This window comes from Mycoplana ramosa (assembly GCF_041930185.1).
GTDB classification, from domain to species: domain Bacteria; phylum Pseudomonadota; class Alphaproteobacteria; order Rhizobiales; family Rhizobiaceae; genus Mycoplana; species Mycoplana ramosa.
Window position 1 is genome coordinate 1 of sequence record NZ_JBHEEW010000018.1, and the last position, 52,753, is coordinate 52,753.

50 protein-coding genes and 2 pseudogenes are annotated in these 52,753 nt (G+C 60.8%); 19 read left to right on the forward strand and 33 right to left on the reverse strand.

Translation table 11 applies throughout. From position 1 onward, the window contains the following. Window positions 1-75 precede the first annotated feature (75 nt). The 7 genes and pseudogenes from JNC62_RS19615 to JNC62_RS19645 all read right to left on the reverse strand — a co-directional run. Window positions 76-213: pseudogene (locus JNC62_RS19615) on the reverse strand (Fe3+/spermidine/putrescine ABC transporter ATP-binding protein); the annotation flags it as partial. After that, entirely contained in the window at window positions 213-746 is a 534-nt protein-coding gene (locus tag JNC62_RS19620) for an ureidoglycolate lyase (RefSeq protein WP_374841033.1), read from the reverse strand. The pseudogene JNC62_RS19615 and the gene JNC62_RS19620, both read right to left, overlap by 1 nt. Further along, entirely contained in the window at window positions 746-1,189 is a 444-nt protein-coding gene (gene rbsD / locus JNC62_RS19625) for a D-ribose pyranase (protein ID WP_374841035.1), read from the reverse strand. Before rbsD ends, JNC62_RS19620 begins: the two co-directional genes overlap by 1 nt. 54 nt (window positions 1,190-1,243) lie before the next feature. Further along, a complete protein-coding gene (locus JNC62_RS19630; protein ID WP_374841036.1) occupies window positions 1,244-2,053 on the reverse strand; it encodes an ABC transporter permease in 810 nt (269 codons plus the stop codon). A 17-nt stretch (window positions 2,054-2,070) separates the two neighbouring features. Then, window positions 2,071-3,285 carry an ABC transporter permease gene (locus tag JNC62_RS19635; RefSeq protein ID WP_374841038.1) on the reverse strand — a complete coding sequence of 405 codons (1,215 nt, stop codon included), beginning with the start codon at window positions 3,283-3,285 and terminating at the stop codon, window positions 2,071-2,073. A 93-nt stretch (window positions 3,286-3,378) separates the two neighbouring features. Further along, window positions 3,379-4,479, reverse strand: a complete 1,101-nt coding sequence (locus JNC62_RS19640; RefSeq protein ID WP_374841040.1) for an extracellular solute-binding protein — start codon at window positions 4,477-4,479, stop codon at window positions 3,379-3,381. A 58-nt stretch (window positions 4,480-4,537) separates the two neighbouring features. Further along, a complete protein-coding gene (locus JNC62_RS19645) occupies window positions 4,538-5,512 on the reverse strand; it encodes a carbohydrate kinase family protein (protein ID WP_374841042.1) in 975 nt (324 codons plus the stop codon). A gap of 305 nt (window positions 5,513-5,817) precedes the next feature. On the opposite strand from JNC62_RS19645, the gene JNC62_RS19650 reads away from it, so the two are divergent. Then, window positions 5,818-6,756: a LysR substrate-binding domain-containing protein gene (locus tag JNC62_RS19650; protein WP_374841044.1), complete on the forward strand. Its 939-nt coding sequence runs from the start codon at window positions 5,818-5,820 to the stop codon at window positions 6,754-6,756. Between the two features lie 109 nt (window positions 6,757-6,865). Here JNC62_RS19650 and JNC62_RS19655 read toward each other — a convergent pair whose 3' ends face one another. The 4 genes from JNC62_RS19655 to JNC62_RS19670 all read right to left on the reverse strand — a co-directional run bounded on the left by JNC62_RS19655 (window position 6,866) and on the right by JNC62_RS19670 (window position 9,924). Next, window positions 6,866-8,110 (reverse strand): cytochrome-c peroxidase, encoded by a 1,245-nt coding sequence (locus JNC62_RS19655; protein ID WP_374841046.1) that lies wholly within the window; start codon window positions 8,108-8,110, stop codon window positions 6,866-6,868. Between the two features lie 9 nt (window positions 8,111-8,119). Next, window positions 8,120-8,578: a FixH family protein gene (locus tag JNC62_RS19660; RefSeq protein WP_374841047.1), complete on the reverse strand. Its 459-nt coding sequence runs from the start codon at window positions 8,576-8,578 to the stop codon at window positions 8,120-8,122. An 86-nt stretch (window positions 8,579-8,664) separates the two neighbouring features. After that, window positions 8,665-9,453: a helix-turn-helix transcriptional regulator gene (locus tag JNC62_RS19665; protein ID WP_374841049.1), complete on the reverse strand. Its 789-nt coding sequence runs from the start codon at window positions 9,451-9,453 to the stop codon at window positions 8,665-8,667. A gap of 237 nt (window positions 9,454-9,690) precedes the next feature. Continuing rightward, the gene (locus tag JNC62_RS19670; protein WP_374841051.1) at window positions 9,691-9,924 is read right to left on the reverse strand and encodes a hypothetical protein; all 234 of its coding nucleotides are present in this window, start codon (window positions 9,922-9,924) and stop codon (window positions 9,691-9,693) included. A gap of 147 nt (window positions 9,925-10,071) precedes the next feature. On the opposite strand from JNC62_RS19670, the gene JNC62_RS19675 reads away from it, so the two are divergent. Continuing rightward, the gene (locus JNC62_RS19675) at window positions 10,072-11,850 is read left to right on the forward strand and encodes a methyl-accepting chemotaxis protein (protein WP_374841052.1); all 1,779 of its coding nucleotides are present in this window, start codon (window positions 10,072-10,074) and stop codon (window positions 11,848-11,850) included. 380 nt (window positions 11,851-12,230) lie between these two features. On the opposite strand, the gene JNC62_RS19680 is transcribed toward JNC62_RS19675, so the two are convergent. The 9 genes from JNC62_RS19680 to JNC62_RS19720 all read right to left on the reverse strand — a co-directional run bounded on the left by JNC62_RS19680 (window position 12,231) and on the right by JNC62_RS19720 (window position 21,993). Further along, window positions 12,231-13,778: a cryptochrome/photolyase family protein gene (locus JNC62_RS19680; protein WP_374841054.1), complete on the reverse strand. Its 1,548-nt coding sequence runs from the start codon at window positions 13,776-13,778 to the stop codon at window positions 12,231-12,233. Between the two features lie 48 nt (window positions 13,779-13,826). Then, a complete protein-coding gene (locus JNC62_RS19685; protein WP_374841056.1) occupies window positions 13,827-14,534 on the reverse strand; it encodes an SDR family NAD(P)-dependent oxidoreductase in 708 nt (235 codons plus the stop codon). Window positions 14,535-14,900: 366 nt separating this feature from the next. Further along, entirely contained in the window at window positions 14,901-15,416 is a 516-nt protein-coding gene (locus tag JNC62_RS19690) for a DUF2478 domain-containing protein (RefSeq protein WP_374841057.1), read from the reverse strand. Beyond that, window positions 15,413-15,901, reverse strand: coding sequence for a cyclic pyranopterin monophosphate synthase MoaC (gene moaC / locus JNC62_RS19695; protein ID WP_374841058.1), 489 nt, complete (start codon window positions 15,899-15,901; stop codon window positions 15,413-15,415). The genes JNC62_RS19690 and moaC overlap by 4 nt, the downstream gene beginning before the upstream one ends. Beyond that, window positions 15,898-16,683, reverse strand: a complete 786-nt coding sequence (locus tag JNC62_RS19700) for a HesA/MoeB/ThiF family protein (protein ID WP_374841060.1) — start codon at window positions 16,681-16,683, stop codon at window positions 15,898-15,900. The genes moaC and JNC62_RS19700 overlap by 4 nt, the downstream gene beginning before the upstream one ends. Before the next feature lie 8 nt (window positions 16,684-16,691). Further along, window positions 16,692-16,946: a molybdopterin converting factor subunit 1 gene (gene moaD / locus JNC62_RS19705; protein WP_374841062.1), complete on the reverse strand. Its 255-nt coding sequence runs from the start codon at window positions 16,944-16,946 to the stop codon at window positions 16,692-16,694. A gap of 5 nt (window positions 16,947-16,951) precedes the next feature. Next, window positions 16,952-18,001, reverse strand: a complete 1,050-nt coding sequence (gene moaA, locus JNC62_RS19710) for a GTP 3',8-cyclase MoaA (RefSeq protein WP_374841064.1) — start codon at window positions 17,999-18,001, stop codon at window positions 16,952-16,954. 6 nt (window positions 18,002-18,007) lie between these two features. Beyond that, window positions 18,008-19,246 carry a molybdopterin molybdotransferase MoeA gene (locus tag JNC62_RS19715; protein WP_374841066.1) on the reverse strand — a complete coding sequence of 413 codons (1,239 nt, stop codon included), beginning with the start codon at window positions 19,244-19,246 and terminating at the stop codon, window positions 18,008-18,010. Window positions 19,247-19,305: 59 nt separating this feature from the next. Next, a complete protein-coding gene (locus JNC62_RS19720) occupies window positions 19,306-21,993 on the reverse strand; it encodes a molybdopterin-dependent oxidoreductase (RefSeq protein ID WP_374841067.1) in 2,688 nt (895 codons plus the stop codon). A 108-nt stretch (window positions 21,994-22,101) separates the two neighbouring features. On the opposite strand from JNC62_RS19720, the gene JNC62_RS19725 reads away from it, so the two are divergent. Next, complete coding sequence (locus JNC62_RS19725; RefSeq protein ID WP_374841068.1) at window positions 22,102-22,797, forward strand: response regulator; 696 nt, start codon at window positions 22,102-22,104, stop codon at window positions 22,795-22,797. On the opposite strand, the gene JNC62_RS19730 is transcribed toward JNC62_RS19725, so the two are convergent. Further along, the gene (locus tag JNC62_RS19730; RefSeq protein ID WP_374841070.1) at window positions 22,757-25,543 is read right to left on the reverse strand and encodes an ATP-binding protein; all 2,787 of its coding nucleotides are present in this window, start codon (window positions 25,541-25,543) and stop codon (window positions 22,757-22,759) included. The two genes, JNC62_RS19725 and JNC62_RS19730, sit on opposite strands and share 41 nt — an antisense overlap. Here JNC62_RS19730 and torT point away from each other — a divergent pair. Further along, complete coding sequence (gene torT / locus JNC62_RS19735) at window positions 25,542-26,510, forward strand: TMAO reductase system periplasmic protein TorT (RefSeq protein ID WP_374841072.1); 969 nt, start codon at window positions 25,542-25,544, stop codon at window positions 26,508-26,510. The two genes, JNC62_RS19730 and torT, sit on opposite strands and share 2 nt — an antisense overlap. A gap of 231 nt (window positions 26,511-26,741) precedes the next feature. Here torT and JNC62_RS19740 read toward each other — a convergent pair whose 3' ends face one another. The 7 genes from JNC62_RS19740 to JNC62_RS19770 form a co-directional block, all read right to left on the reverse strand. After that, the gene (locus JNC62_RS19740) at window positions 26,742-28,070 is read right to left on the reverse strand and encodes an NAD(P)/FAD-dependent oxidoreductase (protein WP_374841074.1); all 1,329 of its coding nucleotides are present in this window, start codon (window positions 28,068-28,070) and stop codon (window positions 26,742-26,744) included. 6 nt (window positions 28,071-28,076) lie between these two features. After that, window positions 28,077-29,348: an NAD(P)/FAD-dependent oxidoreductase gene (locus JNC62_RS19745; RefSeq protein ID WP_374841076.1), complete on the reverse strand. Its 1,272-nt coding sequence runs from the start codon at window positions 29,346-29,348 to the stop codon at window positions 28,077-28,079. Window positions 29,349-29,390: 42 nt separating this feature from the next. Continuing rightward, window positions 29,391-30,122 carry an amino acid ABC transporter ATP-binding protein gene (locus JNC62_RS19750; RefSeq protein ID WP_374841078.1) on the reverse strand — a complete coding sequence of 244 codons (732 nt, stop codon included), beginning with the start codon at window positions 30,120-30,122 and terminating at the stop codon, window positions 29,391-29,393. A 12-nt stretch (window positions 30,123-30,134) separates the two neighbouring features. Further along, a complete protein-coding gene (locus JNC62_RS19755) occupies window positions 30,135-30,797 on the reverse strand; it encodes an amino acid ABC transporter permease (RefSeq protein ID WP_374841080.1) in 663 nt (220 codons plus the stop codon). Window positions 30,798-30,804: 7 nt separating this feature from the next. After that, window positions 30,805-31,473 (reverse strand): amino acid ABC transporter permease, encoded by a 669-nt coding sequence (locus JNC62_RS19760; protein ID WP_374841082.1) that lies wholly within the window; start codon window positions 31,471-31,473, stop codon window positions 30,805-30,807. 69 nt (window positions 31,474-31,542) lie between these two features. Then, window positions 31,543-32,352 carry an ABC transporter substrate-binding protein gene (locus JNC62_RS19765; protein WP_374841084.1) on the reverse strand — a complete coding sequence of 270 codons (810 nt, stop codon included), beginning with the start codon at window positions 32,350-32,352 and terminating at the stop codon, window positions 31,543-31,545. Between the two features lie 46 nt (window positions 32,353-32,398). Beyond that, window positions 32,399-32,947 (reverse strand): Lrp/AsnC family transcriptional regulator, encoded by a 549-nt coding sequence (locus JNC62_RS19770; RefSeq protein WP_374841086.1) that lies wholly within the window; start codon window positions 32,945-32,947, stop codon window positions 32,399-32,401. Window positions 32,948-33,458: 511 nt separating this feature from the next. Here JNC62_RS19770 and JNC62_RS19775 point away from each other — a divergent pair. The 5 genes from JNC62_RS19775 (at window position 33,459) to JNC62_RS19795 (ending at window position 36,000) form a co-directional block, all read left to right on the forward strand. Continuing rightward, the gene (locus JNC62_RS19775) at window positions 33,459-33,713 is read left to right on the forward strand and encodes a type II toxin-antitoxin system Phd/YefM family antitoxin (protein WP_374841088.1); all 255 of its coding nucleotides are present in this window, start codon (window positions 33,459-33,461) and stop codon (window positions 33,711-33,713) included. Further along, complete coding sequence (locus JNC62_RS19780) at window positions 33,713-34,120, forward strand: type II toxin-antitoxin system VapC family toxin (protein ID WP_374841090.1); 408 nt, start codon at window positions 33,713-33,715, stop codon at window positions 34,118-34,120. Before JNC62_RS19775 ends, JNC62_RS19780 begins: the two co-directional genes overlap by 1 nt. After that, window positions 34,117-35,232 (forward strand): tyrosine-type recombinase/integrase, encoded by a 1,116-nt coding sequence (locus tag JNC62_RS19785; protein WP_374841092.1) that lies wholly within the window; start codon window positions 34,117-34,119, stop codon window positions 35,230-35,232. Before JNC62_RS19780 ends, JNC62_RS19785 begins: the two co-directional genes overlap by 4 nt. Window positions 35,233-35,330: 98 nt before the next feature. Beyond that, complete coding sequence (locus JNC62_RS19790; RefSeq protein WP_374841094.1) at window positions 35,331-35,591, forward strand: FitA-like ribbon-helix-helix domain-containing protein; 261 nt, start codon at window positions 35,331-35,333, stop codon at window positions 35,589-35,591. Continuing rightward, entirely contained in the window at window positions 35,578-36,000 is a 423-nt protein-coding gene (locus JNC62_RS19795) for a type II toxin-antitoxin system VapC family toxin (RefSeq protein ID WP_374841096.1), read from the forward strand. Before JNC62_RS19790 ends, JNC62_RS19795 begins: the two co-directional genes overlap by 14 nt. A gap of 369 nt (window positions 36,001-36,369) precedes the next feature. On the opposite strand, the gene repC is transcribed toward JNC62_RS19795, so the two are convergent. From repC to repA, 3 genes are all read right to left on the reverse strand, one after another. Then, window positions 36,370-37,584, reverse strand: coding sequence for a plasmid replication protein RepC (gene repC, locus JNC62_RS19800; RefSeq protein WP_374841098.1), 1,215 nt, complete (start codon window positions 37,582-37,584; stop codon window positions 36,370-36,372). Between the two features lie 153 nt (window positions 37,585-37,737). Then, complete coding sequence (gene repB, locus JNC62_RS19805; RefSeq protein ID WP_374841100.1) at window positions 37,738-38,766, reverse strand: plasmid partitioning protein RepB; 1,029 nt, start codon at window positions 38,764-38,766, stop codon at window positions 37,738-37,740. A gap of 3 nt (window positions 38,767-38,769) precedes the next feature. Then, the gene (gene repA, locus JNC62_RS19810) at window positions 38,770-39,963 is read right to left on the reverse strand and encodes a plasmid partitioning protein RepA (RefSeq protein WP_374841102.1); all 1,194 of its coding nucleotides are present in this window, start codon (window positions 39,961-39,963) and stop codon (window positions 38,770-38,772) included. A 373-nt stretch (window positions 39,964-40,336) separates the two neighbouring features. On the opposite strand from repA, the pseudogene JNC62_RS19815 reads away from it, so the two are divergent. Beyond that, window positions 40,337-40,628, forward strand: a pseudogene (locus tag JNC62_RS19815) (IS481 family transposase); the annotation flags it as partial. 653 nt (window positions 40,629-41,281) lie between these two features. Here the strand turns inward: JNC62_RS19815 and JNC62_RS19820 are convergent. Beyond that, window positions 41,282-41,944: a helix-turn-helix domain-containing protein gene (locus tag JNC62_RS19820; protein ID WP_374841104.1), complete on the reverse strand. Its 663-nt coding sequence runs from the start codon at window positions 41,942-41,944 to the stop codon at window positions 41,282-41,284. Window positions 41,945-42,685: 741 nt separating this feature from the next. On the opposite strand from JNC62_RS19820, the gene JNC62_RS19825 reads away from it, so the two are divergent. From JNC62_RS19825 to JNC62_RS19855, 7 genes are all read left to right on the forward strand, one after another. Continuing rightward, window positions 42,686-43,447 carry an amino acid ABC transporter ATP-binding protein gene (locus JNC62_RS19825; protein WP_374841106.1) on the forward strand — a complete coding sequence of 254 codons (762 nt, stop codon included), beginning with the start codon at window positions 42,686-42,688 and terminating at the stop codon, window positions 43,445-43,447. Beyond that, window positions 43,444-44,088 (forward strand): amino acid ABC transporter permease, encoded by a 645-nt coding sequence (locus JNC62_RS19830; protein WP_374841108.1) that lies wholly within the window; start codon window positions 43,444-43,446, stop codon window positions 44,086-44,088. Before JNC62_RS19825 ends, JNC62_RS19830 begins: the two co-directional genes overlap by 4 nt. Beyond that, window positions 44,088-44,750 carry an amino acid ABC transporter permease gene (locus tag JNC62_RS19835; RefSeq protein WP_374841110.1) on the forward strand — a complete coding sequence of 221 codons (663 nt, stop codon included), beginning with the start codon at window positions 44,088-44,090 and terminating at the stop codon, window positions 44,748-44,750. The genes JNC62_RS19830 and JNC62_RS19835 overlap by 1 nt, the downstream gene beginning before the upstream one ends. 23 nt (window positions 44,751-44,773) lie before the next feature. Then, window positions 44,774-45,613, forward strand: a complete 840-nt coding sequence (locus JNC62_RS19840) for an ABC transporter substrate-binding protein (RefSeq protein WP_374841112.1) — start codon at window positions 44,774-44,776, stop codon at window positions 45,611-45,613. Between the two features lie 72 nt (window positions 45,614-45,685). Further along, on the forward strand, window positions 45,686-46,420 hold the full coding sequence (locus JNC62_RS19845; protein WP_374841114.1) for an aspartate/glutamate racemase family protein: 735 nt from the start codon (window positions 45,686-45,688) through the stop codon (window positions 46,418-46,420). A 40-nt stretch (window positions 46,421-46,460) separates the two neighbouring features. After that, window positions 46,461-47,609 (forward strand): aldo/keto reductase, encoded by a 1,149-nt coding sequence (locus JNC62_RS19850; RefSeq protein ID WP_374841116.1) that lies wholly within the window; start codon window positions 46,461-46,463, stop codon window positions 47,607-47,609. A 23-nt stretch (window positions 47,610-47,632) separates the two neighbouring features. Continuing rightward, window positions 47,633-48,916, forward strand: a complete 1,284-nt coding sequence (locus JNC62_RS19855; protein ID WP_374841118.1) for an NAD(P)/FAD-dependent oxidoreductase — start codon at window positions 47,633-47,635, stop codon at window positions 48,914-48,916. A 21-nt stretch (window positions 48,917-48,937) separates the two neighbouring features. On the opposite strand, the gene JNC62_RS19860 is transcribed toward JNC62_RS19855, so the two are convergent. Beyond that, window positions 48,938-49,873: a LysR substrate-binding domain-containing protein gene (locus tag JNC62_RS19860; RefSeq protein ID WP_374841120.1), complete on the reverse strand. Its 936-nt coding sequence runs from the start codon at window positions 49,871-49,873 to the stop codon at window positions 48,938-48,940. Between the two features lie 93 nt (window positions 49,874-49,966). Here JNC62_RS19860 and JNC62_RS19865 point away from each other — a divergent pair, with 93 nt between their 5' ends. Both JNC62_RS19865 and JNC62_RS19870 read left to right on the forward strand, forming a co-directional pair. After that, the gene (locus JNC62_RS19865; RefSeq protein WP_374841122.1) at window positions 49,967-52,408 is read left to right on the forward strand and encodes a GcvT family protein; all 2,442 of its coding nucleotides are present in this window, start codon (window positions 49,967-49,969) and stop codon (window positions 52,406-52,408) included. A gap of 37 nt (window positions 52,409-52,445) precedes the next feature. Continuing rightward, window positions 52,446-52,753, forward strand: a 308-nt coding sequence (locus JNC62_RS19870; protein WP_374841124.1) for an electron transfer flavoprotein subunit beta/FixA family protein, incomplete at its 3' end; no start/stop codon positions are given.

The window sequence follows — 52,753 nt, forward strand, 5'->3', positions numbered from 1 at the left end:
GAATGAGCTACGATGAGCCGAAAATCCTCTCTTCTCGATTAAGCCACTTCTGTCTCAAAGGCGCTGATCCGGAACAGTCTTGCCCGAGCCGGACGGACCAAGCAGCGAGAGAAATTCCCCGCGCTTGACCTCCAGATCGAGCCCTTTCACCACGGTCAGCGCACCGTAGCTCTTAACGACATTCTCGTATCGCGTAATGATGTCCCCGGCCATCAGGCGATCCCTTCATGGTTGGCCGGAAAGCGGCAGCTGAGCCTGAAGCGATCGGCGAATTCGACCCAGCCGCCCCTGCCCTCGCTGTCCTCCGCCTTGCGGCGCTCGGCGACGTAGAAATAGGAGGTGGGCCCGCGCAGCCCGAAGGCGGCCGCGTGCCAGACGCCCGGCGCCATCACCAGCGCCGTTCCCGGCTTCAGCACGAATGCCCGCGCCTCCAGCGCATCGGGCCTCTCGACGCCCGTTGCGTCACGCGTACCGGTCGCCACGACCTGCACCAGCTCGCCGTCGACCGGAATGACGATCTCGGTCCCCGGCTCGCGCTCCATCGAGCGGATTTCCGGGTTGCCGCCGCTTGCCTGGACGAAGCCGACCCACTGCCGTCCGGCGCTCAGTTCGGCGCATCCTTCCCAGCATCGCCACCACTCCCCGGAACTGGTGGCCGGACGCCCGTCAAACACGAGCGCCCTGCCGAAAACGGCGGCGGTTTCGGGCCTAAGCATCTCTATCTCGATCTCGCGCAGGATGCTCATTAACGCGGGCTCCGGCGCGGCGCGGGCGAGAAGGCCAAACCGGCCACGATCACCAAGTTGCAATAAGGAATGCACTCACCCGTCCGGATGATGCCTTTCACCGACTTGGCGTGTTCCTTGAAGGTGACGTGGGGCTCGTTCTCGACCTCGATCGACTCGCCCGACGCAGCGGCGGCGCCGGCAATGATGCGATGAACTTCGCTGTAAACCTCCGGGCCATGGTTCTGCATTTCGGAATCGATGATCACCTTTTCGATCGAAAGCTCTTCGGCGATCACCGAAAACACGTCGGTCAGGCGCGGAACGCCGTGGGTGAGGCAGATGTCGTAGCGCAGGTCCTTGGGGATCGGCCAGCCGGCATCGACGATCATGATCTTGTCGGAATGCCCGAGATCACCGATCAGGGCCGTGAGGGGTCCGTTCAAAAGCGCGCCGTGCCGCATGTTGTCTCGTCTTTCCTGTTGGGGATGGCCTGGCCATCCGGCAGTCGTTGTTGGTCAGGTTGATTTCTGGGTGTAGCTTTCGGCGCGACGCCGCAGGAACTCGCCCAGGATCAGGACGAGCACAGCAAAGCCGACCAGCATCGTCGCCACCGCCAGAATGGCCGGGCTGAGATGCTCCCGAAGGCCGATGAGCATTTCGCGCGGTATCGTCTTCTGGTCGTAGCCGCCGATGAACTGTATCACCACGACCTCGTCGAGCGAGGCCGCGAAGGCAAAGATCGCACCTGCGAGAATGGCCGGCCGGATCAGCGGCAGGGTTACTTTCCAGAATGTGTAGAGCGGACCGGCGCCGAGCGTCGCCGACGCGGAGACAAGACGCCAGTCAAAACGCTGCAGGCTCGCCCGTATGGTGATCACAGCAACGGGTGCCGCCAGCACGGTGTGCGCAATTATGACGGCCGTGTAGGTGCCGATCATCTTGAGATCGGAGAAGGCGGAGTACAGCCCGCCGGCAATGATGACGATCGGCACGATTTGCGGCAGCAGGATGAGCGCCGCCCATAAGCTCTTGAGCGGCGTGCCGCTTCGCGAAAGGCCGAGCGCAGCCAACGTTCCGAGCACGGTCGACAGGGCCGCCGCCGAAAGCCCGATGAACATGCTGTTCTTGAGTGCCAGCATCCACTCCCGGTCCGCCAGGACCGCGGCATACCAGCGCGTCGAAAAGGCGTTTGGCTCCAGCGCAAGCATCTCGGGGGTGTAGAAAAGATACTGGCCCGCCGTGAAGGAGAGCGGAATGATCACCAGCAGCGGCAAAGCGAGAAAGACCAGACCGAGCAGAGCCCATATTTTGACAGCAAGTCTCATTGTTGCATCCATCCCGGTCAGTTTTTCTGCTCGGCCTTTGGCGAAACCGCGCGCAACACCAGCGCGGCCGCCGCAATGACCAGGAGCAACATTGTCGCCAGTGCTCCTGCCAGTCCCCAGTTCAGAGACTTGGAGAAATTGTAGGCGATGAGATTGCCGATCAGGCTACCGCTCGGACCGCCGACGAGCTCTGGCGTCAGGTAGAAGCCGAAGGACAGCACGAAGATCAGGATGCCGCCCGCCAGGACGCCCGGAAGGGTCTGCGGCAGGTAAACGGTCAGGAAGGCGCGCAAGGGTGTAGCGCCGAGTGTGAGGGCGGCCTTGAACAGCGACGGTTGCACGCGGTTCATGACCGCATAGGTCGGCAGCACCGCATAAGGCAGCAGGACGTAGGACATCACCACCACGGTTGCGAAGAGGTTGTGCAGGATCTGCGGTCGGTTCGCATCATCGACAAGGCCGAGAGCCACGAGAACGCCGTTGATGATGCCACCGGACTCCAGAAGGACGATCCAGCTGGCGATCCTTGCCAAGAGCGGCGTCCAGAATGGCAGCAGGACCATGCCCAAGGCGATGGCGAACGCAACGCCCCGCGCATTGGCGAGATAATAGGCGATGGGATAGCCGATGGCGGTGCACACGCAGACCACGAGAAGCGCGACCATGATCGTGCGCATCCAAAGGCGCAGGTAGACCTGTTGGCCCTCCGGCTTAACCTCGACCGAGATCACAGCCGTGGGATCGCCGGTCCTGAGATCAAGTGCATTGAAATAGTATTCAGGTATCACCGGTTTGGTCGCGAGGCTTATCGCGCGCCAGGTCTTCAGGTCAACCCAGCGCTTGTCCACCTGCTCGAATGCCGCGCGGGTCGGCTCAAGACCGGCAGCGCTTGCGGTGGTCTTGCGGATGAGGCTGTTCATCCCGCCCTGGAAGAAATTGAGCCTTGCCCCGAGCTTGGCGATGCTGCCCTTCTCGGTCTCCCGGATTAGATCCCTGCCAAAGGCGGCGAAGACGGCGTCGCCTGGAACCTCCGCCCCCTGCCATGTCTCGAGCGCCGCGGCCGTTTCAGACAGGGACTGGGCAATTTCGCGATTGTCGACGCTGAGGATGACAAATCGGAACAACGGCACGATCAGGAACAGCACGATCAGCAGGGCGAGCGGCGCCATCAGCATCAGACCGACGACAGATGTCCGCCGGATCCGCCAGGATGAGGCTGGAAAATGTGTCAAGGAGTTTGCGATAGAGGCCATCAGCGCACGTTCACCAGCTCGTTCGGACGGGGCGGGCCCCGGATATGTTCCCGGAGCCCAAGGGAGGATGGATCAGAGGCCTGACTTCCAGGCCATCCAGCGTTCGTTGACCTCGTCCTGGTGGTTCTGCCAATAGTCGGAACCCATTTCGAGATAGTTGGTCATGTTGGCGGGCGCGGTGGACAGATAGGGGCCGACCGTCGTTTTGCCGTCTTCGGACCATGGCTCGTTCGCCATGATCTTCTCACCGGCCGACTTTCTCCACGGAGCGTAGGGAATGTAACGAACGGTTTCGGCGATGTTATCCGTGGCAGTAGCGAACCGCAGGAAGTCCTTCGCCGCGTCGAGGTGCGGGGCGCCCTTCAGCACGACGAAATTCTGGAAGTCCATGATCTGGCCGTCCCAGACCTGCTCGATGGGCGCGCCTTCCTTAACGACCGCATCATAGAAGCGGCCGCTCCAGCCGGTCGACATGACGACCTCGCCCTTCGCCAGCAACTCCGGCGGCTCGGCGCCCCCGTTCCAGAACACCAGGCCGCCGTTCTTGTCGTCGTGCAGCGTCTTCAGCTTGGCAAGTGCGCGATCCACAGCCTCTTCGCCGTTTTCCTCCAGGTAGCTGTAGATCTCGTTGGCCGGCACGCCATCAGCCATGAGAGCCATTTCGATGGCTTGCGTCGGGCTGCTCCAGATGCCCCGCTTGCCCGGGAACTTTGTCGTGTCGAAATAGTCGGCGATGACGGTCGGCTTCGCGTCGGAAAACGCGTTCTTGTTGTAGGCGTAGGTCCAGGAATAGATAACGGTACCGACGGCGCAATCATTTGGACGCTTGATCAGGTAGTCGTCGACGCCGGCACCGTTCGGGGCCGCTTCGGTCACTTCGGCAAGGTCGATCTTCTCGAAGATGCCTTCTGCGCAGCCGATGTTGGAATCAGCATTGTTCATGTCGACGACGTCCCAAATGACGTTGCCCGATTCGACCTGCGAGCGCACCTCGCCCAGACCACCGGAATAGACGTTCCAGTTGATCTTGTTGCCGGCCTTTTCATAGGCTTGCCCATAGCCAAGTTCCTGGCTGCGCTGGTAAGCGCCACCGATCGAGGTCACGTTGACTTCGGCAGCGACCGCCCAGCCGGCGCTCGTTGCCAGAACGGCCGCGGCCGCACTGCTCAACATCAAATTTCTGATCATTATTCCCCTCGCTTTGCTCAACACTTATTGTGGCTGCCTATTGTCACGCCAAGGTGGCAGCGGCAGCATCTGTCCGCCCTGACATTCGAATGAACCGTTCGATTTCCATAACCGATGCGCGCCCGCTACGCGGGCCGACGAGTGTGGTCGAGCGAGCCGCCGCGGCATTTGCGAAATGCGCCGATCGCTCGACGGACCATCCGGAAGCACGGCCGTAGAGATAGCTCGAGTTGAACGTGTCGCCGGCGCCGAGCGGATCGACCGCCGATACGACATGACCGGCGATGGTGACGCTATGCCCATGTGGCAGGTGAATCTCGCACCCCTCCTTGCCGAGCGTCAGGATCACTTCGCCGCGCGTGCTGTCGAGCAATTCTCCGATTGCCCTCTCGGTGGAGGCCTCACCACGGAACTTGGCGATGCTCTCATCATTGAAGGAGACGAAGTCTGCCGCCGAGAAGGCCCACCAGTCCTCCTTCGCGGACCGGAACGATTCCGCCTCGACATCGATGAACAGCCTGGCGCCATTGGCGCGTGCTTGTGCAAGCACGTTGCCGATGTTGGCGATCCGCCGCAGGTGGGCAATCGTGGAATAGATGAATTTCGCTCCGGTGAAGACCTCGTGCTCTTCGTGCGTCAGGGCAAAATCGTAGCCGGGATCGATGATGATCAGCGTCTTCTCGCCGGCATTGCGCTCACTGAGGAAATTGTAAGCATACGAATTACTGAACTGCGGCGAGCGACGCACCAGACGCGTATCGATGCCATTCGACGTCATTTCGGCCAGGATCGGATCCGCGTCCTCGTTGTCCTGCAGCGGCCCCATCAGCGTAGGCGGCAAACCGTAGCCTGCGTAGATCGATGCCGCGTTCGGGATCATGCCGCCATAGATCCGGCCGGCCGGCACCCCGTTGATCTTCTGGCCCTCGCTCGGCCAGTACTGGCAGCGGATATAGTGGTCGACTGCATGACTGCCGAAAAAGACCACGGTGTTATCGCTGGTGACGGCTTCGGACATGGCATCCTTCTTGAACACATGGCGCCTGGAGGCGGCACACCCGGCGGCATTCATCGACGGCGCTGGGTGCTTCTTTGCGGGGAGATTGGCAGCGGCGCGATTGCCTAACAAGCGATAAGACCTAACTTGTTGCGTTAGCCCAGCTTACGCAATCACGTCAAACATTTGGCGATTGCGCCGAATATCGTTCCGATTTCGCGTGTAGGTCAGCTTTCGCATACAACCGCGAAAGATTTTTTTGACAGATCCGATTGGGCGTGCTCTCTGCAGAGAGCATCACAGGCGCTTGTGCACCGGGTGCAGTCATGGCTGAAAGGAAAGACAGCAGTCGGGACATGATGGCGCTTACACACTTCTCGCTGACTGCCCTGCGTTCCTTCGAGGTTGCCTCGCGCCACCTCAGTTTTACAAAGGCCGCGGAAGAACTTTTCCTGACGCGCAGCGCGATCAGCCAGCAGATCAGCCTTCTCGAAGGGCAGATCGGGGTGAAGCTGTTTCACCGTATCCACAGCAAACTCGTGCTGTCCCGTGAAGGCGAGTTGCTCGCCGGCGTCATTCGGAAATCACTGCTCAATATTGAGAGTACGCTCGACAGCATCCGGTCGAGCGATATCACCGGCAAACTGGTCGTCGGTTCGTTGCCATCTTTCGGCGCGAAGTGGCTGGCACCGCGGATATCGCAGTTCGGCGAACTTTATCCGAAAATCGAGATCAGGCTCCTGTCATACGTCAGCCTTGACGACGTCATCTCGAACGGTGTCGACATCGCCGTCAGTTTTGCACGCGAAACGCAGCCGGGCATTCGGCAGGAGATCCTGCTGCAGGATGAGATCTGGCCGATCTGCGCCCCCTCCATTCTTCGTGCCGACCAGCCGGTCAGAACGTCGGCCGATCTCAGACACTACCCCATCTTGCACACCACGCTGGAAGGACTGGACTTTGGCGCGAGTTGGGACGGCTGGCTCGCCGAACTGGGCCTGCCGCCCTTCCCAACGCACCGGGCCATTTCATTTTCGCGGGCCTATATGATGATCGAAGCCGCCACACGCGGACAAGGAATTGGCATAGCGATGCGCTCTCTGGTCGAACAGGACGTCAACAGTGGCAAACTTCTACGACTGTTCGATTTTAGGGTCGAGGCCAGCAAACTGATTGCGTTATTTTATCCGGAGGCGGCAGAACATAGGCCTGCGGTAAGGGCATTTACCGAGTGGATCCACGGACAGATCGAAAGAGGAATGTGAACTCAAGGGCTATGGTGCTTTTGGTGATCCATGTTGGAGAACCGCGTCTTAGCAAAGGGAACAGACTTGGGGCGGTGAACCAAACAGTGCAAGTCGTCCGCGGTGATCGCTATTTCGCGCCTGGGCGCTCCTCGTTGAGGCTATGCAAGAACGCCTCAAGCGCGGCGATTTCCCTGCCCTCCAAGCCGAGCCGCTGCAATTCGGAGCGTCCGGCAGGCGCTGCGGGTGCCCGATTGTAGTGCTCGAGAACGTCGGCCAGTGTCCTGATCTGCCCCGCATGCATGTAGGGCGGCCGCAGCGCGACGTTGCGCAGCGACGGCGTCTTGAATGCGCGCCCCGCTTCGCGTCCGTCCGTGGCCATGAAGCGCAGCTCGGCGCAGTCCTCCGGACCGGCATCGCTGTATCGTCCGAGACAGTTGAACGGATCCGACCTTACCGAGCGAACTCCTGCGGCGCGTCCGTTGTCCTCAGGCAACCCGGGCACCGCCGGCACACCGGTGTTGTGGAAGTGGTTGTCGGTCAGCAGGGGGCCGTTGTGGCAGTTGACGCAGTTGCCCTTGCCGATGAACAGGCGCAGCCCGTCCAGTTCCTGCGCCGTCAGGATCTGCTCCTGCGGACCAGCGCCGCCCGAGAGGGTGGAGGCGTATCGGTCGAAGCGGCTCTTGCCGGGCATGATTCCGCGCTCGAACGCCGCGATGGCCTTGCCGAGGTTTGCGAAAACCGTGTTGACGGCCTGACGCTCGTCCGCGCTCATCGCCTCCCAGGCCTCGACCGTTTCCTTCGGGCCCGCGGGCGCTGCGTGCTCCGGCAAGCCGTCCAAGGTTGGCAGCGGGCCAAACACACGCTCGTACGGGCCGCGGTAACTTTCGCCGACCAGCCGCGCGAGGGCCGTGCGGTCGGTTCCCTGCTCGACCGGGCTCTCCAGCGGGCCGAGCGCTTGCGACCACAGGCTGTCCTTGCGCCCGTCCCAGAAGAGCCACGGGCTATAGGCCATTCCGGCGACTGGCATGGCACGCCGGTTGGTGGTGCCGACGCCCTTCGAAAGCGGCAGTCCGTCCTGGAACTGGAGGTCGGGCTGGTGGCAACTCGCGCAGGAAATCTTGCCGTTGCTGCTCATGCGGGCGTCGAAAAACAGCGCCTTGCCGAGCGCGGCGGCCTCCGGATCGTCTGCCACCCGGTTGGACGGATCGGCAGGCAAAGGCGGCAGGCTGTCGAGGGAGAGCGAGGCAATCAGCCGCACTTCCTCCGCCGTCCAGTCGGGCGTTGCCTGGCTCCAGGTCGAGAAACCGGCAATGGCAAGGGCGAGCCCTGCCACGCCGGCGCTGGCTGCCGCAATCAATCTGGCGCTGCGCATGACGATCCCTCAGAGCACCAGGTTGAAGACGGCTTCGTCGTGCCCGGCAACGCCGTCGACTTCAACCTTTATGGTCCACCAGCCTGGCATATTGAATTTCATTCCCTCGACCAGGTAACGGCCATCGCCGAGATACTTCGTGACCTTCGGAACGGTCGGCAGGCCATGGCCGTGCTGCGGCATGCCGCCGTCGACCGTGATCGACGCGCCTTCGACGGGAGCGCCCGTGGCCGTGTTGAGACGGACGGTCCAGCTATGCATCCGGCCCACGGTGACCGGCTCGATATTGGCGTTGATCGAAGCGCGGTAGATCCCGCCCGCCGACAGCTTGCTCAGCGCCAGGTCCAGGTCCTTGGGCGGCGACATCATCATCATAGCGGCACATGCGCCGGCCACCAGCAGACCGGCCGGAATGCCGAACCACAGAGCACGCTTCAGGGTTTTCGAAGTTTCCATGTTGATCTCCATCGGTTCAGTTGGGCGTGCCGATAGAGGAATTGCCGCAGGCGGGATTGAACGTAGCGGCTAACGCAAGATCAATATCGTGAAACCGCTCATGCCAGCAGGCGGTCGGCCTGAACCGTCTGGTCAAGTCGGAGAGAGGTGGGGGTTATTCCCATCATGCGACGGCAGGTGCGTGTCAGATGCGCCGAGTCCGCGAAGTTCGCGGCATGGGCGGCCTCGGTCCAGGATGTTCCGCCAAAGCCGAGCCGGAGGGCCCGGTTGAGGCGCGCCCAGAGCACGTAGGCGCGAAAGGCAACGCCCGTCTCGGCCACGAACAGATGGCGGAAGCGGCCTTCGCTCAGACCGGCGACCCGGGCCATTTCGGCCAGCGTGAGCGGCTCGTCGAGGCGACGCACGATCTCCCCGATCACTGCCAGGACGCGCGGATCGGTGGGACGCTCTGCCGGCTGCGATCCGGCAAGCTCAGCCAGTATCCGGCGCGCGCACTCGCCCAGCACCTGGTCATCGGAGCCGGCGTTTAAATGATCGGACAGGCTGGCAGCGAGGCTGTGCGCCTCAGCCGCATCCAATCTGCAGATGTCATGCGCGCCAAAGCGCTCCAGGAGTCGGCGTCCGATCTGCGACTCGGGCTCGACGAACAGATGGGCCATCTGCCTGCCGGGCGCCTGGAACAGATGGGTGAGGTTCGACGGGATCAGCGCGGCCGGATACTTCTGCCAGGGCAGCGACGGGTGGCGCTTGAACTCGACCGGCCCGCTGATGCCGACGGCCAGTTGGATGGCGTGATGGGCGTGGCTGTCAATCGGCGCGACGGCCATGCCGATCCAAAGGGACCCGCCTTCCCAGAAAATCACCCGACCGATGCCTGAAACGTACATTTTGCGCCCATGTTACTGCCAAGTGGTGAGATGTTGCCACAGAATGGAACCGGCGCCCATCGAATCGCGGGCTGATTTCGCCCAATAGGCCACTGAACGGGCCGCGGCGCTCGTCGCAAAAGCAAGGCAGCTAGTCGGACGGGCTGACACCCGGCACGATTCCCAAGAGGAACGCTTTTATCGCGCCTCATAAAGGCTCGCCGGTTCGCACCGCCCCCTTCGAGAGCTTGGTTCAAGTCATCGCTGGATTCGGTATTTGAATTCTGTATGTGCCGACATTCGGCACCATTGGCGTTGTTTTTTTTGCCAAATCGGCCGCAGCTCCAAAAGGTTGAGCATCTCAACCTGCAGCAGCCTCAGTTCTCCTGGGAACTCCCCCTGGAATTCTACCGCGGTCGCCAGCTCGCCGATCATAACGCCGCCGTCGGCGACCTTTTGCCTTTCTCCAAAACCGAGAAATGGAACGGTCAAATTTAACTGATTAGATACTAAAATTCCAGCATACCCCCGATCCCAAGGATCAGAAGCACCAACCTCATGCGGCCGGTACAAAGTGCCGCAATGGTGGGCGTGAATCCAAGAATATCGGAACGACTCAAGCCAAAGGACCGACCTAATATGTTCGGATTGCTCCCGAGTACTCGTGCCCAAATCCAGGCCCTTGAAGTCATCACGGCAAATATAATGATCGCCGATGAAAGTCTCAATATTCGTTACATGAATTCCGCTGTTAAGGAATTGCTCAAAGAAGCAGCTGATGACCTAAAGAGGGAGCTGTCACGCTTCGACTTCAATAAACTGATCGGCAGTAACATCGACATTTTCCACAAGAATCCAAAGCACCAGCGAAACATGTTGGCGGGCTTGAAGACCCAGCACAAGGCGACGATTTCCGTAGGTCATCGCGTATTCGACCTAATCGTCACGCCTCTAAAATCCGGCTCGAAAAACAGTGGTTTCGTCGTTGAGTGGACCGATGCGAAGGAGCGCTTGCAGAACCTTGACTACGAAGGACAGCTAAAGGCGGTGAGCCGCGCACAGGTCGTCATCGAGTTCACGCCTACAGGTGAAGTCGTTGCCGCCAATGAAAACTTCCTGGCAGCGACCCGCTATTCGCTCTCTGAGATAAAGGGAAAGTCACATCGTCTTTTTCTGGAGCCTGGCTCAGCTGGAGATAAAGAGTTCTCGTTACTCTGGGCCGAACTGCAGTCAAATCGCCCCTGGATTGGCGATATCATCCGATACGGAAAGGACGGGCGTGTCCTAAGCCTCAACGCATCCTATAATCCGATTACTGACGAAAAAGGCAAGGTAATCAAGGTGGTAAAGTTTGCCACCGATGTCAGTGACCGCGTCCATGCCGTGGACACCATCGGCAGTGCTCTCAGCAGCATGGCGCAAGGTGACCTTGCCTTTACTCTTGAAAAGCCCTTTGCGACCGACTTCGAGGCGTTGCGGACCAATCTAAATGCCACCGTAAGGCAACTCGCCTCCACGCTTGGGGCGGTTGCAGCGGCTACGGACAGGATTGACACCGGTACGCGCGAAATAAGCACCAGCGCGGACGACCTGTCGAAGCGGACCGAGCAACAAGCGGCATCCCTCGAAGAGACTGCAGCAGCCCTCGACGAAATTACTGTGAACGTCAACAATGCTCTGAAAAGGACCGAGGACGCTCGGAACGCCGCACAGATCGCCGATAGCAGCGCGACATTGTCCGGCCAAATTGTGGCAGAAGCCGTAGGCGCTATGGCGCGTATCGAACAGTCGTCGAGCCAGATCTACAATATTATTGGCGTGATCGACGAGATTGCGTTTCAAACCAACTTGCTTGCGCTCAATGCCGGTGTCGAAGCTGCCCGCGCTGGTGAGGCCGGCAAGGGCTTTGCTGTCGTGGCCCAGGAAGTCCGAGAGCTTGCACACCGTTCCGGGCAGGCGGCAAAGGAGATCAAGGATCTGATCCGCAAATCCTCCGAAGAGGTCAAAAGCGGCGTTAAGCTCGTAAACGAAACCGGCGATGCGCTGAAAACGATCCACGACAATATCGTTGACGTTAATGACCATATGCAGGCGATCGCAAACTTCGCGCGGGAGCAGGCAGTGGGTCTTTCAGAGGTGAACTCCGCAGTCAACCAGATGGACCAGGTGACACAGCAGAATGCCGCTATGGTAGAAGAAACAAATGCCGCAAGCGCCACACTGGCAAAGGAAACGCAGCGCCTGCGCGAGCTTATTTCGCGCTTCATGCTGGCACAGCAGGGCAGAACTGCTCCCGTCGCCGAGCCAGCGCGCTTTGCCGTCACCAACACAACGGCTAGCCGGCGTCCGCCAATCGTTCGTCGTGCTGCCACCCACGGCAACACTGCACTTAAGCAGGACGATTGGCAGGAATTCTGACGCCCGATCCCCCCCTGTGAGACCTTTCGACAACCGCGGCGACGTTGCATCGGCGGTTCCTCCTGCAACACGACGGACTGCGTCGTCGCCAATCAGATCGCCCATGTCATCGCCGCAGCCGGTGCGCTGCATTTCGCTATGTCGGTTATGGTCGTTGAGCTGAACCCGTGGTCCTATATCGAGCTGGTGATCCGACCTCGCCTGGCGTCTCGTGCGCACACTTCCCGCCGGAGAAGGGCGCGGCCAGTCGTTTATTGTTTACGACATCCATGACAGACCTTTTGAACGACGCCCGTGCGGTCCAGCGAGAGAACTCAGATGTGACGTTCGCAAGCTCCAGTTTCTGTCTCAGTGGGACGTGTATAACACTCCACCTCATTTCAAACCCGTTCACCGTCGTCCAGCCTCTGCAGAAACAAGGATGCGCTGCCTCTGTACGCCTGTTTTTTCTCCGGGCTCATACGATCCCACGCGGCAAAGGTCTGGGTCAGACGACGGTTCTTCGAGAGGCTATTTGCATTTCGAATAATGAAGTCCCAATACAATGCATTGAACGGACAGGCGTCCTTGCCGCTTTTCTTCGAAACGTCGTATCGGCAACTGTCGCAGTAGTTCGACATGCGCGCAATGTAGGCGCCGCTTGCCGCATAGGGCTTGGACGACATGAAGCCGCCGTCCGCAAACTGGCTCATGCCGATGACATTCGGCAGCTCCACCCATTCGAACGCGTCGGCATACACAGCCAGATACCATTTGTGTAAAGCGTAGGGATCTAATCCTGCAAGCATCGAGAAATTTCCGACGACCATTAGACGCTGGATGTGATGCGCATAAGCGTGCGTTATCGTCTGTGTAATGACGGACGCAACACAGGCCATGTCCGTATCGCCCGTCCAGAAAAAATCTGGAAGTGGCCGTTTTGCATTGAAAATATTACTCTTTTTGTAGCCCGGCATCTTCAGCCAGTAGATGCCGCGGATGTACTCTCGCCATCCGATAATTTGCCGGATGAACCCCTCGACGGAATTGAGGGGTGCCCGTCCCTCCAGATAGGCGCGCTCTGCCATCCGACATATCTCGAAAGGATCCAGAAGACCGATGTTGATATAGAAGGACAACAGCGAGTGGTTGAGAAATGGCTCCTCCTTCAGCATCGCGTCTTGAGTTTCGCCGAAATCAGGCAGGAAGTCCCGCACAAATGCATCTGCAGCTTTTTGCGCATCGGCGCGAGTCACGGCAAAGGAGAACCGGGCCGTCGATCCCATATTGTGGGCAAAAATACTCTCGACGAGGGCAAGGACATCCGCAGTCACCGTGTCCGGCGGGAAACGCGGATGCGTTGGGCGGAAGAGGTCCGGCTTGGCAGGCTTGCGATTGTCTGCGTCAAAGTTCCACCGGCCCCCTTCCGGATCCCTTCCATTCATGAGCAGACCGGTGCGGCGGCGCATGTCGCGGTAAAAATATTCCATCGTCAGCGAGCGACGGCTTTGTGCCCATGTTTGGAATGCCTGCTTGGACAACAAGAACCGGGTGTCGGCGCGAATTTCCACCGGCAAGCCAAACGCCGATTGCCAGGACTCCATCATTTCGAGAACACGCCATTCGCACGCTTCGGTGGCGATTATGCGCTTTGGCGAGGTCGCCGCGACGGTGCGGGCTAATTCTCCGGTGAACGAACCCGCATTGTCGGGATCGTCCAGCGCAACATATCGCACCTGGAAGCCTTTTTCGCGAAGCTCGATGGCGAAATGGCGCATGGCCGAGAAAATCAGCGCGATCTTCAACTTGTGATGATGTGCATAGGTGGCTTCCTGCATGACCTCGCACATCAGGATGAGATCTTGCTCGGGATCAGCGTCTTCAAGGCTTGAAAGCGATAAAGTCAGCTGGTCGCCGAGTATGAAGATGAGATTGCGAACCTTTCTCATGAGAAGGGACCTTGCAAACTGCCGATATTTGGAGGACGCGCGCCGTGGTTACCAGGCGATCGAGGTTCCGTCATAGGCGAAAAAACCGTCGGTACGGTCTGGAGCCAGACCGTCGAGCGTCCGCAGGATACGGCGCGCGGCATCATCGGGTTGGAAGCGCCTGTGGCCCGCGGAGAACGGAGCGGACAGCTCGGTTTCGACGGTGCCTGGATGCACGGCAACGATCAACGATGACGGGTTCGTCCGAGCAACTTCAATTGCCGCGGTGCGGACAATCTGATTGAGAGCGGCCTTTGAGGAGCGGTAGGAAATCCATCCTCCAAGCATGTTGTCACCAATTGAGCCCACGCGCGCCGACAAGAGCGCGAAGATCACGCGCTTTTTCTTTGAAAGCAGCGGCACGAAATGCTTCAGAATCAACGCCGGCCCCACAGCGTTCACCGCAAACTGCTGCATCATCGTGTTTCGCGAAATCTGGCGAAGCGACTTTTCTGGCCCGACCCCGTTCAGTGTGAGCGCTCCGGTGGCGCAGAAAATCAGATCGAACGAATCTGACGCGAACCTGTCCGCAGCGGTCCTCACAGAGTCCTCGCTGGTAACCTCAAACCCATCGTTCCGACGCGACAGGCAAGCAACCCTGGCGCAGCCTATGTCTGCCTCCAACTGCCGCGATACAGCGTTTCCGATACCCCCGCTTGCGCCAATGACTAACGCAGAATATCCAACCGACAGCGATTGCATCAGCGTTTCGGTCATTGGGGTCCCATTCGATTGTACTTAAGATCGGCGATTGAATTCATCGCGGACCAATTGGAAAAATGTTGCCTACCTGTCTGCCGACGCATCAAACTCGTCTGTAAAACTGCTGTCAGTGTCATCGCCGGCCCACCGAAGCAGAATGCGTACGGACTCTTTCGCCTCCTTTTGAGTGGTGCGATCAAGAGCGCTCGGCATGCCGCCACAGGCAAGAACAGCGTGATCCGTTTCCCTATAAGTTTATGTCAAACGATATACGGGAGCTTCGGCGTTTCGGATCAAAAGCAGACTTGCGGCAGCAGCATTTTTCGAGCCGTTGCTTGATTCCGCGGAACAATCCGGGTCGACCAGCACGGCAAGGGAGTCTCAAACTATATCCGGAACCCCTTGGGCACGGCACCAGTCGACCACCTGCCGTATATCGGCTGGAAGCGCCAGAGACATCCCCCCGGCGAATGACAGGAAATGTTCTAAATTGAGCTTGTTCACACCGGCCAACACAGGAATTCCGGCCTCCAGCGCCTCGGCGATGACGGGGACCATTCCATGCCCCTCCGCCTCGCGCTTGCCGAACTTGTTGACGATCATCAGATCGGTTCCGTGCAGCCGGCGGGAGACCTCTGCGACGGCCTGTTCCAGGGCGCCGTGGTCAAGGATGCAGCCACGGCTAAGCGCACCGCGGTCCTCGCTGATGCGCAGGGTCGGCCCGTCGGGCAGCACGCGCAGGTCCATGTCACATTTCCGGCGATCGGCGCGTTCGGTGTTGGCCTGCACTGTTCCAGACAGCCGCAAGCCAGACATTTCAAGCCTTTCAGCCAGGACCGACAAGAAGCGATCGGTCTCTCCGCGCCCCTCGATGCTGACATGGGCGAGTTGCGTCATGATCCCTTCCTCCCCTCGGCCACGTAGCGGCCGGATTTGCCACCGTCCTTCAGCGTCAGCCGCAGATCGGCGATCACCATGCCCTTCTCGACCGCCTTCAGCATGTCATAGATGGTCAGCGCCGCCACCGAGGCGGCGGTGAGCGCCTCCATCTCCACGCCTGTAAGGCCCGTCGTCTGCACCATGGCCCGGACATGGACGCCCGGCACCGAATGATCGATCTCGAAATCCACCGTCGCGCTGGTCAAGGCGAGCGGATGGCACAGCGGGATCAGTTCTGCCGTCCGCTTGGCAGCCATGATCCCGGCGATGCGAGCCACCCCGAGCACGTCGCCCTTCTTCGCGCTGCCCGCGATCACACGGCTGAGCGTGTCGGCTGCCATCGCGACCGTGGCCTCCGCGACGGCAACGCGCGCGGTGGCCAACTTCTCCGAAACATCGACCATATGGGCCTGGCCGTTGGCATCGAAATGAGTAAGCGTCATGTCGGGTCCTTGTGATGGGCGCCGCAGACCGCGCATCCGGCGGTGCGGTGGACTGCAATCTCGCGACTTTCGCCCCAGAGCGCATCGTGCAGCAGGAGCCGGCCGCGCAGACCTCGCCCCGCTCCCGTTATTTCCTTGATCGCCTCGGCGGCCATCATCGCCCCGATGATGCCTGGTAGCGCGCCCATCACGCCGGCGGAGGTGCAGGTCGTCTGAAGATCATCCGGCGGCAGAACCGGAAACAGGCAGGCAAGGCAAGGCGCCCCGCTGGCCGGGTCGTAGAGGGTTACCTGGCCTTCCCATTGGCTGATCGCGCCGGAGATCAGCGGCACGCCCGCGGCGGCACAGGCCGCATTAAGAGTATGGCGCGACGGCAGATTGTCGGTCGCGTCGATCGCCAGCGTCTTGCCCCTGACAAGATCGGCGGCGCTGACGGCGTCGAGCCGCGCCTCGAGCGGCACCACGGTCGTGTAGGGATTCACGCCCATGAGTGTGCACCGAGCGGATTCGACCTTTGCCATCCCCAACCGGTCCTGGCTGTGGATCACCTGGCGTTGAAGGTTGGACAGCGACACTTTGTCGTTATCCACCACCGTGATTTGTCCGACACCGGCCGCCGCCAGATAGAGCAGCACCGGCGCGCCCAACCCGCCGGCGCCGATTACCAGGACACGCGCCTGCTTGAGTCTTGCCTGACCCTGGCCTCCGATCTCGCGCAGCAGGATGTGGCGTTCGTAACGGGGGAGTTCGCCTTCAGCATAGAGCGGCGCCTGAATGTTCATGATCCTGCTCAGCCTCCGGTCATGGGCGGAAAGAATGCGACCTCTTGCACGCCAGCGATGGAGGCAGAGAAATCCGCCAGACGCTGATCCAGAGCCACACGCACGGAAGCGGTGTCGGCGAACGCCGCGGCGTGGCGTTCGCTGCGCACGCGCAGCTCCTCGACAAGTTCCGCAACGCTTGCCGCCGAGGTGAGGATGCGCTCGCTAGGCTGGTCGACCCGTTCGCGCAGCCAGGCGAAATAAAGAACGTCGATCATTCCCATGTCGGTCATCCTCCAGTGCGGTTCATGGCGCGGCGGATCGCACCGGTCGGTGCGCCGCGCGAATAGTCGAAATCGTGCCCACGCGGCTTGCGCGCGATGGCGGCGCGAATGGCCTCCTCGATGCCAGCCGGATCGGCAGAGGCCCGCAGCACGGCGCGCAGATCCGTGGTGCCCTCCTGCCCGAGGCAGGTGAACAGGGTTCCGGTGCAGCCCAGTCGTACCCGGTTGCAGCTCTCACAGAAATTATGGCTGAGCGGTGTGATGAAGCCGATCGTCTGCCCGGTTTCGGCCAAGCGGACATAGCGCGCCGGGCCACCGGTTGATCCGGCGAGCGGCTCCAGGGTGAAGCGTCCGGCAAGGCGGGCGCGCAGGTCAGACAGGGGCAGGTACTGGTCGAGACGTTCTTCGATCGAAGTTTCGCCCAGCGGCATGACCTCGATGAAGGTCAGGTCGTGCCCTTCTGCGGCGCACCAGTCGACAAGCGGAAACAACTCGTCCTCGGTCGCGCCTTTTAGGGCCACCGTGTTGATCTTTACGCGGAGGCCCGCCGCGCGGGCGGCGCGAATGCCGTCAAGGACTGTGTCGAGCCGGCCCCGGCGCGTCAACCGCGCGAATCGGTCGGGATCCAGCGTGTCGAGCGAGACATTGACCCGCTTTACGCCGCAGGCGGCGAGCGTGTCGGCATGATGTGCAAGCTGGCTGCCATTGGTGGTCAAGGTCAACTCGCGCAGAGCGCCGCTCGCCACGTGACGCGCCATGGCGCGGAAGAAGTCCATGATCCCCTTGCGCACCAATGGCTCGCCACCGGTTACGCGTAATTTGGTCACCCCCAGGCCGACGAATGCCGAACACAGCCGATCCAGTTCCTCAAGCGTCAGCAGATCCTTTCGCGGCAGGAATTCGACACGTTCGGCCATGCAATAGGTACAACGGAAATCGCATCGATCCGTGACCGAAACCCGCAGATAGCTGACCCGGCGGCAGAAGGTGTCGATCAGCGGCGCAGCCCCGGGCAATGAGTAGACGGGGACAAGTGTGGGCTCAGGATTGCCCATGGTCGTTCATCCCATCGAAAACGGCTGCCAGCTTACCATCTGGCCCGACGCGACCTCGGCACAATCCGCCGCGACAACCGCAAGGCCATCCGCCATGGAAACCGGGAACAGCGTTGCCGAGACACCATTTCCCAGACGTTCGAGCAAAGGCAGGCCGGTCTCGTCCGTGCCGAGGCACCGCACTGGAAACACTTCCTGTCGCCCCGGGCGGCGCTTCCAGGCGAAGTTGGCCTTGCCCCGGAACGCTGCGAAGGGCGGCGTTGTCCGGCCCGAAAGCCGTGCGATCTGGGCTGCTGCGAACAGATGGAAACCGACGAAAGCGGCGAAGGGGTTGCCGGGCAATCCGGTGAAGGCCGCCCGACCGATGCGACCAAGGAGGATTGGCTTGCCGGGTTTCACGGCCACGCGCCAGGCGGCAACAGTGCCGCCGGCGGCGGCAAAGGCCGGACGCAAGGGGTCGCGCCCCCCCACGGAGGCACCGCCGGAGGTGAGCACGAGATCGGCCAAGCCTGCCAGTTCGGCGAGCCTTTCGGCCAAGGCCTCCTGTTCGTCGGGGAGAACGCCCGCGTCCAGCACGTCTGCTCCCGCGGCGCGAGCAAGGGCGAGCAACATGGGGCGGTTGGCGTCGTAGATCTGCCCGGGACCGAGTGGGGCGGTCGTAAGCTCGTCACCGGTCGACAGGACGGCCACGCGCGGAGGGGGGAAGACGCCGACATTGCGCACGCCGTTGGCGGCAAGAAGACCGATGTGGTGCGGCGCGATGCGTTCACACCGGTTTAGAAGGACGGCCCCCTGCGGTTGGTCGCTCCCGGCCAATCGCACATTGGCACCTTCTTCCGGTAGCGACTGAAGAATGATCTCGTGGTCGGCCTCTTCCACGTCCTCAAGGGGGACCACCGCTTCTGCGCCTTCCGGCAAGGGCGCACCGGTAAAGATGCGGATGGCGGCGCCCGGAGCAAGGCTCGGCACGTCCCTCGCGCCCGCTGCAACGGTGGCGACAACCGGCAGGCGCCGTTGCGCCGGCCGCGCCCCGGCCAGACGGAGAGCGAACCCGTCGACCGCCGAACTGGTAAAATGCGGCATTGCGCTCGCGGCCGTGATATCTTGCGCCGCCACGCGGCCCAGAGCCTGTGCGATCGGGACTTCACAAACCGCCGTCGGCTGCGCGACCTGGGCCAGAGCGGTTTCCAGCGCGGCTGTCGCATCGATGAGGGGGCTAGTCGTGGAGGCGTTGAGCATCTGCATTGGGTTTCTGTCAGAGCGTTTGGCAGCGGCCGGCATACCCGGCCGCTGCCCTTTTGATCCTACTTGGCTGCGTCGGAGGCGTTGGTCATCAGGAATTCCATGACCAAGGCAGCCTCGTCCTCCTCCAGACCTGCCCTTGGGAACATGGACGGGGTAATTGCCTTCCATTGTAGCTGCGTGAATGCACCCACGTCGCGCGGCCCGTGGCACACCGTGCAGCGTTCGTAGAACAGCTTCTCTCCCGGGCTCATGTCAGCGTAGAGTGCCTCGACCAGGGCATCCAGACGATCCAAGGCCAGGTCTTCGTCGGCAATCGCAGCGATTTCCATGCCCTCGATGATCGGCGGTTTCTCATAGGCCATGTTGGGGCCTTCAGGGTCTTCGCACTTGCGGATCGAGGCAAGGCAGGTATTGGCCGTGGTCGCCTGGCTCAGGCCCGAGGATTTCTGGGTCGACGTCAGGAAATTCACCAGGCCGGAGTTGCAGCGCCCCTTGCTGTCGAGGCTCGGCCAGCAGCCCTCGTAGATGGAAATGACACCCGGCATGATTTCGTCCGAGACTACCGCGCCGGCAATGACCGTGCCGCGATCATTGAAGATCTCGACCAGATCGCCATCGGCGATGCCGCGGGCGGCAGCGTCCTCGCTATTGATGCGCACCGGCTCGCGGCCCTGCACCTTGTAAAGGTTGCGCAGCGATTCCGACTGGTCCATCTGGCTGTGCAGACGATGCCAGGGGTGCGGGCTGACGACGTGCATCTGGCCCTCCTTGGCATTGCCCAGGTATTCGGCCGGCTCCAGCCACATCGGCATTCCGGGGCAATCTTCGATGTTCATGTTGGCGATGGTTTCGCAGAACATCTCGATCTTGCCCGTCTTGGTATGCAGCGGATGGGCAACCGGATCCGTATAGAAGTCGCCGTGGCGCACCCAGGACCGCGCTTCCTGCGGAGCCGGCTGCAGAGCATAGCCTTTTTCCCAGAACTCCTCGAACGGGGTGTGTTGAGAAGCCCCGGTCTTGGCATAGGCGAATTTCATGATGTCCATGTATTCGGGGAACTGCCCGTCCTCGATATAGACCGACTGCCTGTAGAACAGGTCGGCCAGCGCCGCGAAGATATCGAAGTCGCTGCGGCTCTCGCCGACCGGCTCGATGATCTTCTTCATCGCGTAGATCTTGTCGTTGGAATAGGTGCCGCCCACCGACATATCATCGCGCTCAAGCGTCGATGATGCCGGCAGCACGATATCCGCCCAGCGGGTCGCGGCCGTCCACCAGACGTCCTGGCTGACGATCGTCCTGACCTTCTGCAAGGCTTTGATCAGCCGGTTGGTATCCTGCTGATGCGACATGAAGTTGTTGCCGGCATTGTAGATCATATGAACGTCCGGGTATTTGCGGACGTTGCCGTTGTAGAACACCTCCGCACCGGGATTTTCCAATGCCTCGGTCAGGCGCGAGGCCGGCACGATGTACTCGGTGACAAAATTCTTGCCTTGGCTCAGCCCCGAGGGCGTGCCCTTGCCCGATTGCGGCATGCCGCCGTTGCCGTAGTGCCAGCTAAAGCCCACGCCTTGGCCCGGCTTGCCGATCTTGCCAGTCAATGCGGCGAAGTTGATGATGGCCCAGTGCGTCAGTTCGCCGTGATGGGCGCGTTGCAGCGACCAGGCGCCGGCGATCTCGGTCCTGGACTTGGCCAGAAGCTCGGCCAATTCGCGGATCTTGGCAGCGTCGATGCCAGTGATGGCCGATGCCCATTCCGGGGTCTTGGCCGTCTTGTCATCTCCCTCGCCCTTGACATAGGCGATCCACTTGTCGCCGCCCACGGTGTACTTGTCCATGTAGGCACGGTCTTCCAGACCCTGTTCCAGAACGTGATAGGCCATGCCGAGAAACAGTGCGACGTCGGTGTTCGGAATGATCCTCACCCATTCCGCATTCAGATAGGCGTCGGACGCGGTCTTTTGTGGGTTGATCGAGATGAACTTGGTGCCATTGTCGCGGATCTGCTCCCAAGGCTGGTACATGCCGTGGTCTGCCACGGTATATTCGATGCGGTTATTCTTGATCGGATCGCAACCCACCATAACGAACACCTCCGTGTGGTCACGGATCACTTCCCAGGCAGTCTGAGCGGAATAGACCTCCATGTCGCCGATGACATGCGGTAGGCTGATCTGGCTGGCGCCGGCCGACCAGTCACCCACCGTGTTGGTGCAGCCACCGATCATGTTGAAGAACTTTCCCTGCAACACGTTCGGCCGCATGATGCCGGCATGGCTCCAGCCACCATAGGAGGTGGACAGGATGCCCTGATTGCCGTGCTGCTCGATCGTGTCGACGATGGCCTTGGCGGTTAACTTCAGAGCAGTATCCCAATCAACGCGGACATATTCCTCCTTGCCGCGCAATTCGGGCTTCACGTCGCCGGATTTCCAGCCTTTCAGATAGGATTTGCGCACCATCGGATAGTTGATCCGCGACTTGTCATAGGTTCGATCTAGAATCCCGTGTGACAGCATCTCGGTCGGGCGCTGATCCAGTTCGACCATCGGCGAGATCGCCACGATCTTGCCGTCGCGCAACACGGCTTCGAATGGGCCGTAGTGGCAGGCGCCGAAGATGCGCCCGGCAAAGGAATTGGGGTCGATGGAAGCAAGGGCAGTGCTGTTCATAAGCCAGCTGGCGCCCAGCAGGGCAGCCCCGCCCTGCAGGAAGCCGCGTCGAGTGGATTGGATCGCAGTCATGTTAGGTCTCTCCGGCGTGGATCTGTCTCTTCATGGCGCCCCACACCGAACAGACTGTTGACCTGCGACAAGGATTGCTGTGAAGAAGTGTAAAGAGATGTAAACTCCATGAGCGCACACATTCTGATCGTTGAAGATGATCGCGTCACCCGCATGAGGCTTGGCGGCTATCTCCGGGGGCTTGGCTATCGCGTCACCGAGGTCGAGGATGCCGGATCCATGGAGGAGATCATTGATAGCGATCCGCCGGAAGTGCTACTGCTCGATGTAGGGCTGGAAGGAAAGGATGGGCTGACCATTACGCGCGAGCAACGCGCGCGATCACGCGTCGGCATCATTCTTCTAACGTCCCGGGACGAGCAGGTAGACCGCATCGTCGGACTGGAAATGGGCGCTGATGACTACGTCACCAAGCCTTTCGACCGGCGTGAGTTGGCGGCGCGGATCAAGAACCTGGTTTCACGCATCGCCGACATCGGCCGCAGCGCTCCCCGGCCGGGTGCAGTGGACGATTTTGGTCCCTGGCATTTTGATCGCATCCGCCACCGACTTGTGTCCGCCGCGCGGGTCGAACAACTGACGGGACAGGAGTTCGACCTATTGAACGCCCTCACCTCAAATCCCGGCATCACCTTTGGGCGAACGCGCCTTTGCGAGATACTGGGTCGGGGAACATGGCAACCGGGCGACCGCACCATCGACGTCCTGATCGGTCGGCTGCGCAAGAAACTTGAGGCGGATCCGACAAGCCCCGAGTGGCTCCTCACGCGTCCGGGGGAAGGATATTGCTTCGTTCCTCCATAAGGACCTGAAGTCCTGCACGGTCGGCGGCGGAATGCAGTTGACGGATTGCTTCGACAGAGGCCTCCGATAACGCGGCAAGGGCGTCGATATCGCCATCCTCGATTCGGCGGAGCAAAGTACAGAAGTCGTGCAGCACAAAGTTGGCGGCAGCGCCCTTCAGACGATGCGCGAGGCGCCTTTGACGATCGTGGTCCGAATCCTCCAGCAAGCGCGGTACTGTTTCCGTTACATCATCCACAAACGCTGAAACAATTTCCGTTACGGCCTCTCTGCCCATATCGGCGATGTCTGCCCGCAGCACGCTCTCGGTGGTAACGGCAGTGTCCCCGGACGGCAGGATCGCGCCCTCCGCCAGGAAATCGGCCAGAGCCCGCGAGGAGACAGGCTTGCGCATCACCTGATCGACATGGAAGCGGGCGCGGCTCTCAGCGTCGTCCGGCACCGGATCGGCCGTAAGGAGCGCCACTCGCGCACCATTGCGCAGGATACGGGCGGCAACCTCCCTCCCGTTCAGTCCGGGCAGGTTGAGATCGATGAGGATCGCATCGAAGTTCGAGCGCCTTGCCTCGGCGAATGCCTCCTCGCCACTGGCCGCCTCCGTCACGCGTGCCCCCATACGCTCAAGGTAGCCGCGTGCAACGAGGCGACTCACGAGATCGTCCTCGACAACGAGGACACGGGTCGCATTCAGAAGAGGCCGGATATCCGGCGTTTCGATCATGGCGGTGGGAAGCGCTTCTTCGAGCGTCAGGACGAGCGTGAAACTGCTGCCGCTGCCAACATGCGTTGAGAGGCGCAGCTCCCCACCGATCATATCGGTGAGTTGCCGCACAATGGCGAGACCGAGACCCACGCCAGGCAGCCCTCGACGGCGAGCATCCACGGTGCGGCCGTAGATATCGAACGCGTCACGAACCTCTTCAGGCGTCATTCCCGGACCTGTGTCGGAGACGGTGAAAGCGATCTCGTGTCGCTTCGTCCGCGCGAGCGGCCTGTGGGAGACGATCAGCCGGACCTCTCCTGAAGGGGTATATTTCACAGCGTTAGAGATCAGGTTTACGATCACTTGCCGGATACGTGTGGCATCGCCGATCAGCGCTGGCGGCAAGGTCTCTGGGATCTCGGCGACGGTTGCCAGATTGCTGGCATCCGCAAGCACCCGGAGGTGTTCTGCCAGATCGCGCACCAGCGAGGCGGGATCGAACGGGATGAGCCGCGCGCTGTCCGGTCGGTCTTCGCCGCTGGAAAAAGTCAATATGTCTTCGGTCATCGATTGGAGGTCACGGGCAGAGGTCAAGGCCGCTTTCAGCCGCGACTGGCGAACTGGGTCTGGTTCGCCAGGCACCAGCAAGTCCAACATTCCGATCAGTCCGTTCAAGGGCGTTCGGATCTCGTGGCTCATCCGTGCCAGGAAGTGGGTTTTCGCGCGGCCCAGTTCCTCGGCCTCTGCCCGAGCGACGTTGGCCGACTGCATTTCCGCCACCACGTCAGAGGTGCGCGCGAGCACGGCCGCTTCGAGACTTTTTCGCAGCCTCGCGGCCTCTTCCGCCCGCCGACGCAGGATATTGATCGACTTCTCCAATCTGCCGATTTCGTCATGACCGCTGATCGCCATGGGACGAACTGTCTCTCCACGCGCCACGGCGACAATGCGCTCGGCAACTGCGTTAAGCCGAACCACGACCCGGGTGCGGGTACGCGACCAGAACATATAGCCGGTTGCAAGGGAAAGCACGACTGCGGCGGCCAGCATGGCGGTCAACAGCACTGCCTGGCCTCCCGCGGCAGCCACACGTTCCTGCATCCGTGCCCTCACCTGCGTTCGGCCGTGCATTGCCGCGGCCGATAGCGCCGTCAGCGTCTGCTGGAGGCTTCCGAAACGGGTTTGCAGTTCCGTCATCGCGGAAAACCTCGCCCGCTGGAGGTCAATCAGCCCGCCTGTTTCCTGTGCTGCAGCCAGGATGCGAAGTTCACCCTCTGCCGCTTTCCGCGCAGCCCCAGACGGCATGAACGGCGTACGCGCTTTGGCCAGATCGAGAAATGCGTCGAACTCCGCCGACCAGGTCGAAACGTCCTTGGCCGATGCAGCCTGTCCCAGCCATTGAACAAGGCGCGTCAGGCCGGCAGCAGCGTCGCTTAGTTCACCCAGCCGTTCGAAGGCAAACAGGTCGACGTCGGCGAGCCGATCCAGGCCGCTCCGGACGGTACCGCCCTTCGTTGAATACATCTCCCAGATGCCGGCGGTGATACGCAGCCTGGCGAGATCTCTCTGTTTGGAGGCAAGATCCGTAAGGTTCAGTCCGGCGGCGGCGAGCTGCTCCTCCCTTGCCTGGATAGAGGCGTTAATCGTCTGGAGCTGGCGAACGGTCTCTCCCATCCGTGCGACCGGATTCGACACCTCTCTAACCTCGTTCGTTTCGTCCGCAGCGTTCGCGTCGAAGAGACCCATGGCGGCAATGTCGGCCTCGATGCGCCCAATGCGACTGGAAAGCCTCCCTTCGATTTCTGTGGCTTCGTCGGGCGTCCGCGCCGTGGCGAGTTGGTTGGCCAGCGCCACCGCAAGATCGGCATCAAGGACCACTCTCTCCGTGCGCTCGATGATGGCGGTGCTTTCCGCAAGCACGCGTCCCTGCGACTGGGCGAGGTAATAGTTGACGGTGACCGCGGCAAGGCCGACAACGATGGAGAGCCCGGAGAGGACAATGAATACGGACTGGAGCTGCTTGTCGAAACGGTGGCCGCGCATGAAACATGCTTACCGGTGGATTTCCTGTGCCGCAATCGCCGCCATTTGTGTCTTTTTCGCCGGTGCGTCTGCGGCGCGCGACCTTTGCGTTCTGGTCCCGCATTTCAAGGACGAATACTGGCTCAGCGTAGCGTACGGTATCGAAACACGCGCCCAGGAGAAGGGGCTGTCGTTGCACTTTTTTGAGGCTGGTGGATATCGAGCCCTCTCGCGCCAAATTCAACAGATTGCTGCCTGCGAGAAACTCGATGCGGGTTCGATCCTCATTGGTGCTGTTTCGGCCGATGACCAAGAGCTCCTCGAGACGGTGAGCCGCGCCGCCACACGCCGACCGGTCATCGGATTGGTCAACGAACTGCATTCCCATGCTCTCATGGCGCGCGTGGGGGTGGACTGGTCCGACATGGGCCTGCTGCTTGGAAAACACTTAGCCAGCCTGTTTCCCGCCGACGCGCCTCCGCACCAAGCAGTCCTTTTGACAGGACCACCGCAGTCGAGTTGGACCGCCCCGCTCGAGTCAGGTTTGCGAAAGGGCCTGAGCGGGTCTGCCCTCTCGATCGAGCGCGTTTTGGCTGCTGACACCGGAAATTCCGAACAATTGAGGATACTGGAACAGGCTCTGGCACAAGGACCGCCACCGGACGTCATCATCGGGTCCGCTCCCGCGATCGAGGCCGCTATGGCCCTTGCTCGCCGCTCGAACCACGCGCCATTGCTGGTTGCGACCTATATCAGCCACAGCGTCGCGCGCGGCCTTGTCAACGGCCAGGTGGCAGCCGCCCCGTTCGACAATCCGATGCTTCAGGGAACGTTGGCGGTCGATGCCGCCGTTGCCGCGATGGGGGGTGTTCGAATGCGCGAACTGGTCGGTCCGCCGATCGTCATCGCCGTAGGCGGCGCGGCACCTGACACGCTTGAATTGTCACCGGCCGACTATTTTCCGACCCTTGATCAGCCCCTCAGATGATCTCATAAAGGTTGGGACCACAGCGCCGTCGCATGTCGATGGTTGTCTAATCGTCTTGGGCGAGCGCAGTGTCGCCTATGATCCGGAGATCGCGCGAGCCGGGTTAGAGCATCGGGCGGAAGCTGCCGGCTGCGCGCGCTTGGCTCAGAGGGACCATGCGGCTCGCCGGTCTTTTAATTGGGCGTCGGCGCTGGCTAGGCCGGACGCCAACGTGCGCCGACTGCAGCAAGATTATCGACTTCCAGCGGAACGCCCCCTAAACCTTGAGATCGAAAATTTGCTCAGGTCGTGTCTCGGGTTTAGGTCCTGCACAAGATCGGCGATGACCAACCCCATGCCAGGGCCGATTCCGAAGCCGTGACCGCTCATGCCTGTCGCGATGGTAACGCCGCCGATCGGCGCTTTGTCGACGACCGGCAAGACGTCGGGCATCGTATCGATCATGCCGGCCCACGAAGCCTTGATGCGCGGCCTCCCGATCTTTGGGAAGGCCTTGGCGAAAAAGGCCGTGACACGTTCCAGCTCCTTCGGATTTGGAGCGGGATCCAGTATGCGGCAGCGCTCGAAGGGCGTTTCCTGCCCTGGGCTCCAACGGCGCCTGGTTGCCCACGCATCGGGATAGTTTTTGGGTGCCGCAAGCCGAAAGCGCGTGCTCATAAAATCCTCGCGCAGCTGCGGAAGATAGGCGAAGAAATTCCGGAAGGCATCCGGCCCAATGAAAAAGTCATGGTTCGACCAAGGCGTGAGGGTATAGCCGCCGTCGGCGCGGCGGCGGATGGCGAACCGATCATCGCACGCCGCCCCGGAAAAGAATTCCGGCATCGGCTCTGTGCTCATAACCGGCGAAACGACCGAAAGCTGCGGAATCCGTATTCCATGGGCGCCGAGGAACAGGGCGCTCCAGGCTCCCGCAGCGACCACAACTCGCTCGCACGCTACCCGCCCGAGTTCGGTGATTACACCCTGTATATGGCCACCGACGACATCGAGCGCGCGCACCGCGCAATCCTCGCGGATCATCATGCCGCCTTCCGCAGCCGCACGCGCCAACACCGGAACGGTGACAAAAGGCTCAGCCATCGCGTCGGATGCAGTCGTCATCCCGCCAACCCAGCCTGCGGCATTCGGCAATGACTTTTCGACCTCGCGACGGGACATGAGGCGGGTGTCAACGCCATAGGCGCGTGCGCCATCGAGCCAGCGCTCGAATTCAGCCAGTTTCTTTCCATTGCGGGCCAGATAAGTGATCCCGGCCTGTCGAAAACCGATGTCCGCGCGCAGCTTCTCATCGAGCTCTTTCCAGAGGCGGATCGTGTCCATCATGATCGGCAGTTCGGCGTAGTCGCGGCCTTGTTGCCGGATCCAGCCCCAGTTGCGGCTGGACTGCTCGCCGGCGACGCGTCCTTTCTCACATAGAAGGACCGATAGCCCGCGCTTCTGAAGTTCCCATGCCGTCATGACACCGATAATGCCGCCACCAATGACGGTGACGTCGACGGCTTGCGGAAGTGGGCCACCGAATTGGGGAATATTTTTCATGGAAATAGGAAAATTGGACATGGAGGATCAAAATCTCGTGGCGCGATAAGGAGCAAGATCGATCTCCGATGGCCGTCGGACGATGAGATCGGCGACGAGCCGCGCGGTGATCGCGGAAAGGGTGACGCCCAGATGGCCATGGCCAAAGGCATAGATGACGTCCTGACTTTTGCGCGCAGGACCAATCACGGGCAGCGTATCCGGGGTCGAGGGACGATGGCCCATCCATCGCGATGCCGGACGCCAGTCCCTGAGCGCGGGCAAGACGCGCACGGCATCGGGCAACAACGCCTCGATGCGCTTGTAGTTGGGTGGCGCGCTCAAGCCCGCCAGTTCGTCTCCGCTGACAAGGCGCAGTCCGTCATGCATCGGAGACAGGACGAAGCCACGCCCCGGAATAACCACCGGTCCGCGCAGCAGGCGTTCGGATCCGGGACCGAAGCTGATGTGATAACCGCGCTCAGCATCCAAACTGACACGGTCTCCGAGTTGCTTGGCGAACTTACCTGACCACGCTCCGGCCGCAACGACAACGCGATCAAAACCATGCTGGGCGCCTTCACCCCGCACAAACACGCCGCCGCCCTCCCGAGCTTCGATCGCGTTGACGTTCTCGCGGATCACGCTAGCGCCCCCATTGACGGAGGCCCGCAGATAGGCCTCGGCCAAGCCTCTGGGAAAGCGAACGTTTCCAGCGTTGGGCTGGCGGACACCGCGGTAGCAAAATGCGGGATCGAGGCCGGGTTCGAGGTCCAGAATAGAGCCTTGCTCCAATATCTCGTGCACAACGCCATGCCGGGCCATCAGGCGTCGCTCAAGGGCTGATCCGTCAAAGTCGGCTGCCGAGGCGTAGACCTTCAGCCACCCTTCCTGTGTCAAAAGCTCTGGGACTTCGGCCCTGGCGGCGAAACTCCTATGCGCAACCAAGGCCCGTGAGACCAACGGATGCATAGCCGCGGCGATGCGATCGACCGCGGCCGGAGTTCCCGCCGCAATGAACCGCAGCATCCAAGGCAGAGCCTTTAAGGTGTGATGGACCCGAAGCACCGCCGGCGACTGGCGGTCCAGCACATAGGCCGGCAGCGACTTGATGACGGCGGGGGTCGCGGTCGGGGTGATCGAACCGGTGACGATCGCCCCGGCATTTCCGTAGGAGGTGCCGGCGCCAGGCTCTTCGCGATCGAACAATGTCACCTTGTGTCCCTCCATGGTGAGGGCCAGGGCGATACTGCAGCCGACGATTCCAGCTCCGATTACGGCAACGGAAAGCCGTTCACCGCTTTGGGGACGATGTTGCATGGGTGCCAATCAGTTTGGATTATGGGTTTAGAAGCGGGCCCGTCAGTGGTGGAGTACTTTGCTCAGGAAGTCACGCGTCCGCTCGCTTTTCGAGTGATTGAAGAAGCTTTCCGGGTCGCCACTTTCGATGATCGATCCGCGGTCCATGAAGATTACCCGATCGGCAACGCTGCGGGCAAAACCCATTTCATGGGTGACGACCATCATCGTCATGCCTTCCTTGGCAAGACTGACCATGACGTCCAGGACTTCATTGATCATCTCCGGATCAAGAGCAGATGTCGGCTCATCGAAAAGCATGATCCGCGGCTGCATGCAAAGCGAGCGGGCAATCGCGACACGCTGTTGCTGGCCGCCGGACAACTGGCTTGGATAATTGTTCATACGATCAGCAAGACCGACTTTTTCCAGAAGCTCTTTCCCGCGCTTCTCCGCCTCGGCTTTTGTCAGGCCGCGGACATGGATCGGCGCTAGCGTCACGTTTTCGAGCGCCGTCTTGTGCGGGTAGAGATTGAATTGCTGGAATACGAAGCCGACTTCCATGCGCAGATCACGCCATGCCGGCGCTTTTGCGCTGAGATCCATGCCATCGACGATCAGCTTGCCTTCTTGAAAGGCCTCCAGACCGTTGACGCAGCGGATCAGTGTGCTTTTGCCCGAACCCGACGGACCACAGACGACAACCACTTCGCCTTTGTTGACCCGCAGGTCGATATTTTGCAGAACATGAAGCGATTTGCCGAACCATTTGTTCAGACCTTGAAATTGGATCATTGTATTGTCCGATCACAGGATGGGTGATTGTGTACCACGCTCGATGCGGCGCGAGACATAGATCATCGGGTAGCAAACGATGAAGTACCCGAGACCAACCACGCCGAAAACCAAGAGGCCGTTGGGGATGTTTTGCACGATCATCCAGCCTGAACGCGTCAGGTCCATGATGCCGATGGCCGATACGACCGATGAGTCTTTTACCAGCAGGATGAACTGACCCACCAGCGACGGACGAACGATGCGCAGCGCCTGGGGCAGAATGATCAGGCGCAATTGCTGCGGATAGGTGAAACCCGAGGCTATGGCCGCTTCGCGCTGGCCGCGCGGCACAGCTTTGATCCCCGACGCGACGATCTCGCCGATGAAGCAGGCCGAAAGGTTGGAAAGCGCGATGACACCGGCCGCAAATGCCGACAACTCAATCCCGACGGTCGGCAGGATGAAGAAGCAAATGAATACCTGCACCAGGAAGGGTGTGCCGCGAAACAGGTCGACATACAGACCGGTTGCCGAAGCAAGCCAGCGATTGCCACTTGCCCGCAGAATTCCGAACACAAGGCCGATAACCACGCCGACAATCAGAGACAGCAATGACAACGCGACTGTCATGCCCAGGCCCTTGAGCAAGACGGGCCAGAAATTCAACAAGCGCTCGAATTGAAACCAGAACATATGCCCTCTATGACCTTTCTGGCACGCGGTAGATGTGGGACCAGAAGCCGGCCAGCGCCTTCAGCAAGTAATAGATGATCAGGAACCCAGCGGCGGTCACCGCCAACCCTTCAACCGGCATGAAGCGATCAAGCGCGATTTGTTGACCGACCCGCGTCAACTCGACAACCGAGATCAGCGAGAGCAGCGAGGAGTCCTTCACAAGCACGATCGCCTGCCCGATCATAGGGGAGACAGTCGGTCGAATTGCCTGGGGCAGAACGATCAGACGCATACGCTGGAAGTACGAAAAACCGGAGCTCAGCGCGGCTTCGAACTGACCACGAGGAATGGCCAGAATACCGGAGCGGATGATTTCGGCGACGTATGCGCCCGAATTCAACGACAAGGCAATGATGCCGATCAAGATCTCAGGCAGCACGACTCCCAGACGCGGCAGGCCGAAATAGAGAAAATAGAGCTGTGCGAGCAAGGGCGTAGCGCGAATGAGATCGATGTAGCCAACGCCCACAGCGCGCAGCAATCTGATCGGCTGGATGCTGAGCGCACAGGCCACGACGCCAATTATCAGCGCTCCGGCAAAGCCCGCCGTAGACAGCATCAGTGTGTTCAGAAGGCCTTGCCATAGGTCAGGAAGGTACTCTGCTATGACCCTAATGTTCAGATTAGCAAACATGTATCACCAACAGCATCTCTCTTTCTGTTTGAGGCGCGGGCTTGCGCCGCCCGCGCCTCGAATTTGCTCTCAGTGATCTGCCTGCCACTTGTTGGAATTGACCCAATAGTCCAGGTTTTCCTTCAGGCGGCCATCAAGCGTGATGTTGTCGATGAACAGGTTCGTCCAGATCAGCAGGTCTTGCGAATCGTAGCGAACGGCATAAGCCAACGGCTCGGAGCTCAGCATCTCCGAGAACACGGTGAACGTGCCTTCCGGATAGTTTTGCACTTGGGCGGCGACGGCGGTGTTGTCGTTCACGCCGCACTGCGCCTGACCCGATGCAACCGCGTCAAGCACGACGGTCCCGCCGCCCTTGAACGCCTTCACTTCTGCATCCGGAAAGAATTTCGGCATGTTCTTCTCGGCAGTGGAACCCAGAATGACGCCAATCGTGGTGCCCGGCTTCTTGCAATCCTCAAGGGTCTTGAAGTCACTGCCAGCCGCGGCGAAGGCCACCGAGCCGACGTGAATCCAAGGCTGGGTAAAGGCCACCTTGGTCGCACGGCTCATGGTGGCAGTCATATCGGCCGCCAGGATATCAGCCTTGCCGGAAAGAAGCGCAGGGATCAGGCCATCCCAATCGAAATCGAGGTACGTTACCTTGACGCCCATCTCCTTGGCCATCAACTCGGTCAGCGCGATCGCGCTGCCCGAGCGCTGCCCATTCTTGTCCATGAAGGAATAGGGAGGGCCCTGCGTTTGCACCGCAACGCGCAGTTCGCCGCGAGCCAGGATGTCGTCCAAAGTCCCCGCCTCGGCGACACTCGCTCCAATGGTGGCGCCCGCCGCGGTTACAAACAATGCTGAGGCAATAAACGCGTTAAACTTGCTGATCATTTCCAGTCTCAATCCTCCCTGGGGAAAAGGTCAATTTGTGTTCGCGCTACACAGGCGATCCCAAAACCCGGCGGGTCTTTTCCGGATCGGTACTGTCGTTTTTCTCGGCGAACTCTTCCTCCCACACGCCGCGCGGCAAACTGAGCCACTTGTTGTGGGACTTCATGACAACGAAGGTCTCGCTGCCCTGAATTACACCCGGATCGGCCAGACCGGGGAGCAGTTCGCTCGTGACCCGGTAAAGCTCCTCCATGTCACCTTCAAACATGACCTCGCACAGAATGTCATAGCGTCCAGTGACGATACTGACTGACGTCACGAACGGTAGTTCGGACATCTTTTTCGCGATCTCGTTCAATCGGCCCTGGCCATTGGCGTGAATGCCAAGCAGGGCAACGATCAGCTCCGGACGCTCTGAAACATTAACGACCCCCGCGATCCTGAAGAGCTTTCGCTCTACCAGCGATTTCAGCCTCGCCCTCACGGTGGGTGGACTGAGTTCGAGGCGTTCGGCGATCTGGTTCGCACCGTCGCGCGCATCTTCTGACAAAAGCTTGACTAGTTTTCGGTCAATTTTGTCGAGCAGTGCACGCATGTGAACCTCCCCATTCACCCGTCTTCGGGAAGAGCTCTTATTTCCATTTGGAAGATTGAGTCAATGCTTTTCTTTTATCTGCAAATTTTTGCCGGGGATTAGTTTCCGTTTAGTGGGTCCAGATCCCAGCGATCACCCTTGGGCAGACAGCTAGCCGCTGCGTAACCTCGAACCCGGATGGCCCTCGCTCGGTGAACGAGGCTGCGACAGATTGTTTGGCTCACGCGACAGAAATTGCCCAGGCACATGGATGCCCGGTTCGTCCACGCACTGCTGACTTCGGCAACCCAATTCAGGTGTGCGGTTATTGCCATATATCTTAGCTAAACCGCACACCATGTCGTCATCAAACTATGATGGATAAACTTGCCTTATCGTTTGTGATGTTCTTTATAGCGGCAATGGCGGAAACCGCCACGCTGACCTTCCGAATTGCGTGGTCTTTCCGCCGTTGACCCAGCCAGGTGTCGCGTTATATAGCTAGACAGTCTAGCCAGTTTGGAGCAAAGCCATGGAATGGCAGCTGCAGGACGCCAAGAACCAGTTCTCGAAGCTGGTGCAGAAGGCGCGACACGAAGGGCCGCAGATCGTCACGCTGCGCGGCGAGCGCACCGCCGTCGTGCTGTCCGCCCGCGACTACGATGCCTTGCGCGCCGGCCGGCCGTCGCTCGTCGATGATCTTTTGTCCGGCCCTGCCTGGGATGACGCGTTTATCGAGGCGGTCGAGGCGCGCGCCAAAACGCCGAGCCGCGACGTGGCCTTCTGATGTATCTGCTCGACACCAACGTCGTTTCAGAGGCGCGGCGCGGGACGCCCCAGGCCGTTTCCTGGCTGCGCTCGGTCGATCCGCTCAGCGTCCACCTGAGCGCGCTGACGCTCGGCGAGATCATGCGCGGCATTGCCCTCCGACAGAGGTCGGATCCGAAGGCTGCGGCGCATCTGGCCGAGTGGCTGCGCAAATTGCGCCATGACCATGGCGACCGCATCCTGCCGGTGACCGACCAGATCGCCGTCGAATGGGGCCGGCTTGCCGCGATCCGGCCGCGCGGCGATATCGACGGCCTGATCGCCGCAACTGCAATCGTTCATGACCTGATCCTGGTGACGCGAAACGTCAGGGATTTTGAGGACACGGACGCAGCGGTGATCAATCCCTGGGAGACACCGGCATGAGCAGACAAGCGACGGACCTGGTATCGCCGGGCGGCGATCATTTCCATCCGGCGGATGCAGCCATCGATACAACGGCGGTTGGCATTGCAATCCCCGCCCCTGTTTCCGAGACAGGTGCTGCGCTGCCTGCGCACCTTGAGCACCTCGCCGACCGCGCGCGCGGCTATGTGGAGGCGGCGAGCTCCGCCAACACGCGTCGCGCCTATGCGTCCGACTGGAAACACTTTGCCGCCTGGTGCCGGCGCTCAAACCTGTCCCCCCTCCCCCCGGATCCCGAGATCGTCGGCCTGTACATCACCGCTTGCGCATCAGGGACCGCCGAACGCGGTCGGAAGCCGAACAGCGTCGCCACCATCGAGCGGCGTCTGGCCGCCATCGGCTGGAACTGCGCCCAGCGCGGCCAGCCGCTCGACCGCAAGAACCGGGCCATCGCCACCGTGCTCGCCGGCATCCGCAACCGCCATGCCGCCCCGCCCCGGCAGAAGGAGGCGCTTCTCCCCGAGGAACTGATCGCCATGCTGGAAACCCTCGACCGGGGCACCCTGCGCGGCCTGCGTGACCGTGCGATGCTGCTGCTCGGCTTCGCCGGCGGGCTGCGCCGATCGGAGATCGTCGGGCTCGACCTCGGCCGCGACCAGACCGAGGACGGCCGCGGCTGGATCGAGATCCTCGAGAAAGGCACCCTGGTGAGGCTGCGGGGCAAGACCGGCTGGCGTGAGGTCGAGATCGGCCGTGGCTCCGCCGATGCCACCTGCCCGGTGGCCGCGCTCCAGTCGTGGATCAACTTCGCCAGGCTCGCCAGGGGGCCGCTGTTTCGCCGCGTCACCGGCCGGGGCAAGGCGGTCGGCCCCGACCGGCTGCACGACCAGGAGGTCGCGCGTCTCGTCAAGAAGACGGCGCTCGCCGCCGGCGTGCGCGGTGATCTGTCCGAGGCCGAGCGGGCGCAGTTGTTTGGTGGCCACTCGCTGCGTGCCGGCCTCGCCTCCTCGGCCGAGGTCGACGAGCGATATGTGCAGAAGCAACTGGGCCACGCCTCGGCGGAAATGACCCGCCGCTACCAGCGCCGCCGCGACCGTTTCCGCGTCAATCTCACAAAGGCGGCCGGCCTCTAGTCCTCCTCGCTTAGGCCAGGCGGTGCGCCGCCGGCGGACGTGCCTTGAGGATCGACCAGCAATGCATTATATGCAATCAGTGATGATTGGAGGCGCCGATGGCCAGCATGACCATTCGCAACATCGATGACCGTTTGAAGCAGAAACTGCGTATTCGGGCAGCGACACACGGGCGGTCCATGGAAGATGAGGCGCGCGACATCCTGAAGTCGGTCCTCGCCGTCCAGGAGCCGGCACCGGGAAACCTCGCCAGCGCCATTCGCGAAAGACTGCAGCCACTCGGCGGCGTCACACTGGAGATACCCGCCCGCGAGCCGATCCGCGACGCACCGGATTTCAACCCGCATGATCGTTCTTGATACGAACGTCATCTCGGAATTGCTGCTGCCGAGGCCCACGCCACCCGTCGTCGACTGGCTGGCTGAGCAGCATGCCGGCGCAATCTTCACCACCGCTATCACCGAAGCCGAAATTCTCTACGGGATCCGTCTGCTTCCCGACGGCCGTCGCCGACGCGACCTCGAAGCAGCCATTCTGCCGATCTTCTCCGAAGATCTCGCGGGACGGGTGCTGCCGTTCGACCGTGAGGCTGCGGATGTCTACGGCGCTATCGCCACGGATCGCCGCAAAATCGGCCGACCGATCAGCCAGTTCGACGCGCAGATCGCCGCCATCACACTTTCACGTGGCGCCGCGCTGGCGACCCGAAATGTCTACGATTTCGAGTCTCTCGGCCTGAGCATCATCAATCCGTGGACGTTCCGCTGACGTACGGGATTGCAAACCGCCGAAACTTCCAGGTCCGGGTTTTTTTGGGGGCATCCTGCCACCAAACTTAATCTGAACACGATAGGAAACCGCGCCCATGGGATCGTGGGCGGCGCGGCGCCCTGTGCAGCACCAAGGTGCGAACCCGGTCGTCGTCGTGCGTGACGCCGCCGCAAACGGACTTGCGCCTCCGCAGTCAAATGGCCGTCCATGATCGGCCACGGTCGAAGTCTCGCCAGCATCCGATTGGTTTGCGGTGTCCTGCGGGTGACAAACCATGCCGGCTTCGAACATTTTGTCCATGCGGCGTGATGCATCCGCTCGTCCCTCAATGCCGACCATTCACACCCAAAAGAGATCAGCCAGCAATCAGGCCGTACTCTGCACCGGCTTGCCGTTCAACCGCAGCAAGGCCATCAGCATCGGCCCGAGCGAAAATTCGCCGCGCGCCGCTTTCCGCGTCAGATCGCGAAGATAGCCCCCGGCCGAATTGATGTGCCCTGCCCTTTCGAGGATGCAGGCGACCGCAACGGCGGCATTTTCCGGCCCCATCACTTCGCAAGCCTCTTGGTAGGCGGACGGGCTGACGCCCAGCATCGATCGGACCACCACCGCGGCGGTCATCAGCTCGCGCCAACTCGATATCGCCCCGCCAGGGCCGTACATCGCAATTTCCGGACAGGCCCGCAACACCATTCCCAGCGGAAACGCCCTGATCGCCTCCCGCAAAGGTTCACTGGTTCGCACCGCCGGCTCCCCCCGCTCTTCTCGAGAGCCTGGTTCAAGTTCATTGCTGGATTCGGTATTTGAATTCTGTATGTGCTGACGGCATTCGGCATCATTGGTGTCGCTTTTTTGCGAAATGAGCTGAAGTTCCAGCAAGTTGACCACTTCGGCATGCAGCAGCGTCAGCTCTTCCAGGCAATCCGTAAGCTCCGGCTCGGTCTTTGCCTTCGCCAGCCGCCCGACGGCTGCCACGAAGTGGGCCTCGGCCATACCCCAGTCGCCGGAAGCCCCCTCCTCCATCGCAGCGGTGATCAGCTTGCGAATGTCCCTACGGCAGATGGAAATCCGTTCCTTGACGATTTTCAGTCGGCGACGCTCCTCCGCCACCTGCTGGGCCAATTGGGCGAGCTCTTCGGATCGCGCCAGCAGCGGTGCCAGGTTGAACCCGTAGGCTGCTTCAATCGTCCCGTCCCTGCCCTTGCGCGCGTAGCGCTTGCCGTTTGGGCTGTCGTTACGATGGATCAGCCCGGCATGAACCAGGAGCGCCAGGTTTTCGCGCAGCGTTGACCCCGCGATGCCATTTGCACGGGCAGACAGCTGTGCGTTCGACGGGAAGACGATCAGATTGCTGCCGTCGCTCAACTCCGGCTCCGGATAGAACGACAGCAGTGCGTTGAGAACCGCCAGCGCGCGATCGCGCAGCCCGAGCAGCACGCGCGCGTCGCAGGCGTCTCGATAGATCTTCCACTTGTCGACCGATTTTCCCGGCCTGATGTTGGCCGCTTCGAACTGTCCCTTCACCAGGGCAAGCGTCATCGACCGCCGCCCGAAGGGCGTCGTCACATATCCACTTTGCATCTTCCTTCACCTTTCAATAGGCAAAAGAAACCTGCTCACCAAAAACGGTGCCTAAGACTCTTGACGGCGATTCGTGAAAATGCGATTCTCTATCTCGCTACAGATCGAGAAGGGCTCCACGACGGCAACGTTTGGGGCCTTTTTCTTTTGCGGTTATTCTCCTGTTTTTGCGCGGCTGTACTCTTTGAAGGCCTCATAAAGGCTTTCCAGCTGATTTGAGATAAACTCTGCGAATTCCGGCCCCTCCGGCGCCTCGACGGCGATGACGCCCTTTTTCGCAGACTTCTTAAATGTAACGCGGACCCCGCCGTCAGACGGGACCCAAGTGGCAGGGGCTCTGATCCTCGCTGTCCTTTCCCCCTGCTTCGACAGACTATCCACGGCCGCCTGGAAGCGTTGTTCGCTTGTGCTCGCAACCATTTCACTTGACGAAAGCATAGCCAGCAGGGACTCTAAACCCGCCCCCGTCAGTTTCTGCGCCAGTTCCATCCAGCGACGGCGACCAACATCTGGAGCAGGACCGATAGCCTCGATCAGGCCAAAGGGGACCTGGTTAACGACACTCAGCATCTTCGACAGCGCTGCCTTGTCTACCCCGAGAGCTGACATGATGACGTCGCGCGAGAAGGCACGCTCCTCCAAACGCAAGGCAAACAGCGCCCGCTCGATATAGGAGAGGTTCGTTCGAGCGTTGTTTTCCTGGCCCTGACTGACGACAAGTTGGTCGTCGGTCAGTTGGCGGACAACCGCTTTAACCTTAAGCCCAAGCGCACGCACTGCCGCCAAACGCCGGTGCCCGTAGGCAACCTGGTAGCGCCCTTTCGCCTCCGGGTGCGGACGCACCAGGATGGGAACTTGCTGTCCGTGCTCCCGGATTTGCTCTGTCAGCATACCGAGCTCGACCGCATCAATTGCCAGCCGATCGCGAACGAAAGACCCGTCAATTGTTGCAGGATCGAGCTCAACGACAGTGACGCCCGCCGCCAATTGTTCTTCGAGATCCTGCGCGCGCTCCATCTTCGAGGTAATGGTTCCGAGTGTCTTGGTGATACCGCCGATGGGCCCGGCATTGCGGGCAGGCGGCACGTAGCCCGCGATCGGTCGTGCGACGGCGATCGGCGCTTGGGCTGGCACCGAGGGATTCAGGTCGTCGGATACGCCGATCAGATTCTTGCGCGCCATCCGTTACTTCCTTTCCCACGTCGATTTAATCAAACCTTCCACCTCCGCATTGACCGCGTTCAGTGACTCGATTGCGCGGTCATAGGTACCGCGCGTAAATTGCGCTCGATCGACCTCATACAATGTCTGCTTCGTGACACCGGCATCCGAGACAGCCGTTGACTTCAGCATGGGGTTCTGCAGCATGCGGTTGCCAAAGATTGCGCGCATGAAGCCGGCCATCTGCGACTGCGGCCCGTCGTTCGGTTCGTACCGCGTCAAGAGATAGCGCATCCAATCGTAGCTCGTGCGTCCGCCCGCTCTTTCGACGACCGACATAAGCTCGCTCGTCATCGACAGGAACTGCGACATCGACATGACGTCAAGCATCTGAGGATGAATGGTGATCAGGACCGACGTTGCCGCGCACAGCGCCGACATGGTCAAAAAGCCGAGTTGCGGCGGGCAATCAATGATGACGACGTCGTAGAGGCTCTCGATCTGGCCCAAAACCTCACCGATGCGAGCAAAGAACATTGTCTCGGCAGAGCCTGCCGACATGAACCGCGGCGTCTCGTGTTCGAACTCCATAAGTTCCAGGTTGCCGGGTACCATGTGAAGGTTCGGCGTGTAGGTAGAGCGGACTATGTCGGAAATCGGAAGAGGGTCTTCGTAGCGAATTGCACCATACAGGGTCTCGCCCTCGCCCACATCCAGTTCGGGCTGATGCCCGAACATCGCAGACAGCGACGCTTGCGGATCGAGGTCAATGGCTAACGTACGATAGCCGCGAAGGGCCATGTACTGTGCCAGATGTGCCGACGTGGTCGTTTTCGCCGACCCACCCTTGAAGTTCATGACTGCGACGACTTGTAGCTTCTCGCCAGGGCGGCGCGTCGGCACGTATTTGGGCGTTCCGTTCTTATCGTCGAGCACCTGACGGATATAATCCATGTCCGCCGGCGTATACATGCGGCGTCCATTTGCGAGTGGCTCGGGCACATTGGTCTCGGCCGCGATCTGTCTTAGATATCCTTCGCCGATACCGATCAACGAAGCCGCCTCGGCCGGCGAGAATTGGCGGATCGTCTTTTGCGACGTTGGTGGGAAAACGCGGGCCTGATGCATTTGCAACTGACGCTGCAATTCCTGGGCGTCCGTGGCCAGCATGGACGGCAGGTGCTCTTGATCCGTCTTCACATTCAGTGTCTGCAGCATTTCAAATCTCCAACTGCGCAATTTTGCCGGTAATCGGCCAAACTACGCAGCCAGAGTATGGCCCGATTCGTTAGCATATTACAAACGCTTAACTTCGCCGTGTTGTCCGCGGACAACACGCCACATTTGGCCGTATAGATTGATGGCATCCGACTAAGTTGTCCGCGGACAACTTGATCGACGCGGGTTGCTCGATTGACTGCGCGTCAATTAAATGCGCTGAGCAGCCGCTTATGCCTCACTCATCCTCAGTCGTCGCTCGGAATTTGCTCCCTTGGGGAGCCCGACGCCAAGCGCAGTCGGCTCGGTCGTTCACCTCAGCAGGGACGCCAAAGCCTAAACAATCTGGGCGCACGCCTGCGTCTGCCAGGCCGATATCGAGCGCCGAACGACCAAACCGAAGCATCCTTGGACGAATGGCCAGGTCGAAAGATGACCCGCACGAAACGGACGCCACCGTCAAGCACTTAGACCGTGAGAGCCGCGATGAGCTTTGTCAGCATCTCGCCGACTTCGTCGCTCCCTACAATTTCTCCCGTCGGCTCAAGACCCTCAAGGGCCTCATCCCATAGGAATAGATCTGCAAATGCCAGCCGAAAGAACCGGACCGATTCATCGTCAATCCGATCCACCAATTTCCGGGACCAAGCATCTGGGCTTGCTAGCATTGATTTCGAAGACTTTGGCCGCGGGAAAGGGAAGGGGGTCGCGCATTGTTGGATGAAGCGAACGATGATGAGCAGGAAGCGCTCTCGGGAACTTTGCGGCGACGCTACGGGCAGTCCCTCTATAATCAGCTGGGCCTGGCTAAATTCGAAAATCGCAAACGGCATAACTGAGCCATCTTTGCTCATCTTGGCAGCGCCCCATAGACAAACGTCTGCCGTCAAACCAGGTAGCGACGGAAGCGCCGAAGTCACTGTCGCTATCTCCATGAATGGGGTGCCTCTTCGGATATTCGCGACGTACGCTGGGTGGATATCAGCATCGTGCTTGCGTGGAGAAAGCAGCAATTCGACCAGCCACTGTGCAAACCCGGAAACCGCGGGCAGGGGATGGGCGTGACATTCCACTTTGTCGCCCTGCCGCGGCCTGACCTGCCCCATGCCCAGAAGGCCTCCGTCCGTGAGGTCCGGGGTGAGATGTGGATCCTTCCATTCTCTGCGCCCCGCCAGAGAGGCCGGTCGACACGATATTCGGGCACATGCCCGACCTGCTGCGACTTTATGGAGACCGGAACAAGGTGCCCGTCCTGAAGCCGGAGCGTATGAACGCGGCGAAAAGGATATTCGGCGCTGGAAATGGGGCCTGGCGCTTGTCAGTGCAAATTTAAATCTATCTCATCCAACCCGAGGCTGTTGTTGCAGACCCAGATGATATCCGCATCTTCCTCGGAGATGGAAATGATGGCATGCGCCATCTTACTGTCGAAGTATATACTATCACCAATGTCCATTCGGACGGGTGCATATAAATCGGAATAAAACTCGATCGATCCGCCCAAGACGAACAGAAAAACCTCGCCATCGTGAGATATCAATGCCTTGAAATCGGAAATGCTTCTCGCCTTCACACGCGTTCGAAACGGCAGTACGCGCTTTCTTGAAATATCGGATGCGAGAGCCTGATGAAGATAATGTTCGCTCGAGAGTGTAGGGCCGCTGCCGCTTTTGGTTAGGCTTCTGCGCCCTATACTATGCTGTACGGGGGTCGGGCTGAAAAGCGCTCCGATATCCAGTGAGAAACCCATAGCCAGCTTCTGAAGGATATCGAAGGTGGGCGACATGATGCCATTCTCGATCTTGGAGAGGGTAGATCTCGCGACACTTGTGACCTTGCTCACGTCTTGCAGAGTCAAGCGACGTTCAAGGCGAAGGTCACGAATTTTCTGGCCCAGCTCTTGTCGTCCCCCCTCGGAAACAGCACGGGCGGCGCCAGGTTTGTGCGATGACCGGTTTTTGGACAATTTGGCTCCGCGCATAGATGCTTCTCTCTCCGGGCTGATCACTGAACGCTAAGGCTGGTTGCTTGCGTTCTAAATCACGCGTGGGTTTCAGTTTATATTCCCTCAATTCATAGTCTGATGATTCTTGACGTTGAATGGTCGAGTTCGCTTGGAGCTCGGCGAGATTCCTGCGACGGCAGTGTCCGCTTTCGGTGCTGCTTAAGGCGAAGAAGCGCGCGAGCATATAGAGTCCAAGCCTAGGTTGACGTAAGGACGCTACCATTGTTTCCGATTGGAAACAAATGTTTATCTTTTGAAAAAAGTTCTTGACCTGCAATTGTGTCGATGCAACATTTTGCCCGCTTGATAGCAAAGGTTACGGCGCCAAATGCGCCGGGAAGTCGCTCGAAGAGGCGACGAGACCGTTTGGCCGCAGGCAGTAAGAGGGGAGCAAATGCCAATCGACTGGGTCGTTCGAAGAAGCTCGAGCTTAGGTTAATCTGTTAAACCGACAAATTCGCCGAATGTTGCGCCGGCATATGCTGAAGCTACATTTCGAGCGCTGCGGCCTGCGTTTGAGGGCGGGCGAGCGATATTGGTCGCGGCAGCAATCTGACGCGGCTAAACCATTCCAATAAAAGCTGATGGAAAGCACCCGTGCAACAAGCGCGCGGGTTGCTTCTGCATGGGGGGCGCAATGCTATGGACGGTACCAACTTGTACGTTGAGGGCGGAGACCGTTCGTGCAACGGCCCGGAAGGGGCGTGGCGCACGATGATGCCGGCTTCTGACAACGTGCTTATCAGCCTCAAATCCCTGAGCAAGCATTACGGCACGCACACCGTTCTGGATGGAATCAATCTCGATGTCGGGGCGGGCGAGGTCCTTGCCATCATTGGTCCGAGCGGCTCGGGCAAGAGCACGCTTTTGCGCTGCATCAACTATCTCGAACCGCCGGACGGCGGCACGATCACGATCGGCTCGATGACGATCGATGCGACGCGGCCGGTGGCGCGCGCCGAACTTTCCGGGCTCCGGCGCCGGGTTGGTATGGTGTTCCAGTCGTTCAATCTCTTTCCGCACATGTCAGTGCTGCGCAACGTCAGCCTCGCGCAGGAGCGCGTGCTTGGCCGCAGCCGCAAGGAAGCGGATGAGCGTTCCATGCAGCTGTTGAAGCGGGTGGGGCTTGCCGACAAGGCCCTACAGTTCCCGGTCCGCTGTTCGGGTGGCCAGCAGCAGCGTATCGCGATCGCGCGTTCTCTGGCCCTCGATCCGGAGATCATGCTGTTTGACGAGCCGACCTCGGCACTCGATCCCGAACTCGGTCTTGAGGTTCTCGCGGTCATGCGCGAACTCGCCGAGAGCGGCATGACGATGATCGTCGTCACTCACGAGATGGGCTTTGCCGAAAACGTTTCGGATACCGTCATGATCATGGCCGATGGTCATATCGTGGAGAAGGGGCCGTCTGTGGAGGTCATGCGCAATCCGCAGCAAGAGCGGACCCGGCGCTTTCTCCGCGCGGTGCACGATCGATGAGCGCGGCGGATCTGCTGCCCCTGCTGCGCGGCTTGACCTGGACGATCGCGCTCACCGCCGGTGCGTTCCTCATCGGCGCCGTGCTTGGCGTGCCGCTCCTGGCCGCCCGCCAGAGCCGGCTGCTGCCGTTGCGGTTTCTGGCGATGGTCGTCATTCAGATCGTGCGCGCGATCCCGCCGATTCTCTGGCTGTTTATCATCTTTTTCGGCCTTGGCATGGGCTTCCTGCCGATCACGCCGTTCAATGCCGCCTTGATGGGGCTTGGGTTGATTGCCGCCGCGAACATGGCGGAAATCTATCGCGGCGCGCTTGCTTCGATCCATTTCGGTCAATGGGAAGCGTCTGCCGCGCTTGATCTCGGCCGTTGGTCTACGTTCCGCGATATCGTGGCACCGCAGGCTTTCCGGGTAGCGCTGCCGTCGGCGGCCAGCTATCTCATCGGCCTCATGAAGGAAACGGCCGTTGCTTCGACGATCGGGGTGGCGGAACTCGCCTTCAAGGGAAACCAGTTGTCTCAATTGACCTACCGCGGGCTTGAAGTTTTCGCGATGGTCGGGCTGTTCTACGTGTTGCTGAGCCTGCCAATCGCCTGGCTCTCGCGTGTTGCCGACGGCTATCTCCAGGCAAAGGTGGCACGCTGATGTCTCCAAGCTACGAAGAAATTTCCGCCTGGCTGCCGGATCTTCTCGGTGGGTTGTCGATCAGCCTGCAGGTGACGGCTCTCAGCCTTCTTCTCGGCATACCGTTCGGACTGCTGCTGGCCCTGGGCGTGCTGGCACGGAACAAGGTCATCAGAGGTGCTAGTCTTTGCTTGGTGGAGATCGGCCGAGGGGCGCCGGCGCTGGTGCTGCTGCAATTCATCTATTTCGGTCTCCCCTCGACGGGGTTGACGCTCGGCTCGTACTCGGCAGCGGTCATCGCGCTGGCTTGGAACACCGGTGCCTATACGAGCGAGATCATCCGGGCCAGCCTGCAGTCCGTCGCGCATGGACAGCGCGAGGCGGCCGAGGCGCTCGGCCTCAATCGTTTCGATGAACTGCGCTACGTGCTTCTCCCGCAGGGGCTCAGGGTCGCGCTGCCGGCGTTGCTCGGCTTCTCGATCCTGATCTTCCAGGGGACGTCGCTGTGCTTCACGATCGCCCTGCCGGAACTGGTGAGCCGCGCCTACGAGATCGGCTCCACGACGTTCCGCTACTTCCCGGCGCTTTTGTCGGCCGGCGTGCTCTACGCCTGCATCTCCATCCCCGCCGCAATGCTCGTCAATCACGTCGAGAAACGCGCCGGGCTCTATGCCCAACGATGAATCCAAGCTGAAAGGATGCCTGCATGCCAAAATTGACGACCACCACGCAGTTCCTTCTTGCCGGCATTGCCGGTGTCCTGATGTCGGCGCAAATTGCGTCCGCCCAGGATTGCACTCCGAAGCATGAGTTCGCGACGATCGAACCAGGCACGCTGACGGTGGCAGTCACGACCTATGTGCCACATTCCTTCATCGACGACAGTGGCAACATGAAGGGCATCGACGGCGATATCGCTGCGGAATTCGCCAAGCGCGAATGCCTGAAGGTCAAGGCGATTGCCGTCGATCCGGCGGCCGCGATCCAGTACGTTCTGTCGGGTCAGGCCGACATTACCACTGGCGATTGGTACCGTACGGCCGAGCGCGCCAAGGTGATGAACCTGTCGGCGCCGCTCTACACGGACCAGATGGCGGTCTATTCCAAGGAAGGCTTCACGAACGTCTCTGACCTGGAAGGCAAGCAGGTCGGCACGGTGCAGGGTTATCTCTGGGTTGCCGACCTTAAGACACTGCTCGGTCCGTCGCTGAAGCTCTATCCGAACTCGGTCAACATGCAGCAGGATCTCTTCTCCGGCCGTATCGACGTTGCCGTTGACGGCTATTCGACCGGTGTCGTTGCAGAGCAGAAGGGCGCACTCAAAGACGTCAAGGTCAATGTCGCAGCGCCCGACGACCGGGTGAGGGCGACCAAGGAAGCCGCGCAGGCCGGTTTCCCCTATTCGCTCAACGCTACGGACCTCGGCGTCGCGCTCGATGCACGGATCGCCGAGATGCATGCGGACGGCACGATCGTCAACATTCTCAAGTCCTACGGTCTGGATGGCACCGCGGCGAATACCGGCGCCCCGCGCCTCGTCGAGTAATTCGGCAAGCGGGGGCCCCTTGCGCCCCCGCTATCTCTCTTTCTTGAAAATTGAATATCGGAGACAACAACGATGACTGTCTACACGGTCACGCGCAGGACGCAGTCGTGGTACGGCGAGCAGATCGGCATCCTCATTCTTGACGCAGCCTATCCCTGCGTTCCCGGTAATGTCGGCAATGCCACGACCTACGACTATCCTGTCCGCTTCCAGGAGGTGCGGGGAGCGTCGATCGACCGCCTGCTCAACCAGCGTGATCCCGCTTTGAAGGAAGTATTCGTCGAGGCGGCGTTGGAACTGCAGAATCGCGGCGTCAAGGCGATCACCGGCGCCTGTGGCTTCATGGCATATTTCCAGGAAGAGGTTGCTGCAGCCGTAGACATCCCGGTGTTTCTGTCCAGCCTGATGCAGATCCCGTTCATGCATGCGCTGTGCGGCGGCAGCGTCGGCATCATCACTGCGAATGCCTCACGGCTGACGCCCCGTCATTTCACCGCTTGCAACGTGCCGGACAACATTCCACTTGCCATAGCGGGCATGGAGGGGCAGTCGGAGTTCCGCGAAGCGATTCTCGAGGAGCGCGGAACGCTCGATTCCGCTGCAATCGAACGGGAAGTAACGGAGGTCGCCCGCCGTCTGGTGCGAGAGAACCCGGAGGTCCGGTCGATCTTGCTCGAATGCAGCGATCTGCCGCCTTATGCGCATGCGGTGCAGGCAGCCACCGGCCGCCCAGTCTTCGATTTCATCACGATGATCAACTATGTGCAGCAGAGCACGGCTCGCCGTCCCTATGCCGGCAGCATGTAGGTAGGAGCGTGCCCGCTGAATCCTCTGACAGGAGATCCTAATGTCGCTTGACCAATACTTTCTTCTGGGCCGCTCCGGACTGCGCGTCAGCCGCCTGGCACTTGGCACAATGACCTTCGGCAATGCTGGCATCCGGGGCATCGGAGGCACGTGGGGAAGTGACGACGCGACCGCACGGGCGATTTTTCATCGCTATCTAGATGCCGGGGGAAACTTCATCGATACCGCGGATTCGTACGCGGCTGGCCTGAGCGAGAGCCTGGTCGGGACATTTGTGGCGGATGCCGGCCTGCGCGATAGCGTCGTCATTGCCACCAAGTTCTCGAACAACCTTTCACCAGGCAACCCGAATGCGGGCGGCAACGGGCGCAAGAACATCATGCGTGCCGTCGATGCCTCACTGAAGCGCCTGAAGACCGACTATATCGATCTCTATCTTCTCCACACCTGGGACCGGATGACGCCGGTGGAGGAGGTCGTCCGCACCCTCGACGATCTCGTGCGAGCCGGCAAGATCCGCTATGGCGGACTTTCGGACGTGCCAGGCTGGTATGCTGCTCGGGCGCAGACCTGGGCAGAGGCGCATGCCCTATCTCAGCCGATCAGCCTGCAGCTTCCCTATTCGCTCGTGGAACGCAGCATCGAGCATGAATTCGTTCCGCTGGCGCAAACCCTCGGACTTGGCATTACGGCTTGGAGCCCGCTGGCAATGGGCCTCCTGTCCGGCAAGTACAAATCAGCAGGCGCGCCGCAAGGTCGGTTGTCCCTTGATAAGTCCGGCAGTGGCCTCGGGCTCTTCACCGAACGGAATAGCCGCATCGTCGCGGCGCTCGAAGCCGTAGCGCTGGAACTCGGACGCAGTATGGCGCAGGTCGCGCTGAACTGGGTGGCCAACCGGCCGGGAGTCGCGGCCGCAATCATCGGCGCAAGCCGGCTGGAGCAGATCGACGACAACCTCGCCGCACTCGCTTTCGAGCTTTCTGCCGCGCACAAGGCAAGACTCGACGCGGCAAGCGTCATCGAAGCGCCCTATCCCTACAGCCTTTTTGCAGATGACTATCAGGCCGGTATACTGAACACGGGTAGCGCCGTCGGCGACAAGCCGCATAACTATCATTCCGGCACGTTTCTTCCGAAAGTGTCGGACTACGTCTTCGGCCAGCCGAAGGAAAATCATCAGAAATCGTAGGCGACCGCACGAGGAAAACGATAATGCTGAACGATCCGCGCTCCCATGGGCTATGGGAAAAAACCGCTCCCCTGCCACCATCAACCGGGCCGCTCGGTGGCGACGTGGCTGCGGACGTCGTAATTGTCGGCGGTGGCTTTACCGGGCTATCGGCAGCGCTGCATCTGGCGGAGGCCGGTCGTCGCGTCGTACTGCTGGAAGGCAATGAAATCGGCTTCGGCGGTGCGGGACGGAATGTCGGACTCATCAATGCCGGCATGTGGGTGATGCCCGACGACCTGCCGGGCGAGCTCGGCCCACTGCATGGCGAGCGCCTGCTCGACCTTCTCGGCAACGGTCCGCGCGTCGTGATGGACCTGATTGACAGGCACGGCATCGATTGCGAGCTCGAGCGCAGCGGTACGTTGCATTGCGCGGTCGGTGAGGCGGGGTTGAAGGAGATCACCGAACGGGCGCGGCAATGGCAGAAGCGCGGCGCTCCGGTCATGCTGCTGGATGCGGATGCGACCGCAAGGCGTGTGGGCAGCACTGCCTATACCGGCTCGTTGCTCGACATGCGGGCTGGGACCCTGCAGCCCTTGGCCTATGTGCGCGGCCTTGCGCATGCGGCCGTTCGCGCCGGGGCAATCCTGCACACGTCGTCGCGTGTCGTTTCTTTTGCGCGTGCGGGCAGCGGGTGTACGGTTTCGACCGGACGCGGCTCCGTGACGGCGCCCTGGGTGATCGTCGCGACCGATGCCTACAGCACGGGCCCTTGGGAAACCGTGCGCCGGGAGCAGGTGCATCTACCCTATTTCAACCTTGCGACCCGCCCGCTGCCGCCGGATGTTCTGAAGTCGATCCTGCCCGGACGGGAAGGTGTCTGGGATACCAAGGAAATCCTGTCCTCATTCCGGATGGATAGGGCCGGACGCCTCGTCTTCGGCAGCGTTGGCGCACTGCGCAATACGGGTACGGCGATCCATACCGGCTGGGCGAGGCGGTCGTTGAAGCGGCTGTTTCCCCAGTTGGGACCGGTCGAGTTCGAATGTGAATGGTACGGCCAGATCGGCATGACCGACAACGCGTTGCCGCGGTTCCATCGCTTCGCGCCGAATGTCATCGGCTTTTCCGGCTACAATGGCCGCGGCATCGCGCCGGGTACGGTTTTTGGTCGGGTCCTTGCGCGTCATGTGCTGGGAGAGATAGGCGAGGGGGACTTGCCACTCCCGCTGACCGACCCGAAGGAACCCGCGTTCCGGGGCTTGAAAGAGGTCTACTACGAGGCGGGTGCGCAGATCGCACATTTCGCCGGCGAACGGCTCTGATCGTCGCTTCCCGCGCCGCCGTCAGGGATTGTCAGGCGACGGGGTATCGGCGTCTGCACTTTGTTCGATCAGCCAGTCGCGGAACAGCTCAGCGCCCCTCTTCGGCGGGCGCTGAGCCGGCATGATGATATGGATCGCCTGTCCCGAGCGGTAGGAATCGGTTAATGGGAAGACCAATCGCCCGGCCTTGATATGGGCGTCAACGAGGTGCTTCCAACCGAGCGCGATGCCCTGGCCGAGCACGGCTGCCTCGACCGATCCGAGCGCATCGGTGAAAACGAAATCCTGCTTCAGTCGCGCCATCGGAACCGAATGGCGTTCCAGCCATTCGCGCCAGCCTAGACGGGAGCGGTGCCGCTCTTCGAAGTTCAGCAGCGTGTGCTGCAGAAGATCGATAGGCTCGCGAATCGGAGCATGATCCTTGAGGTAATCCGGGCTGCACACCGGTAGCACCTCCTCGTTGACAAAGTGCCACGCATGGACACCCGGCCAGTTGCCTTTACCGAGCCGGGCGGAAAGGTCGATGTCTTCTTCGACAAGATCGTGATCGTCGCGACTGCTTTCCTCGATACGCAGCGATACGTCTGGGTGCTTGGCCTTGAAGTCCTTCAATCGTGGCAGCAGCCAGAGCTGCACGAACGATGAGGAGAAGGAAACGCGCACCACGTCATTGGAGTGCTTCTTCTGCATCGAAGAAATCACCATGTGCAGATGGTCGAACGCGGCCTGCGTTTCCTTGTAGAGCCGATCCCCGTCCGCTGTCAGTTCGAGCCGCGAGCGCTCGCGGCGGAACAACTTCAGCCCCGTTGCCTCCTCCAGCAGCCGGATCGTCTTGCTGACGGCCGGTTGGCTGACGTTCAGCTCCTGGGCAGCGGCGGTGAAACTGCGGCGGCGCGCAGCGGCTTCGAAACAGAACAGGTAGTTCGCGGACGGAACGAGGGAACGGAGTCGGTGCATAATTTCAAGTTATGGCCTGGAGGAATTTTTAGCAAGATTACAGGGATGGGTACTGATCGTAGGTTGGTCAAAATCTGCATAAAGGAGCTATCCATGCAAACTCATGCTCGCGCGGTCGTTATCGGCGGTGGTTGTGTCGGTGCTGCCATTCTCTACGGCCTCACAAAACGTGGCTGGACCGATGTGGCGCTTCTGGAGCGCACCCAATTGACGGCCGGATCCACCTGGCACGCTGCCGGCCTCATTCCATCCTATGCGCGCAGCATTAATATCGGCCGCATGATCGCCAAGACGATCGAGATCTACGAGGGGCTGGAGGCTGAGACGGGTCAGCATGTCGGCTGGCACAAGTGCGGGCAGTTGCGCATTGCCAATACGCGCGACCGCCTCGACGAATACAAGAGCTACATGAGCGTCGCGGCCGTGCAGGGCATCCGCGCTGAACTGGTGACGCCGAAGGAAGCACGCGAGCTTTGGCCGCTTCTCGAAAACAACAAGGAGATGTTGGCCGCGCTGTACCATCCGGACGACGGCCATATTGCGCCTGCCGACGTGACGCAGGCCATGGCCAAGGGCGCACGCGACCGCGGCGCGAAAATCTATCTCAATACCGAAGTGAAGGGTTTCGAGCGCCTGGCCGGCGGCGAGTGGAAAATCATTACCAATCAGGGTGAGATCATCTGCGAGCACATCATTTCCGCGACCGGCAACTATGCCCGCCAGACCGGCGCGATGCTGGGCCTCGAAATTCCAGCGATCCCGATCGTTCACCAGTACTGGATCACCGACGCCGTGCCCGAGGTCGTGGAGCGCAAACGCCAGGGCCTGCCGGAAATGCCGATCCTGCGCGACGAAGGTTTCGAAGGGTATCTGCGTGAGGAGGGCGACGGCCTGATGTTCGGTCCCTATGAAAAAACCGAGCACCTGAAGCTTTTTGCCGAGAACGGCGTTCCGGAATGGTTCGGCGCGGACCTGCTCGAAGAGGACTTTGAGTCGGTTGCCTGGAACTGGGAGCGCGCCATGGATCTTGTTCCGGCGCTCGGCCGCGTCGGCATCAAGGCGAACGTCCGCGGTCCGTTCCAGATGACGGCGGACGAGTTGCCGCTCGTTGGCCCGGCCTGGGGCCTGGAAAATGTCTGGATCGCCGAAGGCGTTCCAGGCGGCATTCTCTGGGGCGGCGCGATTGGCTACTATCTCTCCGAGCGCATCGTCGAAGGCGCAAACAGTCTCGACACGTCCGAACTCGACCCGCGGCGCTTCGGCGACTACGCCAACAAGGAATGGACGCGCCATAAGGTGCGCGAAAGCTGGGGCACGCATGCCGAGCTTCACTATCCAGGACAGGACATGCCGGCCGCCCGGCCGCAGAAGACCGCCCCCTCCTATGACATCCTCACCAAGCGCGGCGCCGTCTGGGGTGTTCTGAACGGCTGGGAAATGCCGAACTGGTTCGCGCCGGAAGGCGTCGAGGCCAAGGATCAGTATAGCTGGCGATGGACGCCGAAGGGCAAATATGTCGGGGAAGAGGTAAATGCGGTTCGTACGGCCGTGGGCCTCGTCGAGATGACGCCAATGACGAAGTTCGAGGTGTCCGGTCCCGAGGCCGAGCATTGGCTCGACGGCATCCTCGCAAACCGGCTGCCGAAGATCGGTCGGGTCAATCTCAGCCACCACCTGACCAAAAATGGTGGCGTACAGGCGGAATATATCGTTTCTCGCCTTGAGGACGGCACCTTCTATCTGATCTCCACGCCGCGCGCGGAACGCTGGAACTTCGATGATCTGTCGAAACTTCTGCCGAACGACGGCAGCGTGCAGCTTCGCAACGTCACCAATGAACGCGGCTGCTTCACCATCGTCGGTCCGCGGGCGCGAGAGGTGCTGCAGAGCCTGACCGAAATCGACCTTTCCAACGAGGCATTCCCGTGGTTCGGGGTGAAGTCCGGTACGGTCGGGCTTGCGACCGACGTCCGTCTGCTGCGCGTCAACTACGAAGGTGAACTCGGCTGGGAACTCTACCATCCGCTTCCCTACCAGCGTCACCTCCTGGAAGCGCTGCTGGCGGCCGGCGAGCCGCACGGCCTGCGCCTGATCGGGCTGCACGCGTTGGAATCGCTTCGCCTGGAGAAGTCCTATCGCGCCATGTACAGGGACATGAATCCGGAGCTGACGGCGTGGGAAAGCAGTCTCGATCGCTTTATTCGCCTGGATAAGCGTGACTTCATCGGTAAGGCTGCGCTCGTACGCCAGAAGGAAGAGGGCGTGAAGCGCCGTTCAGTGACGCTTGCCATCGACACCGATGGTGCGAGCTCGCTGATCTACGAGGGGGTCTATCACGAGGGCAAACTCGTCGGCCGCATCACCTCGGGCGGCTACGCCTATACGCTCGGCCACGACGTTGCCTTCGCGCTGCTGCCCGTCGAGCTCGGCGAACCTGGTACGAAGCTCGAGGTGCCGATCCTTGGCGAAATGCGCAAGGCCCGCGTCATCGCGGAATCGCCCTACGATCCGGAAGCCCTGCGCGGCCGGATGTGATCACGCCTGATACGAAAAGACAGCAAGGAGTGCGGTGATGAAGATCCTGGTCCCCGTCAAGCGGGTCGTCGACTACAACGTGAAGATCCGGGTGAAGCCGGATGGCACCGGCGTCGAGCTTGCGAACGTGAAGATGTCGATGAACCCGTTCGACGAGATCTCCGTCGAAGAGGCGCTGCGGCTGAAGGAAGCCGGCAAGGCCGAGGAAGTGGTGGTGGTGTCGATCGGCCCGGCGAAGGCGGAGGAGACGCTGCGCACGGCGCTCGCGATGGGCGCGGACCGGGCGATCCTGGTCGAGACCGACGACGCGGTCGAGCCGCTGGCGGTGGCAAAGATCCTCAAGGG

Bases quoted from the DNA above. Each gene is read 5' to 3' on its own strand.
- JNC62_RS19745 (WP_374841076.1), bottom strand. From the start codon at position 29,348: ATGCAACATCGTCCCCAAAGCGGTGAACGGCTTTCCGTTGCCGTAATC.
- JNC62_RS19620 (WP_374841033.1), bottom strand. From the start codon at position 746: ATGAGCATCCTGCGCGAGATCGAGATAGAGATGCTTAGGCCCGAAACC.
- JNC62_RS19715 (WP_374841066.1), bottom strand. From the start codon at position 19,246: ATGCAGATGCTCAACGCCTCCACGACTAGCCCCCTCATCGATGCGACA.
- JNC62_RS19760 (WP_374841082.1), bottom strand. From the start codon at position 31,473: ATGTTTGCTAATCTGAACATTAGGGTCATAGCAGAGTACCTTCCTGAC.
- JNC62_RS19850 (WP_374841116.1), top strand. From the start codon at position 46,461: ATGTCGCTTGACCAATACTTTCTTCTGGGCCGCTCCGGACTGCGCGTC.
- JNC62_RS19630 (WP_374841036.1), bottom strand. From the start codon at position 2,053: ATGAGACTTGCTGTCAAAATATGGGCTCTGCTCGGTCTGGTCTTTCTC.
- JNC62_RS19685 (WP_374841056.1), bottom strand. From the start codon at position 14,534: ATGACCGAAACGCTGATGCAATCGCTGTCGGTTGGATATTCTGCGTTA.
- JNC62_RS19790 (WP_374841094.1), top strand. From the start codon at position 35,331: ATGGCCAGCATGACCATTCGCAACATCGATGACCGTTTGAAGCAGAAA.
- JNC62_RS19795 (WP_374841096.1), top strand. From the start codon at position 35,578: ATGATCGTTCTTGATACGAACGTCATCTCGGAATTGCTGCTGCCGAGG.
- moaD (WP_374841062.1), bottom strand. From the start codon at position 16,946: ATGGGAATGATCGACGTTCTTTATTTCGCCTGGCTGCGCGAACGGGTC.
- JNC62_RS19775 (WP_374841088.1), top strand. From the start codon at position 33,459: ATGGAATGGCAGCTGCAGGACGCCAAGAACCAGTTCTCGAAGCTGGTG.
- JNC62_RS19860 (WP_374841120.1), bottom strand. From the start codon at position 49,873: ATGCACCGACTCCGTTCCCTCGTTCCGTCCGCGAACTACCTGTTCTGT.
- JNC62_RS19765 (WP_374841084.1), bottom strand. From the start codon at position 32,352: ATGATCAGCAAGTTTAACGCGTTTATTGCCTCAGCATTGTTTGTAACC.
- JNC62_RS19740 (WP_374841074.1), bottom strand. From the start codon at position 28,070: ATGTCCAATTTTCCTATTTCCATGAAAAATATTCCCCAATTCGGTGGC.
- JNC62_RS19720 (WP_374841067.1), bottom strand. From the start codon at position 21,993: ATGACTGCGATCCAATCCACTCGACGCGGCTTCCTGCAGGGCGGGGCT.
- JNC62_RS19830 (WP_374841108.1), top strand. From the start codon at position 43,444: ATGAGCGCGGCGGATCTGCTGCCCCTGCTGCGCGGCTTGACCTGGACG.
- repA (WP_374841102.1), bottom strand. From the start codon at position 39,963: ATGCTGCAGACACTGAATGTGAAGACGGATCAAGAGCACCTGCCGTCC.
- JNC62_RS19835 (WP_374841110.1), top strand. From the start codon at position 44,088: ATGTCTCCAAGCTACGAAGAAATTTCCGCCTGGCTGCCGGATCTTCTC.
- JNC62_RS19770 (WP_374841086.1), bottom strand. From the start codon at position 32,947: ATGCGTGCACTGCTCGACAAAATTGACCGAAAACTAGTCAAGCTTTTG.
- JNC62_RS19700 (WP_374841060.1), bottom strand. From the start codon at position 16,683: ATGAACATTCAGGCGCCGCTCTATGCTGAAGGCGAACTCCCCCGTTAC.
- JNC62_RS19855 (WP_374841118.1), top strand. From the start codon at position 47,633: ATGCTGAACGATCCGCGCTCCCATGGGCTATGGGAAAAAACCGCTCCC.
- repC (WP_374841098.1), bottom strand. From the start codon at position 37,584: ATGCAAAGTGGATATGTGACGACGCCCTTCGGGCGGCGGTCGATGACG.
- JNC62_RS19780 (WP_374841090.1), top strand. From the start codon at position 33,713: ATGTATCTGCTCGACACCAACGTCGTTTCAGAGGCGCGGCGCGGGACG.
- rbsD (WP_374841035.1), bottom strand. From the start codon at position 1,189: ATGCGGCACGGCGCGCTTTTGAACGGACCCCTCACGGCCCTGATCGGT.
- JNC62_RS19845 (WP_374841114.1), top strand. From the start codon at position 45,686: ATGACTGTCTACACGGTCACGCGCAGGACGCAGTCGTGGTACGGCGAG.
- JNC62_RS19655 (WP_374841046.1), bottom strand. From the start codon at position 8,110: ATGCGCAGCGCCAGATTGATTGCGGCAGCCAGCGCCGGCGTGGCAGGG.
- JNC62_RS19665 (WP_374841049.1), bottom strand. From the start codon at position 9,453: ATGTACGTTTCAGGCATCGGTCGGGTGATTTTCTGGGAAGGCGGGTCC.
- JNC62_RS19650 (WP_374841044.1), top strand. From the start codon at position 5,818: ATGGCTGAAAGGAAAGACAGCAGTCGGGACATGATGGCGCTTACACAC.
- JNC62_RS19825 (WP_374841106.1), top strand. From the start codon at position 42,686: ATGCCGGCTTCTGACAACGTGCTTATCAGCCTCAAATCCCTGAGCAAG.
- JNC62_RS19750 (WP_374841078.1), bottom strand. From the start codon at position 30,122: ATGATCCAATTTCAAGGTCTGAACAAATGGTTCGGCAAATCGCTTCAT.
- JNC62_RS19640 (WP_374841040.1), bottom strand. From the start codon at position 4,479: ATGTTGAGCAGTGCGGCCGCGGCCGTTCTGGCAACGAGCGCCGGCTGG.
- JNC62_RS19755 (WP_374841080.1), bottom strand. From the start codon at position 30,797: ATGTTCTGGTTTCAATTCGAGCGCTTGTTGAATTTCTGGCCCGTCTTG.
- repB (WP_374841100.1), bottom strand. From the start codon at position 38,766: ATGGCGCGCAAGAATCTGATCGGCGTATCCGACGACCTGAATCCCTCG.
- moaC (WP_374841058.1), bottom strand. From the start codon at position 15,901: ATGACGCTTACTCATTTCGATGCCAACGGCCAGGCCCATATGGTCGAT.
- JNC62_RS19680 (WP_374841054.1), bottom strand. From the start codon at position 13,778: ATGAGAAAGGTTCGCAATCTCATCTTCATACTCGGCGACCAGCTGACT.
- JNC62_RS19820 (WP_374841104.1), bottom strand. From the start codon at position 41,944: ATGCGCGGAGCCAAATTGTCCAAAAACCGGTCATCGCACAAACCTGGC.
- JNC62_RS19725 (WP_374841068.1), top strand. From the start codon at position 22,102: ATGAGCGCACACATTCTGATCGTTGAAGATGATCGCGTCACCCGCATG.
- JNC62_RS19785 (WP_374841092.1), top strand. From the start codon at position 34,117: ATGAGCAGACAAGCGACGGACCTGGTATCGCCGGGCGGCGATCATTTC.
- torT (WP_374841072.1), top strand. From the start codon at position 25,542: ATGAAACATGCTTACCGGTGGATTTCCTGTGCCGCAATCGCCGCCATT.
- JNC62_RS19645 (WP_374841042.1), bottom strand. From the start codon at position 5,512: ATGTCCGAAGCCGTCACCAGCGATAACACCGTGGTCTTTTTCGGCAGT.
- moaA (WP_374841064.1), bottom strand. From the start codon at position 18,001: ATGGGCAATCCTGAGCCCACACTTGTCCCCGTCTACTCATTGCCCGGG.
- JNC62_RS19690 (WP_374841057.1), bottom strand. From the start codon at position 15,416: ATGACGCAACTCGCCCATGTCAGCATCGAGGGGCGCGGAGAGACCGAT.
- JNC62_RS19840 (WP_374841112.1), top strand. From the start codon at position 44,774: ATGCCAAAATTGACGACCACCACGCAGTTCCTTCTTGCCGGCATTGCC.
- JNC62_RS19865 (WP_374841122.1), top strand. From the start codon at position 49,967: ATGCAAACTCATGCTCGCGCGGTCGTTATCGGCGGTGGTTGTGTCGGT.
- JNC62_RS19660 (WP_374841047.1), bottom strand. From the start codon at position 8,578: ATGGAGATCAACATGGAAACTTCGAAAACCCTGAAGCGTGCTCTGTGG.
- JNC62_RS19730 (WP_374841070.1), bottom strand. From the start codon at position 25,543: ATGCGCGGCCACCGTTTCGACAAGCAGCTCCAGTCCGTATTCATTGTC.
- JNC62_RS19675 (WP_374841052.1), top strand. From the start codon at position 10,072: ATGTTCGGATTGCTCCCGAGTACTCGTGCCCAAATCCAGGCCCTTGAA.